Source organism: Streptomyces sp. NPDC059852 (assembly GCF_042731455.1).
GTDB lineage: Bacteria > Actinomycetota > Actinomycetes > Streptomycetales > Streptomycetaceae > Streptomyces.
Map to the genome: position 1 here is coordinate 1 of NZ_JBHWJK010000003.1, position 56,632 is coordinate 56,632.

Consider the following 56,632-nt stretch of genomic DNA (forward strand, 5'->3'; position numbering starts at 1 on the left):
GGCGTTGACTTTTGGCACGCTGTTGAGTTCTCAAGGAACGGACGCTTCCTTTGTACTCACCCTCTCGGGCTTTCCTCCGGGCGCTTCCCTTCGGTCTTGCGTTTCCGACTCTATCAGATCTTTCCGATCCGATTTCCTCGGTGCTTTCCAGGTTCCCGCTTCCGCGTTTCCCTTTCCGGCGGTTCCGACTTTATCAGAAGTTTTGGGCCGGACTGACCGACCGCTTTTTTCCGATTTATCGGGAGAGGCTTCTCGGGAATCGATGTTCCACCGAAGCAGATAGGTTCTCACCCGCCCGGTTCGGACTGCGTCCGCCTCCAGGCAACTGTTCGAATCTACCTCCCCGCTCGCGCCGTGTCAACGGCTCTTGCGGGGCGAAGAGGAGACTAGCAGCTCATCAGGCCCGTACGCACATCAAGCGGCGGTCGGCACGGCCGCGCTGCGCTCGGCCTGCTCGACGTCACCCGTATCGCCCTCACGCGCGGCTCGGCCGCCGACGACATAGACGTAGAGGAGGAACGCCAGCTCGGCGAGGACGCCGATGGTGATGCGCGCCCAGGTGGGCAGGCCGGAGGGCGTGACGAAGCCTTCGATGGCGCCGGACACGAAGAGGACCAGCGCGAGGCCTATCGCCATGCCTATGGCTGCTCGCCCCTCCTCCGCCAGGGCGGAGCGCCTCGTGCGCGGGCCCGGGTCGATCAGGGTCCAGCCGAGGCGGAGGCCGGTGCCGGCGGCGACGAAGACCGCCGTGAGCTCCAGCAGGCCGTGCGGGAGGATCAGGCCGAGGAAGGTGTCCAGGCGTCCTGCCGACGACATCAGGCCGATGCCCACGCCGAGATTGAGCATGTTCTGGAAGAGGATCCAGAGCACGGGCAGGCCGAGGAAGACGCCGAGGATCAGGCAGAGGGCGGCCGCCCACGCGTTGTTCGTCCACACCTGGGCGGCGAACGACGCCGCCGGATGGCTGGAGTAGTACGTCTCGTACTGGCCGCCGGGACGGGTGAGTTCCCGGAGCTGGCTCGGGGCCACGATGGTGGCCTGTACTTCGGGGTGGCTGCCGATCCACCACCCCAGGAGGACCGCCACCAGCGTGGACAGGAGCGCGGTCGGCACCCACCAGTGGCGGCAGCGGTAGACCGCGGCCGGGAAGCTGTGCGCGAAGAAGCGGGTCACGTCGCGCCAGGACGCGCGGCGGGTGCCGGTGACGGCGCTGCGCGCGCGGGCCACGAGCTGGCTGAGGCGGCCGGTCAGCTGAGGGTCCGGGGCGCTGGACTGGATCAGGGACAGGTGGGTGGCCGCACGCTGGTAGAGGACGACGAGTTCGTCGGCCTCGGCGCCCGTGAGCCGGCGTTGGCGGCCCAGCAGGGAGTCGAGGCGGTCCCACTCCGCCCGGTGGGCGGTGACGAAGACGTCGAGGTCCATCTGCTTTCCTGCTCCCCGGCTGTTCGTCGGCGGTTCCTGGTGGACGTCAGCTTGTCGTACTGCGGCGCGACGCGCCCTCAGCTTGGCAGACTGGCCGCTCAAGGGGCAGGTCAGGGAAGGACGGTCGGCGTGAGTGAGCTGGTGACGGGCGAGGCGGTGGCGCTGGAGCTGCGCCCCGCGAAGCTGCCCAGCAGGGCCTTGGCCGTGCTGCTGGATCTGGCGGTGGCCGTGGTCGCGTACATCGTCGTGACCATCGGTGTGGTGGCCGCGACGGCGTCCCTCGACGAGGCGGCGCAGGCCGCGCTGTCGGTCGCGCTGTTCGTGTTGCTGCTGGTCGGCGGGCCGATCGCGGTGGAGACGCTCAGTCATGGGCGCTCGCTGGGGAAGCTGGCCTGCGGGTTGCGGGTGGTGCGGGACGACGGGGGGCCGATCCGGTTCCGGCACGCCCTGGTGCGGGGGCTGATCGGTGTCATCGAGATCCTGCTGACGCTCGGTGTGGTGGCCGTCATCGCGTCGCTCGTCTCCGCGCGCGGGCGGCGGCTCGGTGACGTCTTCGCCGGAACACTCGTCGTACGGGAGCGGGTGCCTGCGGCACGGAGCGGGTTCGTTCCGCCGCCTCCGCCGTGGCTGGCGGGGCGGTTCTCGGCGCTCGATCTGTCGGCCGTGCCGGACGGGCTGTGGCTCTCCGTCCGTCAGTACCTCACGCGGATGCAGACCCTGGATCCGCAGGTCGGCTGGAGCATGGCGCAGCGGCTCGCGACGGAGCTGGCAGGCCGTACGGGGGCGCCGGTGCCGCCGGGTGTCCCGCCCGCCGCCTACCTCGCCGCGGTGCTGCACGAGCGGCAGACCCGGGAGGCCCGCCGCGCCTTCGCCGCGGCACCGCAGGCCGGAGAGCGTCCGAGCGTCGCCCCCGGCGGGATGCCCGCGCCGCAGGAGGCCGCGCCCTATCGGCCGGAGCCGTCGGAGCCGTATCGCCCGGTGCCGCAGGAGCCGCCCGCCGAGGACCGGGCCGGCGGCACGCGGCCGTCCACCGGGTTCGTTCCCCCCGCCTAGTCCGCCTGTCCGCCTGGTCCGGGGCTCGGTCGACTGAAGGTCGACGGCGGGGAGTCCAGGTCCTCCAGTTCGATGCCGGGGGCCGCGAGGACCACGTCGCCGGCGATGTGGACGGTGTGCCGTTCGCCCGTGTCCAGGGCGGTCACCTCGTACGCGTCCACGGTCAGGGGGCCGTTGTCAGTGGCGTGTGTTTCGCTGTTCACCAGTGCCCAGGACTGGTCCACGGTGCGGGGGGCGAGGACCGGGTCCGTGAGGGCCACCAGGCGTACGCGGGTCGCGGAGGCGGAAGGGGTGAGGCGCAGCAGACGGGTGGTGGCGACGAGGAACGCGGGGGACGTCCCGGTGAAGGCGTGGGCGGGCACGTTGCCTTCGGTGGCCTCGGTTCCCGTGGCGTCGGTGCGGACCCAGGTGACGCCCTCGAGGGCGGCGCCGCGGACCTGCCAGTCCCCGGCGTGGAGTTCCAGGCGGAGGGGGCGGCCGAGCGCGTCGAGGGTGAGGTCGACGGAGCCGATGTCGTGGCCGGCTGGGGTGGTGCGCCGGGCGACGTAGCGCCAGCCGGAGGGGCCGGGGGCGCACTGGAAGTGTTCTTGGGCGAAGGGAGTGTGATCGTGCGGATCGAGGAGCGAATAGCGGCCGCGGGGCATCGGGGTCCTGGGGCTTGACGGGCAGTACGGTCTCGCGAGCGGTCCGGTCGTGACGGGCTGGTCCGGCCGCGCGGGCCGAGTTTCGTACGCGCGAGGGGCGTAGGGGCCAAAGGGGCAGGCCCCCGGCACGGGGGTGCGGGGGCCTGCCTCGGTGGATCGGCTGCTGCCGAGGGAGCGGAGCGCTCGGCTCAGTAGCGGTAGTGGTCCGGCTTGAAGGGGCCGTCGACCTCGACGCCGATGTACGCGGCCTGCTCGGGGCGGAGCTTGGTCAGCTTCACGCCGAGCGCGTCCAGGTGGAGACGGGCGACCTTCTCGTCCAGGTGCTTGGGCAGCGTGTAGACGCCGGTCGGGTACTCGTCGGGCTTGGTGAACAGCTCGATCTGGGCCAGGGTCTGGTCCGCGAACGAGTTGGACATCACGAAGGACGGGTGGCCGGTGGCGTTGCCCAGGTTCAGCAGGCGGCCCTCGGACAGCACGATGATCACCTTGCCGTCCGGGAAGGTCCAGGTGTGGACCTGCGGCTTGACCTCGTCCTTGACGATGCCGGGGACCTTGGCGAGGCCGGCCATGTCGATCTCGTTGTCGAAGTGGCCGATGTTGCCGACGATCGCCTGGTGCTTCATCTTGGCCATGTCCGAGGCCATGATGATGTCCTTGTTGCCGGTCGTGGTGATGAAGATGTCGGCCTTGTCGATGACCTCGTCGAGGGTCGTGACCTGGTAGCCGTCCATCGCCGCCTGCAGCGCGCAGATCGGGTCGATCTCGGTGACGATCACGCGGGCGCCCTGGCCGCGCAGGGACTCGGCGCAGCCCTTGCCCACGTCGCCGTAGCCGCAGACGACGGCGGTCTTGCCGCCGATCAGGACGTCGGTGGCGCGGTTGATGCCGTCGATGAGGGAGTGGCGGCAGCCGTACTTGTTGTCGAACTTCGACTTGGTGACGGCGTCGTTCACGTTGATCGCCGGGAACAGGAGGACCCCGTCGCGCTGCATCTCGTACAGGCGGTGGACGCCGGTCGTGGTCTCCTCGGTGACACCGCGGATCTCGGACGCCAGCTGGGTCCACTTCTGCGAGCCGTCCGTGATGGTGCGGTGCAGGAGCTCGAGGATGACGCGGTGCTCGTCGGACTCGGCGGTGTCGACGTCCGGGACCTTGCCGTCCTTCTCGTACTCGACGCCCTTGTGGACGAGGAGGGTGGCGTCACCGCCGTCGTCCAGGATCATGTTCGGGCCGCCGGTGGGGCTGTCCGGCCAGGTCAGCGCCTGCTCGGTGCACCACCAGTACTCCTCCAGCGTCTCGCCCTTCCAGGCGAAGACCGGGATGCCCTGCGGGTTGTCCGGCGTGCCGTTCGGGCCGACGGCGATCGCGGCGGCGGCGTGGTCCTGGGTGGAGAAGATGTTGCAGGAGGCCCAGCGGACCTGGGCGCCGAGCGCGGCCAGGGTCTCGATCAGGACGGCCGTCTGCACGGTCATGTGCAGCGAGCCGGTGATGCGGGCGCCGGCCAGCGGCTGCGCCTCGGCGTACTCCTTGCGGATCGCCATCAGGCCGGGCATCTCGTGCTCGGCGAGGGTGATCTCCTTGCGGCCGAAGGCGGCCAGGGAGAGGTCGGCGACCTTGAAGTCCTGTCGGTTGTCGACAGTCGTCATTACGAGCTGCTCCTCGGTATCGGGGCGAGGGTGGGTACGGCTGTTCTGCGCGGCGGCGGACACCGGGGTGCCCCGAAGAGGGCACAGGCATGCCCGCATGCGCGCAGCGCAGTCGTCGGAGGCCCTCTCTCCCTCGGCCGGTCCGCGAGGGACCGCCCGACCGCCATCAGCAGCGACGTCTGGCTCCAATCCAAGCTACACCGGGATGCCCCGCGATCCCCAGCCCGCCTCCGAACGCTTCGCGCCATCCCGGGGCGGCCGCGCGGAGGGCGTGAAGGCCGTGCGAAGGCCGGGGGCGGGACCGCGGCGAGGGAGCCGAGCGGCTTCCGGCCGCGCCGGACGAGGCGGCCGTCGTGGAGGTGGTGCGCGAGGTCCGGCCGACAGGGGGCATGTGCCGAGGGGCCCGCCGGACGTGTTCCGGCGGGCCCCTCGGGGTGAGCGGGTGTCAGTGGGCGGTGTCGTGCGGGGTGGGGCCGCCCGGGGTCGCCTCGGGGTCGGCGCCCTTGGCCGCCTCGGCCTCGCTGTAGATGTCTGGCTCGAGGTAGATGACGCGGGCGATCGGGACGGCCTCCCGGATACGGGCCTCGGCGGCGTTGATCGCGGCGGCGACCTCGCCGGCCGTGTCGTCGTGCTGGACGGCGATCTTGGCGGCGACGAGGAGTTCCTCGGGGCCGAGGTGGAGCGTGCGCATGTGGATGATGCCGGGGACGGTGTCGCCGTCGACGATGGCTGCCTCGATCCGCTTGGTCTGCTCGGCGCCCGCGGATTCGCCCAGCAGCAGCGACTTGGTCTCGATGGCCAGGACGACCGCGATCAGGACGAGCAGGATGCCGATGCAGATGGTGCCGACGCCGTCCCAGACGCCGTCGCCGGTGAGCAGGGCGAGGCCGACGCCGCCGAGGGCCAGGATCAGACCGACCAGCGCGCCGAAGTCCTCCAGCAGGACGACGGGCAGCTCGGGCGCCTTCGCGTGGCGGATGAACTCCTTCCAGGACTTCCCGCCGCGCGTGGTGTTGGACTCCTTGATGGCCGTCCGGAAGGAGAAGCCCTCGGCGATGATCGCGAAGACGAGGACGCCGACCGGCCAGTACCAGTGCTCGATCTCGTGCGGGTGCTTGATCTTCTCGTAGCCCTCGTAGAGGGCGAACATGCCGCCGACCGAGAACAGGATGATCGAGACGAGGAAGGCGTAGATGTAGCGCTCGCGGCCGTAGCCGAAGGGGTGTTGCGGGGTCGCCTCGCGCTGGGCCTTCTTGCCGCCGACCAGCAGCAGGGCCTGGTTGCCGGAGTCGGCGAGCGAGTGCACGCCTTCGGCGAGCATCGACGACGAGCCGCTGAACGCGAACGCCACGAACTTCGATGCAGCGATCGCGAGGTTGGCGGCGAGTGCCGCCACGATCGCCTTGGTACCGCCTGACGCGCTCATGTGTCGCGTTGTCCCTTCGCCTTCGGAGCCTTCGTGGCTGGGTCGTCCGGGCGTCGCCGGCGAGGGCGCGCTGCGCCCGCTCGGCTTTGCCCGGTCTTTGCCGGTGGGCCATTGTCGCAGTCCGGCCGGCGCCTGGCCCGCCGGGTCGGCGGAAGCCCTCGGTCAGGCGACGACCGTGGCCCGGAACAGCGTGCCGGCGCCGGACACTTCGGCCTTCTCGCCCGCCGGGACGAAGACCGACCGGCCCGGCGTCAGGTCGTGTTCCCCGGCTCGGACGGAACCCGACGTGCAGAGCAGGATCTGCGGGGTCGCGCGGGTGAGGTCGTGGGCGGTGGTGCCCTCCGGGAGGACGTACCGGGAGAGCCGGAACTCGTCGATCGGGGTCTCGTAGACCTCTTCGCCGTCCGGTGCGGCCTCGGGGCGCAGCACTCCGGGGTCGCCCGCCTCGAAGCGGACGATGCGCAGGAGTTCGGGGACGTCGACGTGCTTGGGGGTGAGGCCGCAGCGCAGGACGTTGTCGGAGTTGGCCATGATCTCGACGCCGAGTCCGTTCAGGTAGGCGTGCGGGATGCCGGCGCCGAGGAACAGGGCTTCGCCGGGCTGCAGCCGGACGTGGTTGAGGAGCATGGCGGCGATGACGCCGGGGTCGCCGGGGTAGTGGTGGGCGATGCCGGCGTACGGGGCGTGCTCGCCGCCGAGGCGGGCGCAGGCCGCCGCGGCCTCGGCGACGGTGTGGGCCATGGCGTCGCGGTCGGCGGTGAGGACGGCGGTCAGCACCTCGCGCAGGGCCGCCTCCTCGGGGCGCGCGTGCAGCAGGTCGACGTACGGCTTGAGGGAGTCGACGCCGAGGGCGTCCAGCAGGGCGGCCGCCTGAAGGGGGTCGCGGAAGCCGCACAGGCCGTCGAACTCGGTGAGCGCGCAGATCAGTTCGGGCTTGTGGTTGGCGTCCTTGTAGTTGCGGTGGCCGGCGTCCACGGGGATGCCGCGGCGCTCCTCGTCCTCGTACCCCTGCTTCGCCTGGGCGAGGTCGGGGTGGACCTGGAGGGAGAGCGGGGCGCCGGCGGCGAGGAGCTTGAGGAGGAAGGGCAGACGGGGGCCGAACTTGGCGACGGTCGCCGCGCCCAGCTCCCGTTCGGGGTCGGCCCCGATGACCTCGACGAGGGTGCCGCGGGCCGTGCGTGAGGGGGCGCCGGGGTGGGCGCCCATCCACATCTCCGCCTGCGGTTCGCCGGTCGGCTCGACGCCGAGGAGCGCCGGGAGGGCGGTGGTGGAACCCCAGGCGTAGGGGCGGACGGTGTTGTCGAGGCGGTCCATGCGGGTTCTGCCTGCTCTCTGTGCGTGCGTGCCGGCGCGTACGAGCGCGGGTCTTCGGTGGGACACGGGGCGCGCCCGGGCCCTCGTACGGCGGCGCGCGCGTACGGCCGCCCGGTGCGCCCCGGGACAGGTCTAGGCGCCCGAGGCGAGCGCCAGGTAGACGGCGGCGAAATCCGTGACGGCGATCAGTTCCGCAAGGGTCTCCAGCTCGTCGCCGGGTTCCGGTTCGAGCTCGCTGATCGGAGTGTCGTGGCTGAGGGCCAGGTCGCGGGCGGCGGGCGCGGCGGTGAGGCCGCCGATCGGCCGGTCGCGCAGCAGCACCACGCGCGCGTGCAGGGCCGCGGGCTCCTCGACGCGGTCCCGGAAGAAGTCGTCGGGGTCGGCGCTGGCCGCGAGCCGGCCGGCGAGCAGGGCGCTGTGCGCGGACAGGGCCTCGGGCAGTTCGGCGACGAGGGACGGGTGGCCGGAGAGCTCGGCGAGCGCGGCGGCGAACCGGCGGCCGGCCGGGCCCGCGGACACGCCTTCCGTCCACACCAGTGGCAGCGCGTCGGCGAGTTCGGCGGCGAGCGTCTTGGCCGGGTTGCTGTACGTGGCGACGGCGGGCCCGCAGCGCTCGGCGACCAGATCGAGGCGGTCGGCGACCTTCTGCACGACGTCGGGCGGGGCCGCGACGATCCCGGTCCGGTCGAGCAGCGCGAGGAGGGGGGTCAGCAGCGCCCACAGCACGCCGGGCGAGGAGGCGGCGAGGGGGGTGTCCGACTCGTACGGCGCCGTCGCCATCGGCACGAACAGGCCGTGGCTGTTGGGTACGGCCTCGGCGAGCGGGGAGCCTGCGGGGGACACGGCGACGACGGTGCAGCCGCGGCGGTAGGCCTGCTCGGCGAGCAGCGACAGGCCGGGTTCGCTGCCGTCGGGGGTGGCGATCAGCAGCAGGTCGACGGAGCCGGCCCACCCCGGCAGCTCCCAGCGCAGGGCGCCGCCCGCGGGGGCGACTCCGGTGGGCGCGAGGCGGGTGACGGGGCTGGTGGCGCCGGCGAGCGTGCCGAGGAGGTCGGCGACGCAGATGGCGGCGGCGCCGGGGCCCGCGATCAGGAGGGCGCGGGGGCGGCCGTCGGGCTTGAGGTCGTGGACGCCTGCCTCGGTGGCGTGCCGGGCGGCGGTGCGGACGCGGGCGCCCGCCTCGGCCGCGCCGCGCAGCAGGGCACGGCGGTCGGCCTCCGCGAGCGCTTCCGGCGCGTCGAGCAGCGATTCGTCGAGCATGGGCGGAAGGCCTCCGATCGCCGGGTCGTCTGGCGGCTCTGTCGTGCCGGTGCGTCGGTGCGGGTGTCTTCGGGCGGTGTCGTGCGTGGTGTCTTCGTGCGGTGCCGGCCGGGTCCTGAAGGGCCCGCCGGCGTCGGCCGAGAGCCCACCGGGCCCCGGCCGAGGGTGCTACGCGGGACGGCGGGCCTCGTCGACGAGGAGGACGGGGATGCCGTCGCGGACGGGGTACGCCAGACCGCAGTCCTGTCCGGTGCAGACCAGCTCGGTGTCCCGCTCCTCCAGGGGGGCGTGGCAGGCCGGGCAGGCGAGGATCTCCAGGAGGCCGGCTTCCAGCGGCATGGCGGGTCCCTTCTGGGGCGGGTGTCGGTGGTGCGTGGGCGTGTGCGGATGTGCCTGGTCAGCGTACCGCCGGTGGGGGCGGCTCGCGGGCGCTGCCCTGCGGGGCGGCCGGGGCCGCCCCGCGCGCGGGCTCAGGCTCTGATGAGGGACAGGACCTCGTCCCGCACCTTGGCCATCGTGGCCTCGTCGCGGGCCTCGGCGTTGAGCCGCAGGAGGGGCTCGGTGTTGGACGGACGGACGTTGAACCACCAGTCGGAGGACGTCACCGTGAGGCCGTCGAGGTCGTCCAGGGTCACGCCGTCCTGTCCCTCGTAGGCGGCCCGGATCGCGGCGAGGCGGTCCGCCTGGTCGGCGACGGTGGAGTTGATCTCGCCGGAGCCGGCGTAGCGGTCGTACTGGGCGACCAGCCGGGACAGGGTGCCGTCCTGGCCGCCGAGCGCCGCGAGGACGTGGAGGGCGGCCAGCATGCCGGTGTCGGCGTTCCAGAAGTCCTTGAAGTAGTAGTGCGCGGAGTGCTCGCCGCCGAAGATCGCGCCGGACGCCGCCATCTCGGCCTTGATGAACGAGTGCCCGACGCGGGTGCGGACGGGGGTGCCGCCGTGCTCACGGACGACCTCCGGGACGGACCAGGAGGTGATCAGGTTGTGGATGACCGTGCCCTGCCCGCCGTACCGGGCGAGTTCGCGGGCGGCGACGAGGGCGGTGACGGCGGACGGCGAGACGGGCTCGCCGCGCTCGTCGACGACGAAGCAGCGGTCGGCGTCCCCGTCGAAGGCGATGCCGAGGTCGGCGCCCTCCTCGCGGACCCGCTGCTGCAGGTCGACGATGTTCGCCGGGTCCAGCGGGTTCGCCTCGTGGTTCGGGAAGGTGCCGTCCAGCTCGAAGTACATGGGGACGACGTCGAGCGGGAGGCCCGCGAAGACGGTCGGCACGGTGTGGCCGCCCATGCCGTTGCCCGCGTCGACGACGACCTTCAGGGGGCGGATCGCGGTGAGGTCGACGAGGGAGCGCAGGTGCGCCGCGTAGTCCTCCAGGGTGTCCCGGCGCGTGATCGCGCCGGTCGTGGCGGCCGGCGCGGGGGCGCCCGAGAGGGTCCACTCCTCGACCAGGGCGCGGATGTCGGCGAGGCCGGTGTCCTGGCCGACGGGGGCGGCTCCCGCGCGGCACATCTTGATGCCGTTGTACCGCGCCGGGTTGTGCGAGGCGGTGAACATCGCGCCGGGCAGGTCCAGCGCGCCCGAGGCGTAGTACAGCTGGTCGGTGGAACACAGGCCGATCTCGGTCACGTCCACGCCCAGCCGGGCCGCTCCGCGCGCGAAGGCGGCGGACAGACCGGGCGACGAGGGCCGCATGTCGTGGCCGGTCACGATCGCGCTCGCGCCGGTCACCCGCGCGAAGGCCGCGCCGAACAGCTCGGCCAGCGGCTCGTCCCACTGGTCCGGGACCACCCCGCGCACGTCGTACGCCTTCACGATCTGCGACAGATCAGCAGCCACGGGCAACCCTCCTGAAAGTCCTCACCGGGGCCCCAAACTACCCGTCCGCACCGACAGTGGGGTGTGCCGGTCCCGAGTGGACCCACAGCCGTAACCCGGCCGTCGGTCAGGAGGTCAGGGAAGCATCCAGCCGAGCACGGGGGAACTCTGGCCGACCACGATCAGACACATCACCAGCAGCAGCCCCAGGCTCCAAGGCAGGACCTTGCGCAGCAGGTCGCCCTCGCGGCCCGCGAGACCGACGGCCGCGCACGCGATGGTGAGGTTCTGCGGCGAGATCATCTTGCCGAGGACACCGCCCGAACTGTTCGCCGCGGCAAGGAGGTCCGGCGACAGCCCCGACTGGCGGGCGGCGGTGACCTGCAGCGCGCCGAACAGGGCGTTGGCGGAGGTGTCGGAGCCCGAGACGGCCACGCCGAACCAGCCCAGCACCGGTGACAGGAAGGCGAGTCCGGCGCCGGCCGCGGCGACGAAGTGGCCGATGGTGGCGGCCTGTCCGGAGAGGTTCATGACGTAGGCGAGGGCCAGCACGGATGTGACGGTGAGGATGGCGTACCGCAGTTCGTGCACGGTCGCCAGCCACTCCTTGACGGCCACGCGCGCGTGCACGCCGAGCACGACCGCCGTGCACAGGCCGGCGAGCAGCACGAGGGTGCCGCCGGTGGAGACGATCGGCCAGCTGAAGACGTTGGCGCCGACCGGGGTGCCGCCGGAGTCGGCGACGTCGAGGAAGGGCCAGTCGTAGGTCTGGGTCGCGCGGGCCAGCCAGTCCTTGACCGGCGGGATCTGGGCGACGGAGAAGATCACCACGATCAGCGCGTAGGGGGCGTAGGCGCGGACGACCTCCGCGCGCGGGTCGTCCTCGTCCAGTTCCTCGCTGCGCGTCCCGGTGAGCACAGACGCGCGTACGGCCTCGCCGGCGGGCACACGCGCGTGCGGTACGGCGACCAGGGCGGCGGCGCCGAGCAGGGCGGCGCCGATGTCGGCGAGTTGGGCGGAGACGTAGTTGGAGGCGGCGAACTGGGCCACGGCGAAGGCGACTCCGCAGGCGAGGGCGGGCACCCAGGTCTCGCGCAGGCCGCGCCTGCCGTCCACCAGGCCGACCAGCACGAGCGGCACCACCAGGGCCAGCAGCGGGGTCTGACGGCCCACCACGGACGCGACGTCGTCCAGCGGCAGCCCGGTGACCTGGGCCAGGGTGACCACGGGGGTGCCCATCGCGCCGAAGGCCACGGGCGCGGTGTTGGCGACGAGCGCGACGACCGCCGCTCGCACCGGGTCGAAGCCGAGTGCCACGAGCATGACCGAGCAGATGGCGACGGGCGCCCCGAACCCGGCGAGGGCCTCCAGCAGGGCGCCGAAGCAGAAGGCGACGACGAGCGCCTGGATGCGCGGGTCGTCGGAGAGCCGGCCGAAGGACCGCCGCAGGATGTCGAAGTGCCGGGTGCGGACCGTCATCCGGTACACCCACAGGGCGTTGACGACGATCCACAGGATGGGGAAGAGGCCGAAGACGGCTCCCTGGGCGGCGCTGGAGAGCGTCTGGTCGAGCGGCATGCCGTAGGCGAGCCAGGCGACCAGGACGGCGCTCAGGAGCCCGAGGAGCCCGGCCAGATGCGCCTTCATGCGGACCGCGCCGAGGAGGACGAGGACGATCACCAGAGGCAGGGCCGCCACCAGGGCGGACAGACCGAGGGAGCCTGCGACGGGCTCGAGTTCCTGTACGTACACGACGCCTCCCCGGATTCCGCCATACGGAAAGCGATTTCTCGTTCTGGCGTAGGAATGGTCGTGTCCGCGACAACCTGGCGTCAATGGGTGTGCAGCACCACGACGAGGAGATCGCGGGGAAGGCGCGAAGGGGAGCGGCCGACGGGCCGGACGTCAGTTGTCGGGCGACCGCAGTACGCGCAGGTGACCTCGCCGCGCGACTTCCATCGGGTCGGCCCCGCGGCCTCCGCCACCGCCGGCCCCGGCGGCGCGCTCCTGCGGACGGGCGGCCTCGCGCACGGCGTTGGCGAGCGCTTCCAGGTCGTCGCCGCTCGGGCGGGCCGGAGCGGAACCGTCCAGCAGCCGGACGACCTCCCACCCGCGGGGGGCGGTCAGGCGCTCGGAGTGCTCGGCGCACAGGTCGTAGCAGTGGGGTTCGGCGTAGGTGGCGAGCGGGCCGAGGACCGCGGTCGAGTCGGCGTAGACGTACGTCAGCGTCGCTACGGCGGGACGGCCGCAAGCGGTGCGCGAACAGCGACGTACAGGGCTCACGACGTTGGACGGTACCGCACTCTTGAGCGGGCCGCGACGACTCTCCCCCAGGTCACCCCACCGTGTCGTGGTGTGAAACACCCCACACGCCCCGTTCGCCCCACCTCTGTGACCTGCGGGGACAGGAGACGCCCCCTACCCGGCTCCGACCGGAAGCGGTCACCACTCACCACAAACCCCGTCAATTACCATGACGTCACCGGTCTCGGAGAGATACGGAAACGAGCCCAAGCTTGGCTGGAATGGTCATCTGCCGACATGCCGTACGGCCCGGTGCACACCGCCCCGACGGGCGCACGGAGATCCGGCGGGCGGCGGCCACGGGGACTACGCTTCGTCAGTGATGGACACCCCCGTACCGCCCCGTGCCGTCGGCCCCGGGCCCCGCCGCCGTGATCGCCACGGACGGGGCATGCGCGGCCCGATCGCACCACCCCAGGTCCCCCTGGCCGCCAGCCGCGCCGACGCGTTCGCCGACCTGGTCCAGGACTCCGTGGAGCGCCTGGAACGCCGCTGGCCGCAGCTCGCCGACATCGATTTCCTCGTCCTCGAGGTGCCGCGCCTGGACGGCACCGGCAACTGGAACGACGAGGCGGTCCCGCTCGGCGGCACCATCGCCGCCCGCGACGGCCGGCCGGCCCGAGTGGTCGTCTACCGCAGGCCCGTGGAGATCCGCACCAAGGGCCGGGACGAGCGCGCGGCCCTCGTGCACGAGGTGGTCGTGGAACAGGTCGCCGAGGTGCTGGGACTGACCCCGGAGACGGTCGATCCCCGGTACGGGGAGGACTGACCCGGGGCCGTCGCCTGCTTGTGGAGCGCCTACTTCTGGAGGACCGAGAGGTCCTGCTCGGCGTCCGGCACGGCCACCAGGCCGCGGTCGTCGGGCAGGGTCTGCACGGTGAAGGCGGACACGCCGTCCTTCCCCTCCGTGAGCGTCCGGGCCCCGTGGACCTCGCCGCCCGACACCGACTCCACCGTCAGGGCGTAGGTGCCCTTCAGGCCGCTCGGCACCGGTGCCTCGATCTGCTGGGTCGTCCCCGCCTTGATCGTGAACGACTTCGACGCCGCTGTGCCGCCCTCGCCGCCGGCGGACGCGGTGACCTTGACCTCCGCCGTGCCGAACGGCGCCGTCAGCGACAGGGTCGTGCCCTTCGCCCGGTTGTCCACGACGGTCGCCCGCGTGCCGACCGGCCGGGTCGCCGGTATGAACGCCGTCTCCTGCCCGGCACCCTTGCCGCGCACCACGCGGACGGCGGCGACCACCGGCACCGAGCGGCCCGTCGGGGTCAGCACCAGCGAGCCCGGCTCGCCGCGCATGACGTCGCCGAGGTCCACCGCGCCGGTCATGCCCGCCTTCAGATGCAGCGTCTCGTGGCCGGCCGGGGTGATCTGACCGGAGGGCGAGGCGAGCCGCACCTTCAGGTCCGCGTCCGCGTCACCGGGCGCGAACGCGACCAGCCGCACCGCCGTCGCGTCCTTCGGGATGCCGGGTATCACGACGCTCCCGCTGGGATCGACGGACGCGCTCAGCCAGTCGCCGCCCAGCTTGTCGTCCAGGGCCTGCACCGAGGCGCCGACACGGCCGCTGCGCACGCTCACGTGCACGGTCATGTTGTCCTGCTTCTCGGTGGTGAGCGTGGACAGCAGGACCGGGTCGTCGGAGTGCGGCGGAACGGTGATGCCCTCGCCCGCGGTGGCCTTCAGGGCGCCGTCCCGGCCGTACAGCTCGATGTCGACGACGGCGGCGGAGTCGTCCGGGTTCACCAGGTGCACGTAGTCCGTGCGGTCGGCCGCCGTGCTGGCGCCCGGGAACCAGAAGTCGGTGTCCGGTGCCGTGCACGTCACGCCGAGCAGACCGCGGCCGGTGCCGGCGGCGACCTCGGTGGTCTGCTGCACGGTCCAGCCAGGGGCGAACTTCCCGTCGGCGGTGCCGACCAGCGCGGGCGACTCCGAGCCGGAGTCCTCCACGGTCACCGGCTTGCCCGGCTCCTTGGCCGCCAGGACCGGTTTGGCGGCGGTGCCGGCCTTGTCCTTGCCGCCCTTGGCGTCCTTGGCGTCCTTGTCCGAGGGCTTCTTTCCGTCCTTGCCGGTCCTGCCGTCCGTCGACTCGGTGGCGGCCGGGCGCAGTTCGGCCTTGCCCTCGCCGTCCGTCCCCTTGGTGACGGGCGTGAACGAGGTGTACGTCGTCTCCGCCAGATCGGAGAGGCTCGGCGTGGGGCAGGTCACGCTCGTGCGCTCCACGGGCAGTTCGGCGGCCGTGGCGGCGGTGCCGGTCCCGGAGGTGTCCGGGGCGGTGACGGCCGCGAACCCGGTGACGGCGGCGAGGGCGGTGGCACCGGCGATCAGGGACAGGGTGGTGCGGTTCACTGCTGGCTCCCGTCGGAACGCTCACTGCCGTGCGGATCCTGCCGCGCCGGGTCGTACGCGGGGTCGTAACCCTGCTGGTAGCCCTGGCCGTAGGAGGTGTCGTAGGCCCCGGTCTGGTCCTGGCCGCCGTACGCGTACGGGTCGTACGGGCCGCCCTGGTACGGATCGCCCTGGTACTGCTGGTCGTAGCCGCCCGCGTACTGCTGCGCGTCCTGGTACTGCTGACCGTCCTGGTACTGGTCGCCGTCCTGGTACTGGTCGCCGTGGTAGCCGCCGTACCCCGTGCCCGGGCTCTGGTGGCCGGGTGTGTCCCACTCGCCGTAGGAGCCCTGCTGCGGAATGTCGGCCGGGGCCGGGGGCTGTCCGGGCGGGAGCGGGAAGCCGTCGGCGTCGAAGGCACCGGCGTCGAAGGCACTGGTCTCGGGGGCGTCCGTCTCCGGAGCGGCCGCGGCGGCTTCGGCTTCGGCCTGGGCACGCAGCCTGCGGGCCCGCCGGCCCTCGCCGGCCATGGCCTCGGCGGGGACGGGCTCCTCCTCGGGCAGGTCGTCGTCGATGTCGCGGCGCCGGCCCGGGAGGGCCATCACGACGAGGACGACGGCCAGGAGTCCCTGCGCCCACAGCCAGGCGGTGTGGGTGAAGGGGTCGTCGTAGGTGACGTCCAGCGTGCCGCCGGCGGCGGGCAGTTCGAAGCCCTGCGCCCAGCCGTCGACGGTCGTCGGGGTGAGCGGCCTGCCGTCCAGGGTGGCCGTCCAGCCGTCGTCGGCGGTGTCGGCGAGGCGCAGCACGCGGCCCTCGGCACCGGCCTTGATCGTCGTGTGGATGTCCACGGGGCCCGCGGCGACGGGCTCGGGCGCGGCGGTAGCGGCCCCGGAGCCGGCGACGATCGCCGCGCGGGACACCTGCCGGTCGATCCGCCAGAGCGCGCTGCCCTTCTGCTGGCTGAGCCGCGACAGACCGGGCGTGGCGTCCAGGACGCGCGCGACCTCGCGCGGCGCGCCCTTGCGGACGAGGACGTAGCGCACGGCGAACGCGCCGAGCTGGTCGGCCTGATCGGCGCCGGAACCGGCGACGAGGTTGGCCACGATCTTGTCCAGACGGGTGTTCTCCCCGTCGGACAGGGCGAGTTCGGCGTCGCCGAGGCGGGCGCCGGAGCCGCGGACCAGCACATAGCCGACGCGGGCCGTGGAGTCGCTGTCGAGGACGAGGGTGCGGGCCTGGTCGCGGGTGCCGCTCTCCTCGGCGACGAACGCGGGCACCTGCACGGGGTTGCGGCGCTCCAGCGGTCCGTCGGCGCCGCGGATCATCCAGCCGGCGGCCAGCAGGAAGGGGCCCGCCGCGGCGGCGAAGGCGACCAGCGCGGCGACCGGCTGACGCCAGCCGAAGCTCTGCTCGGCCACGCGGGCGCGTGCCCCGTCGGCGCCGAGCAGGGCGGCGGCCAGCAGGGCGAGGCCGTACACGAGGGTGGCGGGCCCGGCCCAGGCCGAGCGGTTGGACAGGACCGCGAAGACGAGGCCGAGCAGCGCGACCGCCCACGCCGTCCGGATGGCCGGCTGCCGCTCGGAGCGCAGCAGGGCGGCGAGCGCGGCCAGCACGATCCCGACGAGCATCAGCCCGTCGACCGTGCCGGGGCCTCCGGGGCTGGCGTTGAGCAGGTCGAGGGCGGACGCCGCCGAGGGACCGAAGTCCAGGCCGGCCTCCTGGAAGAAGCCGAACGGCAGCAGCGACAGCGACCAGGGGGCGAGCACCAGCAGGGGTACGCCGACCTGGGCGAGGAAGCGCAGCCCGTAGGCGGTGATGTCGGCGCGCCGCACCGCGAGGAGGGCGAGGCCGAGGACCAGCGCGATCGGCCACACGATCGGGGTGAAGGCGGTGGTGATGGTCAGCAGCAGGGCGTAGGCCCAGGTGGCCCGCCAGCTCCCGCGGGTGCCGGAGGGGTGCGCCAGGCCGCTGGCCGCGATGCCGGCGCGCGCGATCAGCGGCAGCAGCACGGCGAGGACGGCGGTGCCGATCCGGCCGCCGGCGAGGGCTCCGGTGGCGGCGGGCAGGAAGGCGTAGACGACGGCCGCCCAGGCGCGCAGCAGCCGGGACTCGACGAGCGGGCGGGAGGCGAAGTACGCGGTGAGCCCGGCCAGGGGCACCGAGCCGACGAGCAGGACGGTGACGGCGAGCCCGGTGGAGCCGAGCAGGAGGGAGGCGAGGGCCGCGACGATCGCGAGGTACGGCGGGGCGGACGCGGTGCCGCCGGCGCCGACGGGGTGCCAGGCGTCCACGTAGTGCGACCACAGCTCGCCGGCGTCGGCCGGGGCGGGCAGCAGGGCGCCGCCCGCCAGCGCGCCGCCGCCGAGGAGTTCACGGCAGGCGATCAGCGAGACGAGCAGCAGGACGAGGAAGAGCACCGGGGCGGGCTTGCGGGCGATGCGCTTGAGGCGCGCGAACTGCTCGATCTCCAGGAAGTCGGCGTCGTCGCCGCCGGGTCCGGACTCGATCGCGCTGCCGTGCCGGCCCGCGCCGGAGGCCACTTCGGGGTCGGAGCGGCCGACGACGCTGCTCGCGACCTGTTCGACGGTGGCCCGCACGGTCGCGCCGGGCGGCGGGAACAGGGCGCGCAGCTCGGCCTTGTCGATGGCGGGGGCGCCGCGCCGGCGCCGGCCGGCGATGATCCGCTCGGGGCGCAGCAGGGTGCCCATGAGGCCGCGGATCTCGTCGAGGGCCTGGCCGGGGACCTTGCCCACGAGGTAGGCGAGGGTGCGCAGGACGGTGCCGAGGACGAGGCGCAGCAGCACCCAGGGCAGCGCGGCGCCACGGGTGTTGACGAGGAGGGTGTAGACGGCGCCGGCCTTGTCGACCTTGTGCGGGGAGGCGGCGGTGCGGCCCACGCAGTCGACGGCGCGGCGCTCGCGGGAGGCGGCCTCGGCGTGCCGGACGACGGCCTCGGGGGCGATGAGGACGCGGTGGCCGGCGGCGGTGGCGCGCCAGCACAGGTCGACGTCGTCGCGCATGAGGGGCAGGTGCCGGTCGAAGCCGCCGAGTTCCTCGAAGACGTCGCGCCGGATCAGCATGCCGGCGGTGGAGACGGACAGGACCGGGCGCACGTGGTCGTGCTGGCCCTGGTCCTGTTCGCGGCGGTCCAGACCGGTCCAGCGGCGGCCGGAGTTGGCGATGGTGACGCCGACCTCCAGGAGGGCCCGGCGGTCGTACCAGCCGCGCAGCTTCGGGCCGACGACGGCGACGTCGTCGCGGCCCAGCTCGATCTCGTTCTCCACGACGCGCAGCAGCTGGGCCAGGGCGTCGGGTTCGGGCGCGCAGTCGTCGTGCAGGAGCCACAGCCACTGCACCGGCTCCCCGTGGGGGAGTTCGGGCAGGTCGTAGGCGTCGTCGCGCCAGGTGCGGGTGACGGGGTCCCAGCCGCTGGGCCGCTTGAGATAGGTGAGGTCGTCCGGGGTGAGGACGGGGGCCGTGCGGTTGGCCTCCTCGACGGCCTGGCCGAAGCCGGTGCGCCGGGCGAGGTGCAGGACGCGGTCGTCCCCGAGGGCGTCGGTGAGCAGCTGCGCGGAGTGGTCGGCGCTGCCGGTGTCCGCGGCGACGGCGGACTGGACGGGGCGCTCCTGGCCCAGCAGCCCGGCGAGCGCCTCGGGCAGCCAGCGGGCGCCGTCGTGGGAGACGAGGACCGCGGTCACCACATGACGCGGGAACTCAGGTGTGGCAGCGGCGTCGTGCTGGGCTGCCGTGTGGCTGTGCACGGACATCGAGGTACAGGCCCCGGTTCGATGGACTGCGGTGGACGCCTGTGTCCCCGGGGGACAGCGGGACGTCTCGGACGAGCGCCCACACTATCGGCTGGGCATCACAGCGGCCCGCCGCCTGTGGACAACCCACCCGCGACGGGCCGTTCGAGATCTGTTCGAGACGTGGGAGATGCGGAGGTACGTACGGTTTCGCGCCGGCGCGCCCCGCGACTCTCTCCGGCAGGGGGCGTGACGGCCGGGCCGTCGACGCCGCGGTCAGACGGCCGCCTTCTTCAGCCGGCGCCGCTCGCGCTCGGACAGGCCGCCCCAGATCCCGAAGCGCTCGTCGTTGGCGAGGGCGTACTCGAGGCACTCGGAGCGGACCTCGCAGGCGAGGCAGACCTTCTTGGCCTCCCGGGTCGAGCCGCCCTTCTCGGGGAAGAAGGACTCGGGGTCGGTCTGGGCGCACAGTGCGCGCTCCTGCCAGCCGAGCTCCTCGTCCGCGTCGTCGACCAGCAGTTGCTGCACCAGCTCGGTCATGTGCGCCCCTCGTCCGTCTTTCGCGTCCCCGTGATGTAGCCGTTACCGATTTCGGCTGAACGACACGAGTGAAATTACAAGTGTGCTGCTCCGGGCGAGTCAAGCCGAGATCTGCTATTGGGCCCCTTATTCACTCTGCGGAACCAAGGCCTAGCGGAAAGTGTTCAAATCGTCCTAAACCTTGACAACCGGACAGGGCCCGTACGGGAACGCCGTCCCGCGCAGAGCTTGTACGGGTAGAGACGTCCAGCCGTTCGATCTCGTTGCACACACGCGCGGATGCGAACCGGATCACAGTCCGATCACAGGATCACAACGACGCCCGTGCGCCCGGATGTGCGCCATGTGTCCCGGCAACCCGGTGCACAAACCTTTCGCCAGACAGATGAACCGGATGGGGTGAAAGCTGTGCCACATCACCGGGCGTCGAGTTGACAGTGGAGGCATGAACCGCTGTCCTTGTGGGCATGCTCGCGAACCCGGCACTCACCTCGACCCGCACCGCCGGGTCCCTCGGTGCCGCCCGCGCGTTCTGCTGCTGTTGCTGTCCCAGCTGTTGAGCCCATCCCGCTCCGGCTGAAGGCCGCGTCGCCCACGCGACGCGGCTGTCGTTCCCTCTGACCTTCTTTCACCGAGGAACCACCGCACCCCATGAACAGCGACAGCGACCTCCAGATCGCCGGCGACATCCTCGAAGTCCCGCACCTCCTCCAGGCCCCGCGCGAGCACCCGTCCACCGTGGCGGAGTTCGTCGGCCTGGCCCGCTCCCTCGCCGCCGACCGGGCGCAGTGGGAGCACCTCGTCCGGTACGACGCGACGACCCGTTGGTACCACCGGCTGCGCACCGGCCCCGGCTACGAGGTGTGGCTGCTGTCCTGGGTCCCCGGACAGGGCAGCGGCCCGCACGACCACGGCCCGTCCTGCGGCGTGCTCACGGTGCTGGAGGGCACCCTGACCGAGCACACCGAACGCGGCACGCGCTCCCTGCGCCCCGGTGACGAGCGCGTCTTCGCGCCCGGCTACACCCACGACGTGGTGAACGACGCGCTGGAACCCGCGGTCAGCCTGCACGTCTACTACCCCGGCCTGACCGAGATGCCGATGGTCCCGCACTCCCAGCTCCGGGCCGCCCCGGCGCCCGCCGCCTGCGAGGCGCGCCCGGTGACCGCCTGACGCGTTGTCGCACCCGCCTGCCAGACTTGGGCCATGCGCATTGTGGTTCTGGCAGGCGGCATCGGCGGTGCCCGGTTCCTGCGTGGTCTGAAGCGGGCCGCGCCGGACGCGGACATCACGGTCATCGGCAACACCGGGGACGACATCCACCTCTTTGGTCTGAAGGTCTGCCCGGACCTCGACACGGTGATGTACACGCTCGGCGGCGGCATCAACGAGGAGCAGGGCTGGGGCCGGGCCGACGAGACCTTCCATCTGAAGGAGGAGCTCGCCGCCTACGGGGTGGGCCCGGAGTGGTTCGGCCTCGGCGACCGGGACTTCGCCACGCACATCGTGCGGACGCAGATGATCGGCGCCGGGTATCCGCTCAGCGCCGTGACGCAGGCGCTGTGCGACCGCTGGCAGCCCGGCGTCCGGCTGATCCCCATGACCGACGACCGCGTCGAGACGCATGTCGCCGTCGAGGTCGACGGCGAGCGCAAGGCCGTCCACTTCCAGGAGTACTGGGTGCGGCTGCGCGCCTCGGTGCCCGCCGAGGCGATCGTCCCGGTCGGCGCCGAGCAGGCCAAGCCGGCGCCCGGCGTACTGGAGGCGATCGGGCAGGCGGACCTCGTCCTGTTCCCGCCGTCCAACCCGGTCGTCTCGGTCGGCACCATCCTGGCCGTGCCCGGCATCCGCGAGGCCATCGCCGACGCGGGCGTGCCGGTCGTGGGCCTCTCCCCCATCGTCGGGGGCGCGCCCGTGCGCGGGATGGCCGACAAGGTCCTCGCGGCGGTCGGTGTGGAGTCGACGGCCGCGGCGGTCGCCGAGCACTACGGCTCGGGGCTGCTGGACGGCTGGCTCGTCGACACCGTGGACGAGAAGGCCGTGGACCGGGTCGAGGCGGCCGGGATCCGCTGCCGGGCCGTACCGCTGATGATGACCGACGTGGACGCGGCCGCGCGGATGGCCCGGGAGGCCCTGGCGCTGGCCGAGGAGGTGCGGAGCGCGTGAGCGGGCCGTCCGCCGAGGGGTTCCGCGTCTGGGCCGTGCCGGGGATGCCCGAGGTCCGGCCGGGAGACGACCTCGCCAAGCTGATCGCCGCCGCCGAGCCGGACCTCGCCGACGGGGACGTCCTGCTGGTCACGTCGAAGATCGTGTCCAAGGCCGAGGGCCGGATCGTCGAGGCCGCGGACCGGGAGGCCGCAATCGACGCGGAGACCGTCCGGGTCGTGGCGCGCCGCGGCCCCCTGCGCATCGTGGAGAACCGGCAGGGCCTGGTCATGGCGGCGGCCGGAGTGGACGCCTCCAACACCCGGCCCGGGACCGTGCTGCTGCTGCCCGAGGACGCGGACGCCTCCGCGCGGGCGATCCGCGCCGGGCTGCGCGACGCGCTCGGCGTCGACGTCGGCGTCCTCGTCACCGACACCTTCGGGCGGCCCTGGCGGACCGGGCTCACCGACGTCGCGATCGGCGCCGCCGGTGTCCGGGTGCTCGACGATCTGCGCGGTGGCGAGGACGCGCACGGCAACCCGCTGAGCGCGACCGTCGTCGCGACCGCCGACGAACTCGCGGCCGCCGGCGACCTGGTGAAGGGCAAGGCCGCGGGGCTGCCCGTCGCGGTGGTGCGCGGCCTCACGCACACGGTGACCGAGGACGACGGCACGGGCGCACAGGCCCTGGTGCGCGAGGCGCGCGACGACATGTTCCGGCTCGGCACGTCGGAGGCCGTCCGGGAGGCCGTCACCCAGCGCCGCACCGTGCGGGCGTTCACGGACGAGCCCGTCGACCCGGGGGCCGTGCGCCGCGCGGTCGCCGCGGCCGTCACCGCGCCCGCGCCGCACCACACGACGCCCTGGCGGTTCGTGCTGCTGGAGTCGGCCGGCGCGCGCACCCGGCTGCTCGACGCCATGAAGGAGGCGTGGATCGCCGATCTGCGCCGGGACGGCAAGAGCGAGGAGTCCATCGCCAAACGGGTGCGGCGCGGCGACGTGCTGCGCCACGCCCCGTACCTGGTGGTGCCGTGCCTGGTGATGGACGGCGCCCACGCGTACGGCGACGCGCGGCGGGACGCCGCCGAGCGGGAGATGTTCGTCGTCGCGGCCGGCGCCGGTGTGCAGAACTTCCTGGTGGCGCTGGCCGGGGAGCGGCTCGGCTCGGCCTGGGTGTCGTCGACGATGTTCTGCCGTGACGTCGTGCGGGAGGTGCTCGGACTGCCCGCGGACTGGGACCCGATGGGCGCCGTGGCGGTCGGGCATCCGGCGCAGGAGCCGCGGCCCCGCCCGGAGCGGGAGGCGTCGTCCTTCGTCGAGGTGCGCTGAAGCGCCCCGCCGAACGCCTACGCTCGTAGGGCGCCCCTTTCGGCGCACGCCCCTCCCCCACCCCGAGGACACCGTGGCAGGACGATTCCCCCAGCGGCCCACGCGTACGACCGTGCGCGGTGGGCAGGTCGCCGTGCCCGCGGGGGTGCCGCGTCAGGCCGCGGCGCCCGCGCGCGTGCGCACCTGGACGCCGGACGGGCCGCTGGATCTCGGGCTGGTGCTGGGGCCGCTGCGGCGCGGGCCGGGCGACCCGACGTTCCGGGCGACACCGGACGGCGCCGTGTGGCGGACCGCGCTGACTCCGGCCGGGCCCGGCACCCTGCGGGTCACCGCGCGCGGGGCCGAGGCACGGGGCGAGGCCTGGGGGCCGGGCGCCGAGTGGCTGCTGGAGCAGCTGCCGGACATGCTCGGCGCCGCCGACGACCCGTCCGTCTTCGTGCCCCGGCACCGGGTGGTCGCCCAGGCCCGGCACCGGCGGCCCGGACTGCGGCTGACCCGCACCGGTCTGGTGATGGAGTCGCTGATCCCGTCGATCCTGGAGCAGAAGGTCACGACCGACGAGGCGTACCGGGCGTGGCGGCTGCTGGTGCGCGCGTACGGCGAGCCGGCGCCGGGGCCCGCGCCCGAGCGGATGCACGTGATGCCCCACCCGCGGACCTGGGCGCTGATCCCGTCCTGGGAGTGGCACCGGGCCGGGGTGGACGACAAGCGGGCGTCGACGGTCCTGCGGGCCGTGCGGGTCGCCGCCCGCATGGAGGAGGCCGTCCGGATGCCGCCGGCCGAGGCGCAGGCCCGGCTGGAGCTGGTGCCGGGGATCGGGCCGTGGACGTCGGCCGAGGTCGTGCAGCGCAGCCATGGCGCGCCGGACGCGGTGACCGTGGGGGACGTGCATCTGCCGGGGATCGTGGGGTTCGCGCTGGCCGGGGACCGGGACGCGGACGACGCCGTGATGCTGGAGCTGCTGGAGCCGTACGCGGGGCAGCGGCACCGGGCGGCCCGGCTGATCCTGCTCAGCGGGCGGGTGCCGGCGCGGCGGATGCCGAAGATGCCCCGGGTGGACATCGGGCGCTGGTGACGGCGGACCGTCACCAGCGCCACCGCCCCGCTACACGTCCGACGAGAAGCGCACCGCGCCCGCCGGGATGCGGGCGTCGCACCAGATCCGCGCCCCCTCGCGCAGCTCGTTGTCGGCGCCGACCACCGCGCCGTCCCCGATGACCGTGCCGGTGAGGACCGCGCGCTCGCCCACCCGGGCGCGGGTGCCGATGAGCGAGTCGGTGATGACCGCGCCGGGCTCGATGACGGCGCCGGGCAGGATCGTGCTGCCGAAGACGCGGGCGCCCTCGGCGACGAACGCGCCCTCGCCGACCACCGTGCCGCCGGTCAGCTTGGCGTCGGCGGCCACCGTGGCCGTGGGCAGGATCAGCCGGTCGCCGCAGCGGCCCGGCACCGCGGGCGACGGGGCCCGGCCGAGGACGAGGTCCGCGGAGCCGCGCACGAAGGCGGCGGGCGTGCCCAGGTCGAGCCAGTACGTGGAGTCGACCATGCCCTGCAGATGGGCGCCGGCCGACAGCAGCTCGGGGAAGGTCTCGCGCTCCACCGAGACGGGGCGGCCCGCCGGGATGGTGTCGATGACCGAGCGGCGGAAGACGTAGGCGCCCGCGTTGATCTGGTCGGTGACGATCTCCTCGGGGGTCTGCGGCTTCTCCAGGAACGCGGTGACCCGGCCGGTGCCGTCGGTGGGGACCAGGCCGTACGCCCGGGGGTCGGTGACCCTCGTCAGGTGCAGGGAGACGTCCGCGCCCGTGGTCTCGTGCGTACGGACCAGGGCGGGGATGTCCAGGCCGGTCAGGATGTCGCCGTTGAAGATCAGGACCGGGTCGTCGGGGGCGGAGCGCAGCCGGGAGGCGACGTTGCGGATGGCGCCGCCGGTGCCGAGTGGCTCCTCCTCCGTCACGTACTCCAGATGCAGTCCGAGCGACGAGCCGTCACCGAAGCAGGGCTCGAAGACCTCGGCCAGATAGGACGTCGCCAGCACGATGTGGTCGACGCCCGCCGCTCTCGCTCTCGCCAGCTGGTGCGTGAGGAACGGGACTCCGGCCGCCGGGACCATGGGCTTCGGCGTGTGCACGGTGAGCGGACGCAGCCGAGTGCCCTTGCCGCCGACCAGGAGGATCGCTTCTGTCACCTGTCGTCTCTGCTTCCTGCCGGGACCGGCCCGAACTGTCTTTCGGCCGGCCAGTGTATGCAGACCGTTGTGCGGCGCCCTCGACGGCAGTGCGGTGCCTCGTGTCCCGCCCCTCGTCCCCCGACGGCGGTGAATGCGACCTCATGACCCCCCACGAGCCCCCCTTCGACCGGACGACGTCCAGGGCCCCCTGTCAGACCTCCACCGGTCGTGACGGGTTCCCTGGACGTCCCTCGCCGTTGGCTCCTCCCGCGGTCAGCGGCCCTGGTAGCGGGCGGCCGTCGAGCGGGCCGAGCCGAGCTTGCGGTAGAGCTGGCGCCCCGGGCACTCCGTGGAGAAGCCGTCCCGGTGGCCGGAGATCACATTCAGTCGTACGTTCTTTCCCTTTCGGTAGAGATTGCCACCGCCGGACGTCAGATATGTCTTTCCGCGCGGATTGGCGCCGTAGAGACCGAGCTTCCAGGCGGTGAGGCGGGCGACGGCCTTCAGCGCGGACTTGGACGGCTTCTTCGCGCCGTAGGAGCCGAGGACGGCGATCCCCATGCTGTTCGTGTTGAACCCCCGGGTGTGGGCGCCGAGGACCGCCTTCGCCACGCCCCCGGCCCGGCCCTCGTAGATCCGCCCGCACTTGTCGACGAGGAAGTTGTAGCCGATGTCGCGCCAGCCCATGCTCACGACGTGGTAGCGGTAGATACCGCGGATGACCGAAGGGGCCTGCGCGCAGGTGTACTTGTTGCCCGTGGCCGTGTGGTGGACGAAGGCCGCCTTCACCTTGCTCGTGTAGACGAACCGGCTCTCCCGCCACCGCTCGTTCGCGCCCCAGCCGCGCCGGGTGACGATGGCCGGCCGCGGCCCGATGTACGGCTTCGCCTTCTGGGCCGCCGTCAGCTCGCTGCCGCGCAGGGTCAGCAGCTCGCGCTCTGTCTCGGCCTTGCCGAGGGCGGGGATCTCGGTGGCGCCCGCTGCGGCGAGTTCGGCGTTGGCGGTGGAGGCGGCGACGGCCTCGGCGGTCTCCGGTTGCAGGGCGCCGGGGCGGGCCGCGGCGAGCGTCTCGTCCTGGGGGGCGGCCTCGCCGGGGTCGACGAGTTCCAGGCGCAGACCGGTGGGCAGGGGGGTGGCGGAGGCGGGCGCGGGCGCGGGGGTGGCCGCCGTGCTGTCGCCGGTCGCCTGGGTCTTCTCGGGCTCCGTGCGGCCGCCCGTCGCCGCGGTCTTCGCGGGCTCCGTGCCGCCGCCCGTCCCCGCGGTCTTCGCGGGCTCCGGGTCGGCGCCTTCCGGCGTGACCCGCAGTTCGACGCCGTTCGACGCGCCGACCCACAGGGGGGCCGTCGAGCCGCGCAGCCGTCCGGGGGCGCCCTCCGCGGTGTCCGGGTCGGCCCCGTGGTCGGCGTTGTGGGTCTCGACGTCCTGCCAGCCGGACCAGACTCCGGTGGCCGCCTCCCGGGTGCGGACCTGGACACGGCCGTGGAGTTCGGCGGCCGGGTCGTCCCAGACGACGCCGACGAGGGAGAAGGGACGTACGGTCCGGCGGGACAGCCCTTGTTCGGCGGGGTCGTCCGCGGCACGGTCGCGGGTGAGCGGGGTCAGGGGAAGGGACTGGGTGCTGCCGGCGGCGCTCGGCCCGGCGCTCTCCCGGCGCGCCGACGGGCCGGCCGTCAGGGCCGCGCTCGTGGCCGCTTCCGCGCCGGGCACCGGTCTCCCGGTCGCGGCGACGGCGGGTGGGGTGAGCGGGAGAGCGAGAGCTGCCGCGCACGTGACACCGATCGAGGAAGCAAGGAATCCACGCATACCCCCGATGTTGAACATAGTCATACAAACCTGTCCATCGAGGACTTGACGGGGCGTCGGCAGGTGTTCGGCCGAACCGGTGGCGGGGCGTTGGTGCCGCCGGGGGGTGCGGGTCCGGGCGCCCGCGTACCCTTTCCCGGGTGAACGCCACCGATCGCACCCCTGCCGACCTGCTGCGTTCCGCGCTCGCCGCGGATCCCGGACGTCCCCTGGTGACCTTCTACGACGACGCCACCGGGGAGCGGGTCGAATTGTCCGTGGCCACCTTCGCCAATTGGGTGGCCAAGACCGCGAACCTGCTCCAGGGCGATCTGAACACCGGTCCGGGCGACCGGGTCACCCTGCTGCTGCCCGCGCACTGGCAGACGGCCGCGTGGCTGCTGGCCTGCTCCTCGGTGGGCGCGGTCGCGGACGTGGGCGGTGACCCGGCCGCGGCCGACGTGGTGGTGAGCGGCCCCGGCACGCTGGAGGCCGCGCGGGCCTGCCGGGGCGAGCGGGTGGCGCTGGCGCTGCGGCCGCTCGGCGGCCGTTTCCCGCAGCCCCCGGAGGGCTTCCTCGACTACGCGGTGGAGGTGCCGGGGCAGGGCGACCGCTTCGCGCCGTTCGCTCCGGTCGACCCCGACGAGCCGGCGCTGATCGTCGCCGGGCGCGAGTTCAGCGCCGCCGAGGTGGTCGAGCGGGCCAGGGCCGAGGCACCGGGGCTCGGCCTGACCGGGCCGGGCTCGCGCATCCTGTCCACGCTGCCGTACGACACCTGGGAGGGCCTGAGCGCGGGGCTGTTCGGGGCGCTGGCGACGGGCGGCTCGGTCGTGCTGTGCCGCAACGCCGGGTCGCTGGACGAAGAGGCCCTCGCCCAGCGCATCGAGGCGGAACGGGTGACGGCGACCGCCCGCTGAGGCGGCCCCGGTGATGCACCCCCGTCACCCGTTCGGCGCAGCACCATCCGCCCCCCGGACGGCATCGGCGCCATGGTCGTAGGAGCAGCCCACACCGCACGCGCCATGTCATGAGGGGTGGACCCAGCCGTGACCGAGACCGCACGCTCGCGCCGGGGGGCGTCGGCCAGGAGGACATGGATGCGGCGGGGGGCCGTCGGGGCCGGACTGCTGCTCGTCGCCGCCGCCGGGACCGGCTGGCTGGTGTACGCCAAGCTCGACGGGAACATCACCCCGGACGAGGCCGCCGCCGCCGAACTCGCCCGGTACGAGAAGGAACGGCCGAGCGCGGCCGTGCGCGGGGCGCAGAACATCCTCGTCATCGGCTCGGACTCGCGGGCCGGCGACGGCAACCGCCGCTACGGGCGCGACTCGGGCAGCGAGCGGTCCGACACCACGATCCTGCTGCATCTGTCCGCCGACCACCGCAGCGCGACCGCGGTGTCCATACCCCGTGACCTGATGGTCGACGTCCCCGGCTGCCGGCGCGAGGGCGGCGGGCGCAGCCGCCCGATGTTCGCGATGTTCAACTACGCCTTCCAGGTGGGCGGTTCGGCGTGCACGGTCCGCACGGTGGAGCGGATGACCAACATCCGGGTGGACCACCACATGGTCGTGGACTTCCACGGCTTCAAGGAGATGGTGGACGCCGTCGACGGCGTGGAGATCTGCCTGGCCAAGCCCATCCACGACAAGGCGGCCAGGCTCCGCCTGCCGGCCGGGAAGGTGACGCTCGACGGCGAGCAGGCCCTCGGCTACGTCCGTGCCCGCAAGTCCCTCGGCAACGGCAGCGACACCGACCGCATGGAGCGCCAGCAGCGCTTCCTCGCGGCGCTCGTGCACAAGGTGCAGAGCAACGACGTCCTGCTGAACCCGGTACGGCTGTATCCGGTGCTGGACGCGGCGACGTCCTCCCTCACCACCGACCCGGCGCTGGCCAGTCTGCGCGGTTTGTACGACCTCGTCCGCGGTGTGCGCGACATCCCCACCGAACGCGTCCAATTCCTGACGGTCCCGCGCGAGTCCTACGTCTACAACGCCAATCGTGACCAGTTGGTGGAACCGGAGGCGCAGCGGCTCTTCGAGCGGCTGCGCCTCGACCGGCCGGTGGTGGTCGCGGATTCCCGCGGGAAATCCCCGGGTTCCGCGGGCGAATCGGAGCACGGGAGTTCCGCCTCCCCGGCCCCCACGTTCCGCGGCAACACGGCCGCCGAGAACGGCTGCGAGTAAAGCGCTTCCCAAGTCGAGGCGACCTGTCCAGGGGATTGGGCGGAATTGCCCAGTTGTAGGGACGTGGAATTTGTCACCGTTCTCGCTCGACGCTGAACTGGGCGGATAGTGTGAGCGATCTGGCGCACCCTGCCGTACTTGGGCTCGCGCACTGTTCGACCGAGAGACCCGAGCGCCTTGGAGGGGGTAGGCGCCGCGTGGCCCCGACGGAGGATTCAGACAACCGTGGACGCGCAAGGCCGTGGGCGGGCGGATGACATCGATCCCGCAGACCAGTGGGTGCTCAATCCGAACACCGGCGAATACGAACTGCGACTGACTCCTTCCGGACCGCAATCGCCGGTTCCCGGGCCGCGCAGGCCCGGTCCCCGTGCGGGCGGGCCCGGTGGCGCCGGGCGCCCGGGGGGTGCCGTCCGTGACCGCGCGGCCGCCCCGGAGCAGCGGCCGGCCCCCGGCCGTGAGGTCCCGGCCCAGCGCAGGCGCCGGGGTGAGCCCGAGGAGCCGCCGGGGCGCCGTTCGCGCCGCCCGGTCAAGAAGAAGAGCGGGGCCAAGAAGGCCGTGCTGTGGACCGGTGGCGTGATGGCGTTCGTCGTGGTCGCCGCCGCGGCCGGGGCCTACCTCTATCTCGAGCACCTCAACGACAACATCCAGTCCGTCTCCGACGACGGCGCGAGCACCGGTGGCTTCAGCAAGGACAAGGCCATCAACATCCTGCTCATCGGCACGGACAAGCGCACCGGTGCGGGCAACGACAAGTACGGCGACTCCGGCAGCGCCGGCCACGCCGACACCACGATCCTGCTGCACGTCTCCAAGGACCGCTCGAACGCGACCGCGCTCAGCATCCCGCGCGACCTGATCGTCGACATCCCGGACTGCCCCACCGAGCAGGAGGACGGCAGTCAGAAGGTCATCCAGGGCGAGACCGGCGCCCGCTTCAACAAGAGCCTCGGCCAGGCGGGCCGTACGCCCAGCTGCACCATGCGCACGGTGACGGAGCTGACCGGGATCAAGCCGGACAACTTCATGGTCGCCGACTTCAACGCGGTGAAGACGCTGACGTCGGCCGTCGGCGGCGTCGAGGTGTGCCTGGGCAAGGACATCGACGACCCGGACTCGCATCTGAAGCTGCCGAAGGGCAAGCACGTCATCGAGGGCGAGCAGGCGCTCGCCTTCGTCCGCACCCGGCACTCCGTCGGCCTGGGCGGCGACCTGAGCCGGATCGGGCTGCAGCAGCAGTTCCTCAGCGCGCTGATGCGCAAGCTGAAGTCCAACGACACGCTCAAGAGCCCCACGAAGATGTTCACCCTGGCCGAGGCGGGCACCAAGGCGCTCACCGTCGACTCCCAGCTGGACAGCATCGACAAGCTGAAGGACCTCGGCCTGGAGCTGGGCAAGCTCAACGTCAAGAACCTGACCTTCACCACGGTCCCGGTGATCGACAACCCGGCCGAGAAGGTCAAGGTGACCGTCGTCCTGAACCCGACGAAGGCGCCGGAGGTCTTCCAGGCGATCCAGAACGACGTCTCCTTCACCGAGATCAAGCAGCAGAAGAAGAAGGAGGCCTCCGCGGTGGCGGCCCGGCTCAAGGGCTCCAAGGCCGACGCCTCCGAGGTGCGGGTGCGGATCCTCAACGGCGGGGCCCCGGCGGGCAGCGCGCAGGAGACCCTGTCCTGGCTGCAGACCGAGGAGAACGTGACCAAGTCGGAGAACGCGGGCAACGCGCCCGACGCGCTCTCGAAGACGACGCTGGAGTACGCGCCGGACCAGGCGGACCAGGCACGCCGACTCGCCGCCATCATGGGGCTGTCCGGCTCGGCGATGAAGCCCGGCAAGAGCGTCACCAACGCGCAGGGCCTGCCCACGATGACGCTGACGCTGGGCAAGGACTTCAAGGGGGCGGGGGTGCCCCTGACGGCTCCGACCAAGGCGCCCGACGTGGAGAAGTCCACCGCGGACAAGGTGGAGTGCGCGAAGTAACCGCGGTTTCCGGCCGGGAACGCAACTGTGCCGGGCTCTCGTTGGTCTGACACAGGACGTGTTCGTGCCGGTCGGCGTCGCCCGGCACGCCGTGCGGCCGTGCCGGACGCGGATTTTGCCGGCACATGGCGAACCCGGATCGGACCCCCGGTGGTCTGACAGATCGCGGACCGGTGTCGGACAGGTTGGCTTGATACGGAGTTCGCTCCGCCGCGGACAGGGAGGTCCCGCGCGGAGCGACGGTGTGCGGGCCAAGGGTGGGGAAGGGCAGAGAGTTGGCGCAGAGCGGTGTGCGGGGGGAGGTCCCCGCTGTGGACGACACGATGTCGCTCACCCGGCAGCCCGGCCAGGACACGCCGGCCGGCCAGGACGGCGGCGGGCAGCGCGGCGGGGCGGACGACGACGGCCGGGGGCACGGCAAAGGGCGCCGCAAGCGGCGTGCGCTGCGCTGGTCGGCGACGATCCTGGCGGTCGTCATACTCGGGACCGCGGGTGCCGGGTATCTGTACTACCGGCATCTGAACGGCAACATCGAGAAGGGCGAGCGCAGCAGCGGCGACTCCAAGGCGAAGAAGGCCGAGCCCAACGCCGCCGGCCAGACGCCGCTGAACATCCTGCTGATCGGCTCGGACAGCCGTAACTCCGACGCGAACGTCGCGTTGGGCGGCAGCCGGGACAACCGGGGCAACCCGCCGCTGGGCGACGTGCAGATGCTCATCCATCTGTCCGCGGACCGCGAGAGCGCCGCGGTGGTGAGCATCCCGCGGGACACCCGGGTCGACATCCCCAAGTGCACCGACCCCGAGACGGGCGACACCTACCCGGCGACGAACGACATCATCAACACGTCCCTGGCCCGTGGCGGTGCCGGCTGCACCCTGGCCACCTGGCAGAACCTCACCGGGGTCTACATCGACCACTGGATGACGATCGACTTCGCCGGCGTGGTGAGCATGGCGGACGCCATCGGCGGCGTCGAGGTCTGTGTGAAGCAGAACGTGTGGGACCGCCCGCTGCCGGGGGTGCCCGGCGGTTCCGGCCTGAAGATGAAGGCCGGCCGCAAGGACGTCGAGGGCAAGCAGGCGCTGCAGTGGCTGCGCACCCGGCACGCGTGGGGCAGCGACCCGCTGCGGGCGCGCGCCCAGCACATGTACATGAACTCGATGATCCGCACGCTGAAGAAGCAGAACGTCTTCACCGACACCGGGCGCCTGATGAACCTGGCCGAGGCGGCCACGAAGTCGCTGACGGTCTCCGAGGAGATCGGCACCGTGAAGAAGCTGTACGACCTCGGCATGCAGCTCAAGTCCGTGCCCACGGACCGGATCACGATGACGACGATGCCGAACGTCCAGGACCCGCAGAACGCCAACCACCTCGTCCCGGCCGCGAGCGCCGGCAAGATGTGGCAGATGATCCGCGAGGACGTGCCGTTCGACAAGAACGGCAAGGCCAAGGGCAAGGGCAAGGACGGCGACGCGGAGAAGGAGGCCACCGCGGCCCCCACGTCCGCCCCCGGGGGCATCGGCGTCTCGGTGGTGAACGGGACCAGGACCGCGACGCTCGCGCCCGTCTCCGGGCGGGCGCACGCGATCGCCCGGCACCTGGTGGACAAGGGCTTCACCCAGGCGCTGCAGGACTCCTCACCGGCGGTCTCCGTGGAGCACACGGTGGTGCGGTACCCGAGCGAGGACCTGAAGGGCGACGCGGTGCAGGTCGCCAAGGCGCTGGGCGTCCCGGAGAGTTCGGTGCGCCGGTCCACCGACGTCTCGGGCGTCACGGTCGTCGTGGGCTCCGACTGGCGCACGGGCACCGCGTATCCGAAGCGGTCCAAGCCGTCGGCGGGCAGCCTGCCGGACGGCTCCGACGCGATCAACGGTTCGGACGAGGACGCGTGCATGGAGGTGTACGCGCCCTACCGCTGGTAGTCACCGGACGCCGTGCCCCCTGCGGGATCGCCCTCGACGCGAGGGCGATCCCGTTTTGTTATGGCCAATCGACAGCGATCTTCGGTCATCGACGCACACGAACGATCACCGAATGACCCGAACATGCCACGATCTTGGAGCCGTTCACGCCGGGTTCACACAAGCCCGCGGGGGCGGTCCGATCCGTCGCGCAAGTGAGAGGTCTGCAACTGATGCACAAGAGCGTGAAGTTCAGAGCCACCCGCTGGATCACCACCGGGGCCATGGTCCTCGGCCTGGGCGTCGGGGTCCCCCTGGCCACCGCCCCCGCGGCGCAGGCCGCGGCGCAGGCCGGCTGCAGCGGCACCCTGATCGACCAGATCAAGCACTACGACTACACGGTCAGTTCGCACCCGCTCGTCGCCACGACCTACCTGTACTGGGACGGCACCTACAACTGCGCGCGGTCCGTCAAGGCCGGTTCCTACTACGGCGTCAGCTCCCGGATGAACCTGGACCTGTGGACCAAGGCCGGCGGGCACGACAACGACAACGGCTACTTCAGCTACGAGGCCGGGCCCGTGAAGGTCAACGGCAAGAACACCTGCATCGTCTTCGAGCTGGACATGTGGCGCCCCAACGGCGGCGCCAACTTCCTGCAGGACCACGTCCCGCCGTCGGGCTACTTCCACTGCGGCTGACGTCCGCACGACCAGCGAGGGTTGTCGCGGCACCGCCGCGGCAACCCTCGCTCGTTCCCCGGGGGTCGAGTCAGGAGGCCGCTTCGACGCCGCGGACCGCCGGGCGGCGTGAGGCGATGACCTTGCGGGCCAGCGAACGCGGGCTCGTCAGGAAGCCGTAGCCCCAGGACATGTGCATGGTGGCCAGGGCGACCGGGATCTGCAGCCGGGCCTTCAGCGGCAGCCCCTTGCCGGCCGGAACCGATCCCGCGGCGATGGCCGCGAGGTAGCCGCCGGGCACGACCAGCGCCCACGGCGTCACCGCGACGCCGAACACCAGACCCGCCGCGATCGCGCACACCGCCGTCGGCGGAGCCAGATAGCGCAGGTTGATGGAGCCGGCGTGGTACCGGGCGACGACATGACGCCAGCGGCCGTAGTCCTTGTACTGCTTGGCGAGCGCCTTCACGCTCGGCCGCGGGCGGTACGACACCCTCAGCTCCGGCGAGAACCAGATCAGGCCGCCCGCCTCGCGGATGCGGAAGTTCAGCTCCCAGTCCTGGGCGCGGATGAACTCCTCGTTGTAGCCGCCCTGCTGCTCCAGCGCCTCGCGCCGGAAGACACCCAGGTACACGGTCTCGGCGGCCTGCGCCTCACCGCCCGTGTGGAAGGCGGCGTTGCCGACACCGATCTTCGACGTCATCGCGGCGGCGACGGCCTGCTCCCAGGCGTTCTCGCCCTCGGCGTGCATGATGCCGCCGACGTTCTGCGCGCCGGTCTCCTCCAGGAGCCGCACCGCGGTCGCGATGTAGTTCGGCGAGAGCATGCCGTGCCCGTCGACACGGACGACGATCGGGTGGCGGGACGCCTTGATCGCCGCGTTCAGGGCGGCGGGCGTACGGCCGGTCGGGTTCGGGACGGTGTGAACGCGCGGGTCTTCGGCCACGAGCTCGGCGGCGATCTCGTCCGTACGGTCCGTGGACGGACCGAGGGCGATCACGACCTCCATCTCGCCGGCGTACTCCTGCGCGAGGATCGCTTGGACAGCTCCGCGCAGATGCCGCTCCTCGTTGAGGACGGGCATGATGACGGACACGGCGGGGAGCTGCACGTCGGGATTGGCGTTCATAGGGGGCTCACGTTACCGCGAACGGGGGACACGGGTGCGCCCCGCCGTGTCCGGTGCACCGGGCAGCAGATCGTATGGGCCTACGGTGCTCACGGATCCCACGTACGGCCCCCAGGGGCACGCCCCCAGCGGAGGTATCCCTTCATGCCCACGCCGCCCCGACGCTCCTCCGGCTCCCCGCAGCGCAGCCCGCAGCCGTCCCGCGGCGGGGCACGGCCGGTCGCGCCCGTTCGGCGCAGGAGGCCGCGCTGGGCCATGCGGGCGGTGACCACGCTCTCCGTCGTCGTCCTGGCCTCCGCCGGGATCGGGCACGCGGTGGTGACCAGCCTGGACGCCAAGATCGCGCGGGTGGACCCCTTCCGGGACATGAAGAACCGGCCGCAGGGCGGCCACGGCATGAACGTCCTGCTGGTCGGCACCGACGGCCGCGACCGCATCACCCCGCAGGAGCGGCGCAAGTACCGGCTGGGCGGCGCGCCCTGCCACTGCACCGACACGATCATGCTGGTGCACATCTCGGAGGACCGGGAGCGGGCGAGCGTGGTGAGCCTGCCGCGCGACTCCTACGCCGAGGTGCCCGCCGCCGACGGACGGCCCGCCCACGCCATCAAGCTCAACGCGGCGTACGCGGAAGGCGGCCCCCGGCTCACCGTCCGCACGGTCGAGCACATGACGCACGTCAAGATCGACCACTATCTGGAGGTCGACTTCACGAGCTTCATGAAGACGGTCGACGTGCTCGGCGGTGTGCGGATCTGCACCTCCGCCCCGCTGAAGGACTCCTACACCGGCCTGGACCTGCCCGCCGGCGACCACAAGCTGATGGGCGGCGAGGCCCTGCAGTTCGTCCGCGCCCGGCACATCGACGGCGACGCCGACCTGGGCCGGGTCCAGCGCCAGCAGCGCTTCATGGCGGCCCTGATCGAACGGGCGACGTCGTCCGGCATCCTGCTGAACCCCATCCGGTTCCGGGACGTGACCCGGGCCGTGCTCGGCTCGGTCCGGGCCGACAAGGGCTTCGGCACCGGCGAACTGCTGGACCTGGGACGCGCGATGCGGAACTTCTCCCCGTCGTCGTCCGAGTTCGCCACCGTCCCGATCGGGCAGCTCGGCTACCTGGTGAAGGGCCTCGGCTCCACCGTGAAATGGGACACCGCACGCGCCGAGCGCCTGTTCCGCGCCCTGCGCGAGGACCGCCCGCTGGCCGCCCACCGCACGAAGCGCAAGGCCGTCACCGTCGAGGTCGCCCCGCAGCAGATCCGCGTCCAGGTGGAGAACGGCACCCACCGCACCGGCCTCGGCAAGCGCGCCGACGCGGCGCTCGCGGCGGTGGGATTCCGTACGACGGGACAGCCGGTGGACGCGCCCGACCGCTCGGTGAAGCGGACGGTCGTCGCCCACGACCCCGGCTGGGACCGCTCGGCGAAGTCCCTCGCCGCCGCCCTGCCCGGCAGCGAGCTGCGCGCGGTCAAGGGGCTCGGCCCCACCCTGAAGGTGATCGTGGGGACGGACTTCGGCACGGTCCGCAAGGTGCGCGCCGACGACCCCACCCAGGAGACGGTGGTGCTGCGGGGCGACGAGGCCGGCTGCGCCTGAGAGGGGCCCCCGTCCGCCCCGGCCGCCTCCTCAGTCGTCGAAGCCCTCCGCCGCCCGCTGGGCGCGCAGCTCCATGATCGCGCGGCGGCGGGCCAGGCGGTGGGTGCGGCGGATCTGCGCCTCCTGGTTGCGGCGCCGGTCGCGGTCGGTCTCCGGTATCACCGGCGGGACCCGGCGCGGCTTGCCGTCGGCGTCCACCGCGGCGAAGACCAGATAGGCGGAGCCGACCTGGGTGGGCGGCGCCGACTCGTTCCAGCGCTCGGCCAGGACCCGGACGCCGACCTCCATCGAGGTCCGGCCGGTCCAGTTGACCTGGGCCTTCACATGGACGAGGTCGCCCACGCGGACCGGTTCGAGGAAGGCCATCTCGTCCATGGAGGCGGTGACGGCGGGACCGCCGCTGTGCCGGCCGGCCACCGCTCCCGCCGCGTCGTCCACCAGCTTCATGATCACACCGCCGTGCACGGTGCCCAGAAGGTTGGTGTCGTTGTGGGTCATGATGTGGCTGAGGGTGGTGCGGGACGCGGAGATCGGCTTGCCCGGGATCTCCGCGCTGTCCGCTTCCGCGGTGGTGGCCTGGTCTGTCATGGCCTCCACCTTATGCCGCAGTGGGAATCGCGGACTTTGTGTTGGGTTCGCAACAGCCGTGCCTCTATTTTCCTTCGAACCTTGTGGGGGACCCGGTGCCGCCCTGCACACTTGGGCGCATGAATGACTGGCCCCAGGCATGGCCCGACGACGACCGCGGCACCGGTTACGGACGCGGCAGCGCGAACGCGCGGCCGGAGAGCGCCCGTGTGATGCGGCAGGTCCGCCGCGGCCAGGGCGCTCCGCCCGGGCAGGGCTACGGCGGTGTGCCCCGGCAGCCGTCGTACGTCGACGGCCAGGGGCACGGCGGTCACGGCGCCGGCGGCTACGACGACGGCTACGACAGCGGCTACAACACCGGCCAGGTGTACGGCGGCGGAGGCGGCGGAGGCCACGACGGCTCCGGGCCCGGTGGCCGGCCCGCGCCGAACTGGCGGCGCCGGATCAAGGTGACCGCGATCACCGTGGTCACGCTGCTGGTCGTGACGAGCGTCGCCACCTACTTCTGGGCCGACTCCAAGCTCAACCGCGAGGTCGACCTGTCCAAGGTCATCGACCGGCCGGAGGCGGGCGAGGGCACCAACTACCTGATCGTCGGTTCCGACAGCCGTGAGGGCATGACCGACGAGCAGAAGAAGAACCTGCACACCGGGTCCGCCGAGGGCAAGCGCACCGACTCGATGATGATCCTGCACACCGGAGGCGGCAGCCCCACGCTGGTCTCGCTGCCCCGCGACTCGAACATCACGATCCCGTCGTACAAGGGCTCGGAGTCCGGGAAGCTCTACCAGGGCACCGGGCGGCAGACGAAGCTGAACGCCGCCTACGCGGAGGACGGCCCGGAGCTGCTGGTGCGCACCGTCGAGGCCAACACCGGGCTGCACATCGACCACTACGTCGAGATCGGCTTCGCCGGCTTCGCGAACATCGTGGACTCGGTCGGCGGCGTCGAGATCGACATCCCCCAGGACATCAAGGACAAGAAGTCCGGCGCCGACTTCAAGAAGGGCAAGCAGACCCTGAACGGCGAGGAGTCCCTGGCCTTCGTCCGCACCCGGTACGCGCTGCCCGGCTCCGACCTGGACCGCACCAAGAACCAGCAGAAGTTCCTGTCGGCCCTGGCCAACCAGGTGGCGACCCCGGGCACCGTCCTGAACCCCTTCAAGCTCTACCCGACGATGGGTGCCGGCCTGGACTCGCTGATCGTCGACGAGGACATGGGCCTGTGGGACCTGGCGTCCATGTTCTGGGCGATGAAGGGCGTCAGCGGCGGCGACGGCACCTCGATGAACATGCCGATCTCGGGCAACTCCGCCAACGGCAATCTCCAGTGGGACACCGCGAAGGTGAAGAAGCTGGTGGAGGAGCTGAAGAACGACGAGACGGTGACCGTCTCCGGCAAGTAGGCGGCCGTACACGAGCGAGCGAGGGCACCCCGGACGGGGTGCCCTCGTCCGTCTGCCGGGCGGTGTCACATCGTGGCGCCCGCCATCGCGCGACAGGTCGCGGCGCAGCGGCGACACGCCTCGGCACAGCGCATCATCTGCGGATCGTCCGGCATGGACATACACGCCTCCGCGCACATCTCGCACGCCTTGGCGCACATCGCGCACATCTCCGCCGACATCGGCGAGCGGCGCATCATCATGTCGGCGCACATGCGGGTCGTCTCGGCGCAGTCCATCAGCGCCCGCATGACCTGCATCTGGGCCTGGCCGCCCTGCTGCATGACGGAGCTCATGGTCTCCTCGCAGACGGTGTGGCAGGTCATGCAGGCGTCGACGCAGTCCTGCATCTCCTTGGTCATCGCGGGCATGGTTCCGGGCTGGGTCATGGCTCCTCCTGGGGACGCGGGAGCCCGGGGCGGGCCCCGTGCCCTTCCGTCCTACGCCCGCCCGGAGCGGCCCGCCATCGGGCGTTCGCCATCATTTCCCCACAGAAGCCGCACACAGTGCACACTTCCGTATTCCACCGGATCCGCCGTCGCGAGCCCGAACGAGTGAAGGGCGCCCGGAGCACCCGGACGCCCTTCCTCATCAAGTCCCGTGACGTTACGGCAGGTTGCGCGCCATCACGATCCGCTGGACCTGGTTCGTGCCCTCATAGATCTGCGTGATCTTGGCATCGCGCATCATGCGCTCCACCGGGTAGTCGCGGGTGTAGCCGTAGCCGCCGAGGAGCTGGACGGCGTCGGTGGTGACCTCCATGGCGGCGTCGGAGGCGAAGCACTTGGCCGCGGCGCCGAGGTAGGTGAGGTCGGCGTCGCCGCGCTCGGAGGCGGCGGCGGCCTGGTAGGTCAGGGCGCGGGCGGCCGAGATCTTCATCGCCATGTCGGCGAGCATGAACTGGATGCCCTGGAAGTCGGCGATGGGCTTGCCGAACTGCTTGCGCTCCTGGACGTAGCCCTTGGCGTAGTCGAGGGCGCCCTGGGCGATGCCGAGGGCCTGGGCGGCGATGGTGATGCGGGTGTGGTCCAGCGTCTTCATCGCGGTGGCGAAGCCGGTGCCCTCCTCGCCGATCATGCGGTCCGCGGGGATGCGGACGTTGTCGAGGTAGACCTCGCGGGTCGGGGAGCCCTTGATGCCGAGCTTCTTCTCGGGGGCGCCGAAGGAGACGCCCTCGTCGCCCTTCTCGACCACGAAGGCGGAGATGCCCTTGGAGCGCTTGCTCGGGTCGGTGACGGCCATGACCGTGTAGAACTCGGAGACGCCCGCGTTGGTGATCCAGCGCTTGACGCCGTTGAGGACCCAGTGGTCGCCGTCGCGGACGGCCCTGGTCTTCATGCCGGCCGCGTCGGAGCCCGCGTCGGGCTCGGAGAGGCAGTAGGAGAACATGCCGTCGCCCTTGGCGAGCGGGGCCATGTACTTCTTCTTCAGCTCCTCGGAGCCGGAGAGGATGACCGGCAGCGAGCCGAGCTTGTTCACGGCCGGGATGAGGGAGGAGGACGCGCAGACGCGGGCCACCTCCTCGATCACGATGACCGTGGCGAGGGCGTCGGCGCCCGCGCCGCCGTACTCCTCGGGGACGTGCACGGCGTGCAGGTCGTTGGCCACGAGGGCGTCGTGCGCCTCCTGGGGGAAGCGCGCCTCCTCGTCCACCGCCGCGGCGTGCGGCGCGATCTTCGCCTCGGCCAGCGAGCGGATCGCGTCGCGGAGCATGTCGTGCTCCTCGGTCGGGCGGTACAGGTCGAAGTCAGCCGATCCGGCCAAGGTCTCTCACGCTCCAAGGACGCTCGTGTGGCAAGGGTGATGCCGACGCTAATTACCGTTAAGTAACTCAAATTTTAGAGGTCGCCCCACAGGACTGATACGTGAGCTTGGCGACAGCGGGGAATCTGCCCTCCGGGCCCGTTGACTATGCTCGGGCGCGCATCGCCCGTCCTCACTTACGGAGTCCCCCATGGCCCTCAAGATCACCGTGATCGGCACCGGCTATCTCGGCGCCACGCACGCCGCGGCCATGGCCGAGCTCGGGTTCGAGGTGCTGGGTCTGGACGTGGTGCCCGAGAAGATCGAGATGCTGGACCGCGGCGAGGTGCCCATGTTCGAGCCGGGACTGGAGGACCTGCTGCGCAAGCATGTCGCCGGGATCGAGGGCTCGACGGGGCGGCTGCGGTTCACGATGGACTGGGCCGAGGTCGCCGAGTTCGGCGACGTGCACTTCGTCTGCGTGAACACGCCGCAGAAGCACGGTGAGTACGCCTGCGACATGTCGTACGTCGACGCTGCGGTCGAGTCGCTCGCCAAGCATCTGAGCCGGCCGTGCCTGGTCGTGGGCAAGTCGACGGTGCCGGTGGGCAGCGCGGACCGCCTCGCGGCGCGGCTGCGGGAGCTGGCGCCCGGCGGCGACGAGGTGGAGCTGGCCTGGAACCCGGAGTTCCTGCGGGAGGGCTTCGCCGTGCAGGACACGCTGCGCCCGGACCGGATCGTGGTGGGGGTGCGCAGTGAGCGCGCGGAGAAGCTGCTGCGCGAGGTGTACGCGACGCCGATCGCGGACGGCTCCCCGTTCGTGGTCACGGACTTCCCGACGGCCGAGCTGGTGAAGACCTCGGCGAACTCGTTCCTCGCCACGAAGATCTCCTTCATCAACGCGATGGCCGAGGTGTGCGAGGCGGCCGGCGGCGATGTGGCGAAGCTGGCGGAGGCCATCGGGCACGACGACCGCATCGGCAAGAAGTTCCTGCGGGCGGGCATCGGGTTCGGGGGCGGCTGCCTGCCCAAGGACATCCGGGCGTTCATGGCGCGCGCGGGCGAGCTGGGCGCGGACCAGGCGCTGACGTTCCTGCGCGAGATCGACTCGATCAACATGCGTCAGCGCGGTCAGATGGTGGAGCTGGCGCGCGAGGCGCTGGGCGGCGGGCCGTTCCTGGGCAAGCGGGTCGCCGTGCTGGGCGCCACGTTCAAGCCGGACTCGGACGACGTGCGCGACTCGCCGGCCCTGAACGTGGCCGGGCAGATCCATCTGCAGGGCGGCCAGGTGACGGTGTACGACCCGAAGGGCATGGCGAACGCCCGCCGGCTGTTCCCCACGCTCGGGTACGCGGACACCGCGATCGAGGCGGTGCGGGGCGCGGACGTGGTGCTGCATCTGACGGAGTGGCGGGAGTTCCGTGAGCTGGACCCGCGGGAGCTGGGCGAGGTGGCGGCGGAGCGTCTGATCCTGGACGGCCGCAACGCCCTGGACCCGGAGCTGTGGCGGGGCGCGGGCTGGACGTACCGGGCGATGGGCCGGCCGACGGCCTAGGCCCTTTTCCACGGGCGTACGAAGGACGCCGTTTCGGCCGAGGCTCAGTCGGCCGAAACGGCGTCCTTCGCATTCTGCCGCACACCACCGCGCAGCGCCGAATGAATCTTCAACAACCTTGTCAAAAGGTGCGCCCGGTGGCTCATTTCGCGCGGTACCGGCGCATCTTGGCGCGCGCTCCGCACACCTGCATCGAGCACCAGCGGCCGCGGCCGGCGGGGCTGCGGTCGTAGTACGCCCAGTGGCAGTCGGCCGCCTCGCAGGCCTTCAGGCGCGTCCAGGTGCCGTCGACGAGGCCCTGGGCGACGGCGGCGGCGACCCGGGAGAGCAGGGGCGCGGTACTGGCGGGGGTGAGCCGGGCCGAGCCGTCGGCGGGGTCGACGGCCACCACGAGGGGAGCGGCGGCGAGCAGGTCGCCGAGCGGGGTGACCGCACGGTGCGGCGGGTGCCCGGCGTGGGCGAGCAGGGCCGCGCGCAGGGACTCGCGCAGCTCGCGCGCGGCGGGCAGGTCCGCCTCCGTCAGCCCGAGGCGGGCCCGGCCCTCGGCCGTGTCGAGCGCGTCCGCGCCGGACTCCAGGTCCACCGTGTTCACCAGGCCCTGGACTAGCTCCAGCGCACCGGGCGCGGGCGATCTGTCACTCATGGCTGCCGCTGTCTCCGCTTCTCGTATATCCCTTGCGACGTTACCCCCTGTACGGGAACATGAGGTAACGCGGTTACCGGTTGACCTGCTCTGCCGGTAACCCCCCGTCGCTTCGAGGAGGAAGTCATGGCCATCGCCGAAGTGGGCTCCGTCGTCCTGGACTGTCCCGACCCGCGCGCGCTCGCGGAGTTCTACGCCAAGGTGCTGGACGGCACGATCGTGGACGAGGGCGACTGGGTGGACGTGAAGGTGCCCGGCGGGCCGACGCTGGCCTTCCAGGCGGCGCCCGGCTACGTACCGCCGCGCTGGCCCTCGCCGGAGCAGTCGCAGCAGTTCCATCTGGACCTGACCGTCGAGGACCTCGACACGGCCGAGAAGGCGGTGCTGGAGCTGGGCGCGACGCCGCTGGAGGCCGACGACCGCGAGCGGACCTTCCGGGTTTACGCGGACCCGGCGGGGCACCCGTTCTGCCTCTGCGCCTGCTGACGAGGAGGACCCCCATGGCACCCGCGGCACGTCTGCGTTCCGTCGTCGTCGACTGCCCCGACCCGCGCGCTCTGGCCCGCTTCTACGCGGGCGTCGGCGGCGGCACCCCGGAGGACGAGGACCCGGACTGGGTCGTGCTGCGGCTCCCGGACGGGCCCCGGCTGGCCTTCCAGCGGGCGCCCGGGTACGCCCCGCCGGACTGGCCGCGGGCCGACCACGACTCCCAGCAGTTCCACCTCGACTTCGACGCCGGGTCCACCTGGGACGAGGTCGACGTGGCGGAGGAGAAGGTGCTGAAGCTGGGCGCGCGGCTGCTCCAGGCGCAGGACGAGGAGGGCTTCCGGGTGTACGCCGACCCGGTGGGCCATCCGTTCTGCCTGTGCCGGATCGACGAGGGCTGAGCCGGCCGGCGCTCAGCCGTCCAGGTCGGTGATCGTGGCCGTCGAGGGTTCCCGGCGGCGCTGTGCCTCACGGGCGGCGAAGTCGGCCTCACGCAGCACCCGCTGGACGTTCCCCCAGGTCAGCAGGGCGATGTCGGCCTCGGACCAGTCGCGGCGCAGCAGCTCGGCGACGAGTCGCGGGTAGCCGGAGACGTCGGCCAGGTCCTGGGGGTGGGCGGTGCCGGTGTCGTAGGTGCCGGACAGGCCGACGCAGTCCGCCCCGGCCAGTGCGCGCACATGGTCGAGGTGGTCGGCGACGTCGCGGACGGACGGACCGGTCTGCTCGGCGGTGAGCGGCACCATGCACAGCCCCTTGGCGGCGCCGAGCGCGGCCAGCAGGTCGTCGGGGAGGTTGGCGGGGTGCGGGCGCAGGGCGCGGGCCGCGGAGCGTGTGCACAGCACGGGCGCCTTGGAGACCGCGCAGGCCCGGCGGACCGTGTCGGGGCCGGCGCCGGAGAGGTCGGCCAGCACGCCGAGCCGGTTCATCTCGCGCAGGACCTCCTCGCCGAACCGGGTGAGCCCCGCCTCGCCCGCCCAGGACACCCCGGTGAGCGTGAGGGCGCGCAGCCCGAGGCCGTGCAGGGAGCGCAGGACGCCGAGGGAGTCGCCCAGGGCGACGGCCGCGGCGGGCCCGGGCAGCACGGCGGTCCGGCCGCTGTGCCGGACGTCGGTGACCGGGCCGGGCGCGCAGGCCAGGCGCAGGCCGTCGGGGTGTGCGTGGACGACGGTCCTGACGAGGTCGAGCTGGTCCAGGGTGGCGCCGACGGCCCGGTCGCCGGTGACCCCGTCCGGCAGGTGCAGTGCCCAGAACAGCGCGCCGACGCGGCCCTCGCGCAGCCGCGGCACATCGGTGCCGACGGCGCTCTCGCCGAGTTCCAGGTCGAACCAGGACAGGGTCCGCAGCGCCCGCGACAGTCCGCTGTAGCCGTCGGCCACGGGATGGGCGTCGAGCAGGGCGCGGGCCCGTTGGAGCAGGTCGGCCGCCGCGGGGTCCGGGACGGGGTCAGGGCCTTCCCCGATGGTCGGCGCGGGCAGATCGTCCGTCGCGCCGGCCTCGGCCCCGGCGTCGTACTTGAGCTCTGCCATGGCGGTCTCCGTACGGGATCGGCGGTCCTGATCAGCGGTACGGTTCACCGTCGCACGCGGGCGCGGGGGCTTCTCGGTGGGTAAGGCGTTCGGGGGTAGGCGGGGCGCGACCGGCCCCGCCCCCTCCCCGGTCAGGCGTCCAGCTCCGCGAGGGTGGCGTTGGACGGTCCGCGGGTGGCCTGGAGGTCGCGGGCGACGTCCTCGGCGGCGCCGAGCACCCGGACGGCGTTGCGCCAGGTCAGCTTGGCCAGGTCGGTCCTCGACCAGCCGCGGTCCAGCAGCTCGGCGATCAGGTTCGGGTAGCCGGTGACGTCGTTGAGGCCGTCGGGCGTGAACGCGGTGCCGTCGTAGTCGCCGCCGATGCCGAGGTGGTCGATCCCGGCGACCTCGCGCATGTGGTCGAGGTGGTCGGCGACCGTGGCCACGGTGGCGACCGGGCGCGGGTTGCTCTCCTCGAAGGCGCGGTGCACCTTCATCGCCTCGGCGGTGGTGTCGAGGTGGTGGAAGCCGTGCGCCCGCATGTTCTCGTCGGCCGCGGCGGTCCAGTCGACGGCCGCCTGGAGAACGAACTTCGGCACGAACGTGACCATCGCGACGCCGCCGTTGGCGGGGAGGCGTTCCAGCACGTCGTCGGGGATGTTGCGCGGGTGGTCGCAGACCGCGCGCGACGAGGAGTGGGAGAAGATCACCGGGGCGGCGGTGGTGTCGAGCGCGTCGCGCATCGTCGTGGCCGCCACGTGCGAGAGGTCGACCAGCATGCCTTCGCGGTTCATCTCCCGTACGACCTCGCGCCCGAAGGCGGACAGGCCGCCCACGCCGGGCTCGTCGGTCGCCGAGTCGGCCCACGCGATGTTGTCGTTGTGCGTGAGCGTCATGTAGCGGACGCCAAGGGCGTACAGCGCCCGCAGCGTGGCCAGGGACTCCGCGATCGAGTGGCCGCCCTCGGCGCCCATCAGGGAGGCGATACGGCCCTCGGCGCGGGCCGCCTCCATGTCGGCGGCCGTCAGCGCCGGGCGCAGGTCGGCCGGGTAGCGCGCGAGGAGCTGCCGTACGCAGTCGATCTGCTCCAGCGTGGCGCTGACCGCCTGGTCGCCGGCGTAGTCCGAGCGGACGTACACCGACCAGAACTGGGCGCCCACACCGCCGGCGCGCAGCCGCGGTATGTCGGTGTGCAGGTGGGCGCTCTGGTCGGCGGCGATGTCGCGGGCCGGTATGTCGTAGCGGACCTGTTCGCGCAGCGCCCAGGGCAGGTCGTTGTGGCCGTCGACGACCGGGAACTCGCGCAGCAGGTCCCGGGCGGTCTCCAGGGAGGTCATCGGCGTCACTTCCCGGAGCCGAAGCCGAACCCGGCCGCGCCCTCGACCTTGGCCCGCAGCCGCTTGCCCTTCTCGGTCGCCTGGTCGTTCAGCTCCTGCTGGAACTCGCTCATCCGCTGCAGCAGCTCCTCGTCCTGCGTGGCGAGGATGCGGGCGGCGAGCAGACCGGCGTTGCGGGCGCCGGCGACGGAGACGGTCGCGACGGGCACACCGGCCGGCATCTGCACGATGGACAGCAGGGAGTCCATGCCGTCGAGGTACTTCAGCGGGACGGGAACGCCGATGACGGGCAGCGGGGTCACGGAGGCGAGCATGCCCGGCAGATGGGCGGCGCCGCCGGCGCCGGCGATGATCGCCTTCAGGCCGCGCCCGGCCGCCTGCTCGCCGTACGTGATCATCTCGCGGGGCATGCGGTGCGCGGAGACGACGTCGACCTCGTAGGCGATCTCGAACTCGTCGAGGGCCTTGGCGGCGGCCTCCATGACGGGCCAGTCGCTGTCCGACCCCATGACGATGCCAACAACAGGGCTCATTCGGTGATCGTGCCTCTCAGGTAGCCGGCAGCGTGACGGGCGCGCTCCAGCACGTCGTCGAGGTCGTCGCCGTAGGTGTTCACGTGACCGACCTTGCGACCGGGCTTCACGTCCTTGCCGTACATGTGGATCTTGAGCTGGGGGTCGCGGGCCATGCAGTGCAGGTACGCGGAGTACATGTCCGGGTAGTCGCCGCCGAGGACGTTGACCATGACGGTCCACTTCGCGCGGGGGCGCGGGTCGCCGAGGGGGAGGTCGAGGACGGCCCGGACGTGGTTGGCGAACTGGCTGGTGACCGCGCCGTCCTGACTCCAGTGGCCGGAGTTGTGCGGGCGCATCGCGAGCTCGTTGACGAGGATGCGGCCGTCGCGGGTCTGGAACAGCTCGACGGCGAGGTGCCCGACGACACCGAGCTCCTTCGCGATCCGCAGCGCCATCTCCTCGGCGCGCAGCGCGAGCGCCTCGTCCAGGCCGGGGGCCGGGGCGATCACGGTGTCGCAGACGCCGTTGACCTGCCGCGACTCGACGACCGGGTAGGCGACGGCCTGGCCGTGCGGGGAGCGCACGACGTTTGCGGCGAGCTCGCGGACGTAGTCGACCTTCTCCTCGGCGAGGACCGGGACGCCGGCGCGGAACGGCTCGGTGGCCTCCTCGGCCGAGTCGACGACCCAGACGCCCTTGCCGTCGTAGCCGCCGCGGACCGTCTTCAGGACGACGGGGAAGCCGTCCCCCTCGGCGGCGAACGCGGCGACGTCCTGCGGGTCGCTCACGATGCGGTGCCGGGGGCAGGGCACCCCGATCGCATCGAGCCTCGCCCGCATCACGCCCTTGTCCTGGGCGTGCACGAGCGCGTCGGGGCCGGGGCGCACGGGGATGCCGTCCGCCTCCAGTGCCCTGAGGTGCTCGGTGGGTACGTGTTCGTGATCGAAGGTGATCACATCGCACCCCTGCGCGAACGCGCGCAGCGTGTCGAGGTCGCGGTAGTCGCCTACGACGACATCACCGACGACCTGCGCCGCGGAATCCTGAGGAGTGTCACTGAGGAGCTTGAACCTGATGCCGAGCGGGATGCCCGCCTCGTGTGTCATACGAGCGAGCTGACCCCCGCCGACCATGCCGACTACCGGGAACGTCACGCCCCTAGGGTATCGGCCGCGCCGGGGCCCCCTCTTACCGGACTTTTCCAGGGCTCTTCCCGACCCGGGATGTCACGCGCGGGCGATCACCGAGGGGGGTGGTTAGCATGGCTGAGTTGACGACCACCGACCGACAGGAGCCTTCACGACCATGGAACGTGGTTCCTCGGGGCTTCAGGAGGCGCCCGCGGCGCGCGGTCCGGTGCGGCAGCGCCTGGACCGGCTGGCCCGCGAGGTCGCCAAGTTCGGCGCGGTGGGCGGGGCGGGGCTGCTGGTCAACCTGCTCGTGTTCAACCTGGTACGGCAGGTCACCGATCTGCCGGTGGTGCGGGCGAGCGTGATCGCGACCATCGTCGCGATCATCTTCAACTACATCGGCTTCCGGTACTTCACCTACCGCGACCGCGACAAGAGCCGCCGCACCAAGGAGATGACCCTCTTCCTGCTGTTCAGCGCGGCGGGCCTGGTCATCGAGAACGGGGTGCTCTACACGGCGACCTACGGGTTCGGCTGGGACAGCCCGCTGCAGAGCAACATCTTCAAGTTCCTCGGCATCGGCATCGCGACGCTGTTCCGCTTCTGGTCCTACCGCACGTGGGTGTTCCGCGCTCTGCCGGCGCAGAAGGACCCCGTGGCCGGCAAGGAGTCGTTCCTGGAGTCCCGTCCGGGCTCGGACAAGCCCGCCCGCCAGCGCGTGAGCTGACCCTCCGGCCCGTTCAGCGGACCGTGCGTTCGGTGTCCGTGGACGACTTCTTCGGCGGGGCCGTGCGGGACAGGAACAGCGCGAACACCGGCGGGTTCGTCTGCAGCATCTCCAGCCGGCCCCCGTCCGCCTCGGCGAGGTCGCGGGCGACCGCCAGGCCGATCCCGGTGGAGTTGCGGCCGCTGATGGCGCGCTCGAAGATGCGGGCCCCCAGGTCCTCCGGGATGCCCGGCCCCTCGTCCGTGACCTCGATGACCGCCTGGTTGCCGGTGACGCGGGTGCGCAGCGCCACCGTGCCCCCGCCGTGCATGAGCGAGTTCTCGATCAGGGCGGCCAGCACCTGCGCGACCGCGCCCGGGGTGCCGACCGCCGTCAGATGCCGTTTGCCCGAGCTGACGATGGCCCGGCCCGCGCTGCGGTACGCCGGGCGCCACTCCGCGAGCTGCTGCTGGATCACCTCGTCGAGGTCGAAGGTGACCGCGGAGCCGCTGCGAGGGTCGCGGGAGTTGGTCAGCAGCCGCTCCACCACGTCCGTCAGGCGCTCCACCTGCGTCAGCGCGATGGTCGCCTCCTCCTTCACCGTGTCGGGGTCGTCGGTGAGGGTGATCTCCTCCAGCCGCATGGACAGCGCGGTCAGCGGGGTGCGCAGCTGGTGCGAGGCGTCGGCGGCGAGGCGTCGCTCGGCCGTGAGCATCCGCGCGATGCGCTCGGCGGAGGAGTCCAGCACGTCGGCGACCCGGTCCAGCTCGGGCACGCCGTAGCGCTTGTGGCGGGGGCGGGGGTCGCCCGAGCCGAGCCGCTCCGCCGTCTCGGCGAGGTCGGTGAGCGGCGAGGCCAGCCGGTTGGCCTGGCGCACGGCGAGCAGGACGGCCGCGATCACCGCGAGCAGGGCCACCGCGGCGATGATCATCAGCGTCCGGCCGACCTCGCGGGTCACGGACGAGCGCGGCTCCTGGACGGTGACCGACTCGCCTTCCTCGCCCTGCTCGCGGGCGCTGATGACGTCGCCGCCGGGCCGGTCGCCGACCTCGATCACGGGTTTGCCGGGGATGCGGATCTCGGCGTAGCGGTCGCCCTGGATCTGGTCGCGCAGCACGGCGGCGTCCACGGTCTCGTCGCCAAGCAGCCGGCTGTCGACGATGCTGGCGAGCCGCACCGCCTCGGTGTCCACCCGCTCCTGCGCGGTGTTGGTGATCGTCCGGGTCTCGACGATCACCAGCGACACCCCGAACACGGCGATCACGACGAGGACGACGGCGAGGGTGGACTGGATCAGTCGTCGGCGCATGGCGTGTTACTCACCTGTCGGGCTCGGGAACCGGTACGGGCCCGTGACTCAGCTCTTCTCGAAGCGGAAACCGACGCCCCGCACCGTCGCGATGTAGCGGGGGTTCGCCGCGTCGTCGCCCAACTTCTTACGCAGCCAGGAGATGTGCATGTCGAGGGTCTTGGTCGAGGACCACCAGGTGGTGTCCCAGACCTCGCGCATCAGCTGGTCGCGGGTGACCACCCGGCCCGCGTCGCGCACCAGCACCCGCAGCAGGTCGAACTCCTTGGCGGTGAGCTGGAGTTCCTCGTCGCCCATCCAGGCCCGGTGCGACTCGACGTCGATCCGCACACCGTGCGTGGCGGGCGGCTGCTGGGGCTCGGCGGAGCCGCGCCGCAGCAGGGCCCGGACCCGCGCGAGGAGCTCGGCGAGCCGGAACGGCTTGGTGACGTAGTCGTCGGCGCCCGCGTCCAGACCCACGACGGTGTCGACCTCGTCGGCGCGCGCGGTCAGGATCAGGATGGGCACGGCGTGACCGTCGGCCCGCAGCCGGCGGGCCACCTCGAGGCCGTCCATGCCGGGCAGCCCGAGGTCCAGCACGACGAGGTCGATGCCGCCCTGCATCCCGGCGTCGAGGGCGGTGGGCCCGTCCTCGCGGACCTCGACCTCGTACCCTTCCCGGCGCAGTGCGCGGGCCAGCGGCTCCGAAATGGACGCGTCGTCCTCGGCGAGCAGTACTCGGGTCATGAGCTGATGGTAGTCCGCCCGCCTCGCGCGCCGGGGTGGGATCGGCCCCTTGCCTCTTACCGTCCTCCGGCGTGCTTCTTACCTTCTTCGGGGGCTGGTACAGACCACGCGTGGAAGGTGCGACCCTGGAGGGGCCTTCGAATGCATGTGCACGGTTGCGCGTAAACCTGTGATTCGCGTCTCAAACCCTTTCATATGGGGCGGTGTCGTGACGTATGGTGAATCCACGCCTGTAGCACTGCGGGGACCTCCGGCCACTTGACGCCGGGGGTCTCTCTTGCGTAGGGGCCGTTCCCGGCCCCGGAACAGCAATGACCTGTGGCCGGGCCTCCGATGGCGGGGGCATGGATCCCGATGGTCGCCGTCTTCCGCTCCTCATCCGGACGGAAACCCCTCCAGGGCGTGGGGGCGACGGTCTCGACCGCCGGTGCCGGCCGCCCCCCACCGGGCGCGTGACCGCTCCATGTCGCATGCGCGTCCCGACAGCAAGGAACGACCATGGCGTCCAGCCTGACGAAGGACTCGGCCCCCACCGGAATCCCCGGTTCCGATCGCACCTTCTTCGGCCACCCCCGCGGACTGGCCACTCTCTTCATGACCGAGATGTGGGAGCGTTTCTCCTACTACGGCATGAGGGCTCTGCTCCCGCTGTACCTCGTCGCTCCGGCCGGCCTCGGCCTCAGTGCCACCACGGCCACGGCGATCTACTCGGTCTACCTCTCGCTCGTCTACCTGCTCGCCCTGCCGGGCGGCTGGTTCGCCGACCGCGTACTCGGCCCGCGCAAGACGGTGGCCGTGGCCGGTGCCGTCATCATGCTCGGCCACCTGACGCTGGCCCTCCCCTGGTCCGGCAGCTTCTTCGCGGGCCTCGGCCTGGTGGCGATCGGGTCCGGCCTGCTGAAGGCCAACATCTCGACGATGGTCGGCCACCTCTACAACGGCCCGGAGGACCCGCGCCGCGACGGTGGCTTCACGATCTTCTACATCGGGATCAACCTGGGCGCCTTCGCCGCCCCGCTGGTCATCGGCACCATCGGTGAGAACGTCAACTGGCACCTGGGCTTCGCGCTCGCCGCGCTGGGCATGGCGCTGGGTCTGGCCCAGTTCCTGCTGGGCGGCCGCCACCTGAGCGCCAAGTCGGACGTCGTCCCCACGCCGCTGACCGCCGAGCAGAAGGCCGCGACCCTGCGCAAGGCGTTCTTCTGGGCCGCCGTCGCCGCGGTGTTCTACGCGATCGTCGGCTTCTCCGGCGTCTACACCCTGAACTGGCTGCTGGTCCCGATCACCGTCGCCGGTCTCGTCATCCCGGTCATGGTCATCGGCCGGATGAAGCGCGACAAGCAGCTCGACCGCGGCGAGCAGTCGAAGCTGACGGCGTACATCTGGTTCTTCGTCGCCGCCGCCGTGTTCTGGATGATCTACGACCAGGGTGGCTCGACCGTCTCCCTGTTCGCCGAGTCCTCCGCCGACAACTCGGTCTTCGGCTGGGAGTTCCCGGTCTCCTGGTACCAGTCGGTCAACCCGGTCATGATCATGGCGCTGGCGCCCGTCTTCGCCTGGGCGTGGCTCGCGCTGGCCAAGCGGGGCAAGGAGCCGAGCACCGCGTCGAAGTTCGCCATGGGCCTGATCCTGGTCGGCGCGTCCTTCTTCCTCTTCCTGGCCCCGCTGTCGATCGCCGACGGCGGCCACAAGGCGGCCGCGCTGTGGCTGGCGGCGATCTACTTCGTGCAGACCGTCGGTGAGCTGATGCTGTCCCCGGTCGGCCTGTCGGTCACCACGAAGATGGCCCCCGCCAAGTACGCCTCCCAGATGATGGGTGTCTGGTTCCTGGCCGTCACCGCGGGTGACGCCACCACCGGTCTGCTCTCCATCGCGGGCGTCGACCTGAACAAGACGGGCATCGTCACGCTGGAGGCCACGCTCGCCGTGGTCGCCGGGTTCGCGGTCTGGATGTACCGCAAGAAGGTCAAGGAACTCATGGGCAGCGTCAACTGACGCCCGTCCCCGAGTCCGCCCGGAGGGCCACCGCACGCCAGGCGCGCGGTGGCCCTCCGGCGTTCCAGGACACCGCGGTCAGCGCGGGCGCTCCGTGCCGTGCCCGCTCACGATGTCGTCGATCGGCGTCCCGCAGGCGTGGTCGACGTCGACGACCTCGGCGCGGGTGAGGGGGCGGTCAGCAGCACCGCCGAGCCGGCCGGGGCCGCGGCCGTCGCGAGCGCGGCGGTTCGCTTCCGCTTCGGCACGGTCCCCTCATTCCTTACGGCGTATCAGATCGCCCGTCGAGGTGCGCCCTGGAGCTCGAGGAAGGAAGACGCGGCGCACGCCGGAGTCGTGGCGGTCGTGAGGGCGCCGGAGGGAGGGGGTGACCCGGGCGACGGGGGGCGAGGACCCGGTGAACGCGGAGGCCACGGGAAAACCGATTCTTCCCGCGGCCGGACGGATCAGGACGGGGCGCCCAGCTCCGCCCACACGGTCTTCCCGGCCTGCCCGGGCGTGCGGACGACGCCCCAGTCCAGGCACAGGCGCTGCACGATGAACATGCCGTGGCCGCCGGGGCGGCCCGCGCGGTGCGGTGTACGGGGGGCGGGCTGCCCGGTGCCCTTGTCGGACACCTCGACCCTGATCACCTTGTTGTCGTAGGCGATCAGCATGTCGTCGGGGCCCTCGGCGTGCAGGCAGGCGTTGGTGACCAGCTCGGAGACCACCAGCAGGACGTCCTCGGCGGCGGCCCGCCGGTCGGCGGAGGCGGCCGGCAGCCAGCCCCACGCGTACAGCGCCTGACGGGCGAAGTCACGCGCGAGCGGGACGACACCGCTCTGGTCCGCGAAGTCCAGCGTGCGCACCTGACGCGCCGCGGACGGCTGCGCGGGCTTCACGGACGCCAGGGACGCCCCGGAGGCCCCCGCGGACGCCTCCGCGGCCGGTGAGCCCCCCGTGGGGCCGTCCGGCGCCGGAGCGGCGGCCCCGGACACCCCGGAAGCGCCGCTGGGCTCTGGGCCGCGGTCGCCCGGCGAGAAAGGCCGGGTGGTGCTCATCAGCGCTTCACCTCACCGATTCACCAGTTCATCGTTCAACTCTTCAACGGTCTGTACGCGGAGTCGGTACACCAGTACACGATCCGTGCCGGGTGCGCCGGTCACGGGCCCTCGCCGGTGGCCGACGTCACAGCCGAGGGTTCCAGGATGTCTCCTGCCCGACCCGGGCGGGGGAACACCCCTTCTCTTCGGCCGAATGATGTGACGTCCGTTGCGAAGGCGGCACGAGGGGTCAGCCGGAGCCGCCGGCCCCGTCGGCGAGGGCGTCCTCGAGGGTGTCGTGGACCGTGAAGACGGCCTCCGCGCCCGTGATCTCGAACACGCGCGCGACGACAGGCTGCATTCCGGCCAGATGGACTCCCCCACCGGCGGCCTCCGCCTTCAGACGCGCCCCGAGCAGCACGTTCAGCCCCGTCGAGTCGCAGAACTCCAGCCGGGAACAGTCGACCACCAGTCGGCTGAAACCCTTCGTGAGGCACTCCTCGAGTGGCTCACGCAACAGATCTGCGGTGTGGTGGTCCAACTCACCCACCGGGGTCACGACGGCACTGGAGCCCTCTTCGCGAACCTCCACCAGAAGTCGGCCAGACTGTGCGCTGCCGACCGTCCCGCGGTCCATGCCGTCTCTCACTCCCGACGTCGTGGCTGCTGACTGACGCTGTCGAACACTACGCCTTCCCTACGCCCTCCAACACCCGAACATCCACCCACAAACGGACATTTCGGAACAGAACGCACTTGCGGTGGGCTCCGGAAAGCCGATAGGGCTAGTAGAGACACGCAACCGACTCGGCCGGCTTTGGAGGCGCCGCACACCGCAGTGCACGCAAAGGCTTCGGCAGCCATATGCCGAGAACGATGGAGGACATCATGTCACCCCGGCTCGACGCCTCGCATACCCCCGTCGCGACGTCGGCTCCCCGACCGGAACATCTGGATCCCATCGAGCGCGGCGGCGTATCCGCCGAACTGGCCCTCGGCCAGGACCTCGCTCAGGACTTCCCCCACGACGACGTACTCGCCGGGCTTCCGGAGATCCCGCCGTACGACGAGGTGGGGCCGGTGGACGCGCGGGCCTTGTCCAAGACCCTCTTCGAGCGGCTGGAGTCGCTGGAGGAAGGCACCCACGACTACTCGTACGTCCGCAACACGCTCGTCGAACTCAACCTCGCCCTGGTCAAGTTCGCCGCCTCCCGCTTCCGCTCGCGCAGCGAGCCGATGGAGGACATCATCCAGGTCGGCACGATCGGCCTGATCAAGGCGATCGACCGTTTCGAGCTCAGCCGCGGAGTGGAGTTCCCCACCTTCGCGATGCCGACCATCATCGGCGAGATCAAGCGTTTCTTCCGGGACACCTCGTGGTCGGTGCGGGTGCCGCGCCGCCTCCAGGAGCTCCGGCTCGACCTGGCCAAGGCCGGTGACGAACTCGCCCAGAAGCTCGACCGCGCCCCCACGGTGGCCGAGCTCGCCGAGCGTCTCGGTCTCACCCGTGACGAGGTCGTCGAGGGCATGGCGGCGTCGAACGCCTACACCGCCTCCTCGCTGGACGCCCAGCCCGAGGAGGACGACGCCGAGGGCGCGCTGGCCGACCGGATCGGCTACGAGGACAACGGCATCGAGGGCATCGAGTACGTCGCCTCCCTCAAGCCGCTCATCGCCGAACTCCCGCCGCGGGACCGCAGGATCCTGTCCCTGCGGTTCGTCGCCGGCATGACCCAGTCGGAGATCGGCGAGGAACTCGGCATCTCCCAGATGCATGTCTCGCGTCTGCTGTCGCGCACCCTGGTCCGGCTCAGAAAGGGCCTGACGATCGAGGAGTGACGGGCCGTCGGAGGGCCACGACACGCCTCCGGCCCCCGGGACTGTGCCCGGTGCCCCGCCGAAACCGGTCGGCCGGGCACCGGGCACAGTGCTGCTGTGCGGGTCCCGTGGCAGGCACCAGGGTTACCCGCAGAAACCCTTTCCCCAGGGCTCCCCTTCCTCCACTATGAGCCGTCATACCCGCCGGTGGTCCGTGCTCCGTGCGGGTCGCACGGCTGCGAGGAGGCGGCGGGATGACAGGGGCCGACGGCACAGGCCACGACCGGGAGGACACCGGTCCCCGGATCCACGCGGACACCTCCGACGCCCGGCTGACCGAACTGCTGCGCGGTCACACGACCACGGCGTACCCCGCCCTCCAGGAGCTGCGCGCCCGCCACCTCCCGCACGTCCTCGCCTACGCCCGGCTGTGCGCGCCCGACGACGCCCTGGCCCGTCAACTGGCCGCCGGAGCCGTCACGTCGGCGGCCCGGCGGGCCGCGCGCGGCCTCGACCCCGGCCTGCCCTGGCGGCACCACCTCCTGCTCCTCGCCGCCCGGACGGCCGGGACCTGGGCGACCGACGAACGGGCGGCGGGCCTCGACCCCGCCCTGCTGCTCCTGCTGCGCACGAGCGGCCCCGACGGGCCGCTCCCGCCCATGCTCACCGCCTTCCAGTCCCTCCCGGACCGCGCCCAGGGCCTGGTCTGGTACGGGATCGTGGAAGGGGAGCCGCCCGAGCGCACGGCGGCCCTGCTCGGGCTCACCCGCGAGGACGTCGCGTACGGCACCGGCCCGGCGCTCCAGCAGCTCGCCCGCGCCTGTCTGCACACCCGTCTCGCCGCCTCCGACGACCCGGACTGCCCGGACTTCGGCCGTCTCATCGAGGAGTCCGTACGCCCGGAGAACCCGCGCGACAGCGCCGATCTGCAGGACCACATGGCGCACTGCCCGCACTGCGCCGCCGCCCATGCCGAGCAGGCGGCGCTGCGGGACACCCCGCGCGCCGCCCTGGCGGAGGGGCTGCTGCCCTGGGGCGGGACGGCGTACACCGGGGTCGCGGCACGGGGCGGTCCGACGTCCGGCCGGGGCACACGGGTACGGCCCGGCCGCACGCGGGAGGCACGGCCGGACCGCCGTCAGGTCGTCCTGGTGTCGACGGCGCTCGGGGTGGCGCTGCTGCCGCTGGTGCTGTTCCTGGTCGCCCATGCGGGTTCGGATACGGGGGGCCGGGCGGACGCGGGGGGCCGGGCGGGCGCGGCGGTGAGCGTGCCGCCGCCGGCGGTGACGAGCACGGCGGCGACCGGGCCGACCACGTCGTCGACGTCGTCCCCTCCACCGTCTCCTTCGCCCTCACGGACCACGAAGTCGCCCTCGCCCTCCGCGAGTCCGTCTCCCACGAAGTCGGCGACGGCACGGCCGCCGGCGTCCACCGCGCGTCCGCCGTCCTCCTCGTTCGCGCAGGTCGTGAACGCCGGTTCGGGGCTGTGCCTGGACGTGGGCGGTGCCTTCTTCGACGGGACCGACGTGATCACGGCCCGCTGCTCCGGGTCGCGCACCCAGCGCTGGCGGGTCGACGAGGACCGGGGGGTGCTCCAGTCGGCCGCCGACCCCGGCTTCTGCCTGGACAGCCGGGGGGACACGGACCGGGGCGTCGGGGTCTGGGACTGCGACTCGGTCGGGGGCCGCAACGGGCGGAACCTGATGTTCACC

The 56,632-nt window shown here is 72.2% G+C and carries 48 protein-coding genes (1 of these 48 cut by a window edge); 20 read left to right on the top strand and 28 right to left on the bottom strand.

Annotation, left to right across the window (positions count from 1 at the left end; translation table 11 throughout):
* Positions 1-414: 414 nt before the first annotated feature.
* Complete coding sequence (locus ACFV46_RS04360) at positions 415-1,422, bottom strand: stage II sporulation protein M (protein WP_361936128.1); 1,008 nt, start codon at positions 1,420-1,422, stop codon at positions 415-417.
* Positions 1,423-1,551: 129 nt separating this feature from the next.
* Between ACFV46_RS04360 and ACFV46_RS04365 the strand changes: the two genes are divergently transcribed.
* Entirely contained in the window at positions 1,552-2,475 is a 924-nt protein-coding gene (locus tag ACFV46_RS04365; protein WP_385496981.1) for an RDD family protein, read from the top strand.
* Here ACFV46_RS04365 and ACFV46_RS04370 read toward each other — a convergent pair.
* From ACFV46_RS04370 to ACFV46_RS04410, 9 genes are all read right to left on the bottom strand, one after another.
* Positions 2,472-3,119: a hypothetical protein gene (locus tag ACFV46_RS04370; RefSeq protein WP_385496982.1), complete on the bottom strand. Its 648-nt coding sequence runs from the start codon at positions 3,117-3,119 to the stop codon at positions 2,472-2,474. The two genes, ACFV46_RS04365 and ACFV46_RS04370, sit on opposite strands and share 4 nt — an antisense overlap.
* A 188-nt stretch (positions 3,120-3,307) precedes the next feature.
* On the bottom strand, positions 3,308-4,765 hold the full coding sequence (gene ahcY / locus ACFV46_RS04375; RefSeq protein WP_151784337.1) for an adenosylhomocysteinase: 1,458 nt from the start codon (positions 4,763-4,765) through the stop codon (positions 3,308-3,310).
* Positions 4,766-5,210: 445 nt separating this feature from the next.
* The gene (locus ACFV46_RS04380) at positions 5,211-6,191 is read right to left on the bottom strand and encodes a cation diffusion facilitator family transporter (RefSeq protein ID WP_361936120.1); all 981 of its coding nucleotides are present in this window, start codon (positions 6,189-6,191) and stop codon (positions 5,211-5,213) included.
* A gap of 162 nt (positions 6,192-6,353) precedes the next feature.
* Positions 6,354-7,505 (bottom strand): mannose-6-phosphate isomerase, class I, encoded by a 1,152-nt coding sequence (manA, locus tag ACFV46_RS04385; RefSeq protein ID WP_361936117.1) that lies wholly within the window; start codon positions 7,503-7,505, stop codon positions 6,354-6,356.
* Between the two features lie 132 nt (positions 7,506-7,637).
* Entirely contained in the window at positions 7,638-8,765 is a 1,128-nt protein-coding gene (locus tag ACFV46_RS04390; RefSeq protein ID WP_361936114.1) for an SIS domain-containing protein, read from the bottom strand.
* 168 nt (positions 8,766-8,933) lie between these two features.
* Complete coding sequence (locus ACFV46_RS04395; RefSeq protein ID WP_115508402.1) at positions 8,934-9,104, bottom strand: Trm112 family protein; 171 nt, start codon at positions 9,102-9,104, stop codon at positions 8,934-8,936.
* Positions 9,105-9,235: 131 nt separating this feature from the next.
* Positions 9,236-10,600, bottom strand: a complete 1,365-nt coding sequence (locus ACFV46_RS04400; RefSeq protein WP_385496984.1) for a phosphomannomutase/phosphoglucomutase — start codon at positions 10,598-10,600, stop codon at positions 9,236-9,238.
* A gap of 114 nt (positions 10,601-10,714) precedes the next feature.
* Positions 10,715-12,331, bottom strand: a complete 1,617-nt coding sequence (locus tag ACFV46_RS04405) for an L-lactate permease (RefSeq protein ID WP_385496985.1) — start codon at positions 12,329-12,331, stop codon at positions 10,715-10,717.
* A 153-nt stretch (positions 12,332-12,484) separates the two neighbouring features.
* Positions 12,485-12,913, bottom strand: coding sequence for a DUF3499 domain-containing protein (locus tag ACFV46_RS04410; protein WP_079033994.1), 429 nt, complete (start codon positions 12,911-12,913; stop codon positions 12,485-12,487).
* 292 nt (positions 12,914-13,205) lie between these two features.
* Here ACFV46_RS04410 and ACFV46_RS04415 point away from each other — a divergent pair, with 292 nt between their 5' ends.
* Positions 13,206-13,652 (top strand): metallopeptidase family protein, encoded by a 447-nt coding sequence (locus tag ACFV46_RS04415; RefSeq protein WP_361936105.1) that lies wholly within the window; start codon positions 13,206-13,208, stop codon positions 13,650-13,652.
* A gap of 29 nt (positions 13,653-13,681) precedes the next feature.
* Here ACFV46_RS04415 and ACFV46_RS04420 read toward each other — a convergent pair whose 3' ends face one another.
* From ACFV46_RS04420 to ACFV46_RS04430, 3 genes are all read right to left on the bottom strand, one after another.
* Positions 13,682-15,229 (bottom strand): DUF5719 family protein, encoded by a 1,548-nt coding sequence (locus ACFV46_RS04420; RefSeq protein WP_385496986.1) that lies wholly within the window; start codon positions 15,227-15,229, stop codon positions 13,682-13,684.
* Positions 15,226-18,975, bottom strand: a complete 3,750-nt coding sequence (locus ACFV46_RS04425) for a glycosyltransferase (protein ID WP_385496987.1) — start codon at positions 18,973-18,975, stop codon at positions 15,226-15,228. Before ACFV46_RS04425 ends, ACFV46_RS04420 begins: the two co-directional genes overlap by 4 nt.
* 255 nt (positions 18,976-19,230) lie before the next feature.
* A complete protein-coding gene (locus tag ACFV46_RS04430) occupies positions 19,231-19,494 on the bottom strand; it encodes a WhiB family transcriptional regulator (RefSeq protein WP_003975777.1) in 264 nt (87 codons plus the stop codon).
* A 651-nt stretch (positions 19,495-20,145) separates the two neighbouring features.
* Here ACFV46_RS04430 and ACFV46_RS04435 point away from each other — a divergent pair.
* From ACFV46_RS04435 to ACFV46_RS04450, 4 genes are all read left to right on the top strand, one after another.
* Entirely contained in the window at positions 20,146-20,667 is a 522-nt protein-coding gene (locus tag ACFV46_RS04435) for a cysteine dioxygenase (RefSeq protein ID WP_385496988.1), read from the top strand.
* Between the two features lie 33 nt (positions 20,668-20,700).
* Positions 20,701-21,660, top strand: coding sequence for a 2-phospho-L-lactate transferase (gene cofD / locus ACFV46_RS04440; protein WP_385496989.1), 960 nt, complete (start codon positions 20,701-20,703; stop codon positions 21,658-21,660).
* Positions 21,657-22,967, top strand: a complete 1,311-nt coding sequence (locus tag ACFV46_RS04445; protein ID WP_385496990.1) for a coenzyme F420-0:L-glutamate ligase — start codon at positions 21,657-21,659, stop codon at positions 22,965-22,967. The genes cofD and ACFV46_RS04445 overlap by 4 nt, the downstream gene beginning before the upstream one ends.
* Positions 22,968-23,040: 73 nt before the next feature.
* Positions 23,041-24,042, top strand: a complete 1,002-nt coding sequence (locus ACFV46_RS04450; protein ID WP_376727282.1) for a DNA-3-methyladenine glycosylase family protein — start codon at positions 23,041-23,043, stop codon at positions 24,040-24,042.
* A 30-nt stretch (positions 24,043-24,072) separates the two neighbouring features.
* On the opposite strand, the gene ACFV46_RS04455 is transcribed toward ACFV46_RS04450, so the two are convergent.
* Complete coding sequence (locus ACFV46_RS04455) at positions 24,073-25,155, bottom strand: sugar phosphate nucleotidyltransferase (RefSeq protein ID WP_376727281.1); 1,083 nt, start codon at positions 25,153-25,155, stop codon at positions 24,073-24,075.
* Between the two features lie 255 nt (positions 25,156-25,410).
* The gene (locus tag ACFV46_RS04460) at positions 25,411-26,940 is read right to left on the bottom strand and encodes a peptidoglycan recognition protein (protein WP_385496991.1); all 1,530 of its coding nucleotides are present in this window, start codon (positions 26,938-26,940) and stop codon (positions 25,411-25,413) included.
* Positions 26,941-27,080: 140 nt separating this feature from the next.
* On the opposite strand from ACFV46_RS04460, the gene ACFV46_RS04465 reads away from it, so the two are divergent.
* The 5 genes from ACFV46_RS04465 (at position 27,081) to ACFV46_RS04485 (ending at position 33,693) form a co-directional block, all read left to right on the top strand.
* Complete coding sequence (locus ACFV46_RS04465; protein WP_385496992.1) at positions 27,081-27,836, top strand: TIGR03089 family protein; 756 nt, start codon at positions 27,081-27,083, stop codon at positions 27,834-27,836.
* A 180-nt stretch (positions 27,837-28,016) separates the two neighbouring features.
* Entirely contained in the window at positions 28,017-29,105 is a 1,089-nt protein-coding gene (locus tag ACFV46_RS04470) for an LCP family protein (protein ID WP_376727279.1), read from the top strand.
* Between the two features lie 225 nt (positions 29,106-29,330).
* A complete protein-coding gene (locus ACFV46_RS04475) occupies positions 29,331-31,085 on the top strand; it encodes an LCP family protein (protein ID WP_361936078.1) in 1,755 nt (584 codons plus the stop codon).
* A 323-nt stretch (positions 31,086-31,408) separates the two neighbouring features.
* A complete protein-coding gene (locus ACFV46_RS04480; RefSeq protein ID WP_385497171.1) occupies positions 31,409-33,013 on the top strand; it encodes an LCP family protein in 1,605 nt (534 codons plus the stop codon).
* A gap of 212 nt (positions 33,014-33,225) precedes the next feature.
* Complete coding sequence (locus ACFV46_RS04485) at positions 33,226-33,693, top strand: hypothetical protein (RefSeq protein ID WP_361936075.1); 468 nt, start codon at positions 33,226-33,228, stop codon at positions 33,691-33,693.
* A 70-nt stretch (positions 33,694-33,763) separates the two neighbouring features.
* Here the strand turns inward: ACFV46_RS04485 and ACFV46_RS04490 are convergent, their stop codons facing one another.
* Positions 33,764-34,801 carry a glycosyltransferase family 2 protein gene (locus ACFV46_RS04490; RefSeq protein ID WP_385496994.1) on the bottom strand — a complete coding sequence of 346 codons (1,038 nt, stop codon included), beginning with the start codon at positions 34,799-34,801 and terminating at the stop codon, positions 33,764-33,766.
* Positions 34,802-34,945: 144 nt separating this feature from the next.
* Between ACFV46_RS04490 and ACFV46_RS04495 the strand changes: the two genes are divergently transcribed.
* Positions 34,946-36,397: an LCP family protein gene (locus ACFV46_RS04495; RefSeq protein WP_385496995.1), complete on the top strand. Its 1,452-nt coding sequence runs from the start codon at positions 34,946-34,948 to the stop codon at positions 36,395-36,397.
* 30 nt (positions 36,398-36,427) lie between these two features.
* Here ACFV46_RS04495 and ACFV46_RS04500 read toward each other — a convergent pair whose 3' ends face one another.
* Positions 36,428-36,985: an acyl-CoA thioesterase gene (locus ACFV46_RS04500; protein ID WP_151784360.1), complete on the bottom strand. Its 558-nt coding sequence runs from the start codon at positions 36,983-36,985 to the stop codon at positions 36,428-36,430.
* A 119-nt stretch (positions 36,986-37,104) separates the two neighbouring features.
* Here ACFV46_RS04500 and ACFV46_RS04505 point away from each other — a divergent pair, with 119 nt between their 5' ends.
* A complete protein-coding gene (locus tag ACFV46_RS04505) occupies positions 37,105-38,391 on the top strand; it encodes an LCP family protein (protein ID WP_376727277.1) in 1,287 nt (428 codons plus the stop codon).
* Between the two features lie 65 nt (positions 38,392-38,456).
* On the opposite strand, the gene ACFV46_RS04510 is transcribed toward ACFV46_RS04505, so the two are convergent.
* Together ACFV46_RS04510 and ACFV46_RS04515 are read right to left on the bottom strand one after the other, a co-directional pair.
* On the bottom strand, positions 38,457-38,819 hold the full coding sequence (locus ACFV46_RS04510; protein ID WP_361936065.1) for a four-helix bundle copper-binding protein: 363 nt from the start codon (positions 38,817-38,819) through the stop codon (positions 38,457-38,459).
* Positions 38,820-39,036: 217 nt separating this feature from the next.
* Positions 39,037-40,194 carry an acyl-CoA dehydrogenase gene (locus ACFV46_RS04515; protein ID WP_361936062.1) on the bottom strand — a complete coding sequence of 386 codons (1,158 nt, stop codon included), beginning with the start codon at positions 40,192-40,194 and terminating at the stop codon, positions 39,037-39,039.
* A 190-nt stretch (positions 40,195-40,384) separates the two neighbouring features.
* Between ACFV46_RS04515 and ACFV46_RS04520 the strand changes: the two genes are divergently transcribed.
* Positions 40,385-41,728 carry a UDP-glucose/GDP-mannose dehydrogenase family protein gene (locus tag ACFV46_RS04520; protein ID WP_361936059.1) on the top strand — a complete coding sequence of 448 codons (1,344 nt, stop codon included), beginning with the start codon at positions 40,385-40,387 and terminating at the stop codon, positions 41,726-41,728.
* A gap of 142 nt (positions 41,729-41,870) precedes the next feature.
* On the opposite strand, the gene ACFV46_RS04525 is transcribed toward ACFV46_RS04520, so the two are convergent.
* The gene (locus ACFV46_RS04525; RefSeq protein WP_361923658.1) at positions 41,871-42,371 is read right to left on the bottom strand and encodes a CGNR zinc finger domain-containing protein; all 501 of its coding nucleotides are present in this window, start codon (positions 42,369-42,371) and stop codon (positions 41,871-41,873) included.
* A 126-nt stretch (positions 42,372-42,497) separates the two neighbouring features.
* On the opposite strand from ACFV46_RS04525, the gene ACFV46_RS04530 reads away from it, so the two are divergent.
* Complete coding sequence (locus tag ACFV46_RS04530) at positions 42,498-42,857, top strand: VOC family protein (protein WP_385496997.1); 360 nt, start codon at positions 42,498-42,500, stop codon at positions 42,855-42,857.
* Between the two features lie 14 nt (positions 42,858-42,871).
* Positions 42,872-43,258: a VOC family protein gene (locus tag ACFV46_RS04535; RefSeq protein ID WP_361923652.1), complete on the top strand. Its 387-nt coding sequence runs from the start codon at positions 42,872-42,874 to the stop codon at positions 43,256-43,258.
* 12 nt (positions 43,259-43,270) lie between these two features.
* Here ACFV46_RS04535 and ACFV46_RS04540 read toward each other — a convergent pair whose 3' ends face one another.
* From ACFV46_RS04540 to ACFV46_RS04555, 4 genes are all read right to left on the bottom strand, one after another.
* Positions 43,271-44,383, bottom strand: coding sequence for a dipeptidase (locus ACFV46_RS04540; RefSeq protein WP_385496998.1), 1,113 nt, complete (start codon positions 44,381-44,383; stop codon positions 43,271-43,273).
* Between the two features lie 131 nt (positions 44,384-44,514).
* Complete coding sequence (locus ACFV46_RS04545) at positions 44,515-45,699, bottom strand: dipeptidase (RefSeq protein WP_376727271.1); 1,185 nt, start codon at positions 45,697-45,699, stop codon at positions 44,515-44,517.
* A 5-nt stretch (positions 45,700-45,704) separates the two neighbouring features.
* The gene (gene purE, locus ACFV46_RS04550; protein WP_361923647.1) at positions 45,705-46,232 is read right to left on the bottom strand and encodes a 5-(carboxyamino)imidazole ribonucleotide mutase; all 528 of its coding nucleotides are present in this window, start codon (positions 46,230-46,232) and stop codon (positions 45,705-45,707) included.
* A complete protein-coding gene (locus ACFV46_RS04555; RefSeq protein WP_385497000.1) occupies positions 46,229-47,368 on the bottom strand; it encodes a 5-(carboxyamino)imidazole ribonucleotide synthase in 1,140 nt (379 codons plus the stop codon). Before ACFV46_RS04555 ends, purE begins: the two co-directional genes overlap by 4 nt.
* A gap of 151 nt (positions 47,369-47,519) precedes the next feature.
* Here ACFV46_RS04555 and ACFV46_RS04560 point away from each other — a divergent pair, with 151 nt between their 5' ends.
* The gene (locus tag ACFV46_RS04560) at positions 47,520-48,071 is read left to right on the top strand and encodes a GtrA family protein (protein ID WP_376727270.1); all 552 of its coding nucleotides are present in this window, start codon (positions 47,520-47,522) and stop codon (positions 48,069-48,071) included.
* A gap of 13 nt (positions 48,072-48,084) precedes the next feature.
* On the opposite strand, the gene ACFV46_RS04565 is transcribed toward ACFV46_RS04560, so the two are convergent.
* Together ACFV46_RS04565 and ACFV46_RS04570 are read right to left on the bottom strand one after the other, a co-directional pair.
* Positions 48,085-49,359: an ATP-binding protein gene (locus ACFV46_RS04565; RefSeq protein ID WP_361923639.1), complete on the bottom strand. Its 1,275-nt coding sequence runs from the start codon at positions 49,357-49,359 to the stop codon at positions 48,085-48,087.
* A 48-nt stretch (positions 49,360-49,407) separates the two neighbouring features.
* The gene (locus tag ACFV46_RS04570; protein ID WP_055624243.1) at positions 49,408-50,085 is read right to left on the bottom strand and encodes a response regulator transcription factor; all 678 of its coding nucleotides are present in this window, start codon (positions 50,083-50,085) and stop codon (positions 49,408-49,410) included.
* A 498-nt stretch (positions 50,086-50,583) separates the two neighbouring features.
* Between ACFV46_RS04570 and ACFV46_RS04575 the strand changes: the two genes are divergently transcribed.
* Positions 50,584-52,080: an oligopeptide:H+ symporter gene (locus ACFV46_RS04575; RefSeq protein ID WP_376727269.1), complete on the top strand. Its 1,497-nt coding sequence runs from the start codon at positions 50,584-50,586 to the stop codon at positions 52,078-52,080.
* Positions 52,081-52,526: 446 nt separating this feature from the next.
* Here ACFV46_RS04575 and ACFV46_RS04580 read toward each other — a convergent pair whose 3' ends face one another.
* Positions 52,527-53,120: an ATP-binding protein gene (locus ACFV46_RS04580; RefSeq protein ID WP_361923634.1), complete on the bottom strand. Its 594-nt coding sequence runs from the start codon at positions 53,118-53,120 to the stop codon at positions 52,527-52,529.
* Positions 53,121-53,352: 232 nt separating this feature from the next.
* The gene (locus tag ACFV46_RS04585) at positions 53,353-53,739 is read right to left on the bottom strand and encodes an STAS domain-containing protein (RefSeq protein WP_361923631.1); all 387 of its coding nucleotides are present in this window, start codon (positions 53,737-53,739) and stop codon (positions 53,353-53,355) included.
* A 239-nt stretch (positions 53,740-53,978) separates the two neighbouring features.
* Here ACFV46_RS04585 and ACFV46_RS04590 point away from each other — a divergent pair, with 239 nt between their 5' ends.
* Positions 53,979-54,941, top strand: a complete 963-nt coding sequence (locus ACFV46_RS04590) for an RNA polymerase sigma factor SigF (protein WP_361923628.1) — start codon at positions 53,979-53,981, stop codon at positions 54,939-54,941.
* Positions 54,942-55,174: 233 nt separating this feature from the next.
* On the top strand, positions 55,175-56,632 hold the 5' portion of the coding sequence (locus ACFV46_RS04595) for a ricin-type beta-trefoil lectin domain protein (protein WP_376727267.1). Its footprint extends 138 nt past the window's final position; only the first 1,458 of its 1,596 coding nucleotides appear in the window; it begins with the start codon at positions 55,175-55,177; its stop codon lies off the right edge, out of view.

Coding starts and splice junctions, on each gene's coding strand:
- ACFV46_RS04360 (WP_361936128.1), bottom strand. CDS start 1,422: ATGGACCTCGACGTCTTCGTCACCGCCCACCGGGCGGAGTGGGACCGC.
- ACFV46_RS04370 (WP_385496982.1), bottom strand. CDS start 3,119: ATGCCCCGCGGCCGCTATTCGCTCCTCGATCCGCACGATCACACTCCC.
- ahcY (WP_151784337.1), bottom strand. CDS start 4,765: ATGACGACTGTCGACAACCGACAGGACTTCAAGGTCGCCGACCTCTCC.
- ACFV46_RS04380 (WP_361936120.1), bottom strand. CDS start 6,191: ATGAGCGCGTCAGGCGGTACCAAGGCGATCGTGGCGGCACTCGCCGCC.
- manA (WP_361936117.1), bottom strand. CDS start 7,505: ATGGACCGCCTCGACAACACCGTCCGCCCCTACGCCTGGGGTTCCACC.
- ACFV46_RS04390 (WP_361936114.1), bottom strand. CDS start 8,765: ATGCTCGACGAATCGCTGCTCGACGCGCCGGAAGCGCTCGCGGAGGCC.
- ACFV46_RS04395 (WP_115508402.1), bottom strand. CDS start 9,104: ATGCCGCTGGAAGCCGGCCTCCTGGAGATCCTCGCCTGCCCGGCCTGC.
- ACFV46_RS04415 (WP_361936105.1), top strand. CDS start 13,206: ATGGACACCCCCGTACCGCCCCGTGCCGTCGGCCCCGGGCCCCGCCGC.
- ACFV46_RS04425 (WP_385496987.1), bottom strand. CDS start 18,975: ATGTCCGTGCACAGCCACACGGCAGCCCAGCACGACGCCGCTGCCACA.
- ACFV46_RS04430 (WP_003975777.1), bottom strand. CDS start 19,494: ATGACCGAGCTGGTGCAGCAACTGCTGGTCGACGACGCGGACGAGGAG.
- ACFV46_RS04435 (WP_385496988.1), top strand. CDS start 20,146: ATGAACAGCGACAGCGACCTCCAGATCGCCGGCGACATCCTCGAAGTC.
- cofD (WP_385496989.1), top strand. CDS start 20,701: ATGCGCATTGTGGTTCTGGCAGGCGGCATCGGCGGTGCCCGGTTCCTG.
- ACFV46_RS04460 (WP_385496991.1), bottom strand. CDS start 26,940: ATGCGTGGATTCCTTGCTTCCTCGATCGGTGTCACGTGCGCGGCAGCT.
- ACFV46_RS04470 (WP_376727279.1), top strand. CDS start 28,017: ATGCGGCGGGGGGCCGTCGGGGCCGGACTGCTGCTCGTCGCCGCCGCC.
- ACFV46_RS04480 (WP_385497171.1), top strand. CDS start 31,409: ATGTCGCTCACCCGGCAGCCCGGCCAGGACACGCCGGCCGGCCAGGAC.
- ACFV46_RS04485 (WP_361936075.1), top strand. CDS start 33,226: ATGCACAAGAGCGTGAAGTTCAGAGCCACCCGCTGGATCACCACCGGG.
- ACFV46_RS04490 (WP_385496994.1), bottom strand. CDS start 34,801: ATGAACGCCAATCCCGACGTGCAGCTCCCCGCCGTGTCCGTCATCATG.
- ACFV46_RS04495 (WP_385496995.1), top strand. CDS start 34,946: ATGCCCACGCCGCCCCGACGCTCCTCCGGCTCCCCGCAGCGCAGCCCG.
- ACFV46_RS04500 (WP_151784360.1), bottom strand. CDS start 36,985: ATGACAGACCAGGCCACCACCGCGGAAGCGGACAGCGCGGAGATCCCG.
- ACFV46_RS04505 (WP_376727277.1), top strand. CDS start 37,105: ATGAATGACTGGCCCCAGGCATGGCCCGACGACGACCGCGGCACCGGT.
- ACFV46_RS04510 (WP_361936065.1), bottom strand. CDS start 38,819: ATGACCCAGCCCGGAACCATGCCCGCGATGACCAAGGAGATGCAGGAC.
- ACFV46_RS04520 (WP_361936059.1), top strand. CDS start 40,385: ATGGCCCTCAAGATCACCGTGATCGGCACCGGCTATCTCGGCGCCACG.
- ACFV46_RS04525 (WP_361923658.1), bottom strand. CDS start 42,371: ATGAGTGACAGATCGCCCGCGCCCGGTGCGCTGGAGCTAGTCCAGGGC.
- ACFV46_RS04530 (WP_385496997.1), top strand. CDS start 42,498: ATGGCCATCGCCGAAGTGGGCTCCGTCGTCCTGGACTGTCCCGACCCG.
- ACFV46_RS04535 (WP_361923652.1), top strand. CDS start 42,872: ATGGCACCCGCGGCACGTCTGCGTTCCGTCGTCGTCGACTGCCCCGAC.
- ACFV46_RS04540 (WP_385496998.1), bottom strand. CDS start 44,383: ATGGCAGAGCTCAAGTACGACGCCGGGGCCGAGGCCGGCGCGACGGAC.
- ACFV46_RS04545 (WP_376727271.1), bottom strand. CDS start 45,699: ATGACCTCCCTGGAGACCGCCCGGGACCTGCTGCGCGAGTTCCCGGTC.
- purE (WP_361923647.1), bottom strand. CDS start 46,232: ATGAGCCCTGTTGTTGGCATCGTCATGGGGTCGGACAGCGACTGGCCC.
- ACFV46_RS04560 (WP_376727270.1), top strand. CDS start 47,520: ATGGAACGTGGTTCCTCGGGGCTTCAGGAGGCGCCCGCGGCGCGCGGT.
- ACFV46_RS04565 (WP_361923639.1), bottom strand. CDS start 49,359: ATGCGCCGACGACTGATCCAGTCCACCCTCGCCGTCGTCCTCGTCGTG.
- ACFV46_RS04570 (WP_055624243.1), bottom strand. CDS start 50,085: ATGACCCGAGTACTGCTCGCCGAGGACGACGCGTCCATTTCGGAGCCG.
- ACFV46_RS04575 (WP_376727269.1), top strand. CDS start 50,584: ATGGCGTCCAGCCTGACGAAGGACTCGGCCCCCACCGGAATCCCCGGT.
- ACFV46_RS04580 (WP_361923634.1), bottom strand. CDS start 53,120: ATGAGCACCACCCGGCCTTTCTCGCCGGGCGACCGCGGCCCAGAGCCC.
- ACFV46_RS04585 (WP_361923631.1), bottom strand. CDS start 53,739: ATGGACCGCGGGACGGTCGGCAGCGCACAGTCTGGCCGACTTCTGGTG.
- ACFV46_RS04590 (WP_361923628.1), top strand. CDS start 53,979: ATGGAGGACATCATGTCACCCCGGCTCGACGCCTCGCATACCCCCGTC.